Source organism: Cnuella takakiae (genome assembly GCF_001953305.1).
In the GTDB taxonomy this organism is placed as follows: Bacteria; Bacteroidota; Bacteroidia; order Chitinophagales; family Chitinophagaceae; genus Flavisolibacter; species Flavisolibacter takakiae.
The window spans coordinates 2104571-2162241 of the sequence record NZ_MTFE01000010.1; the positions used below are offsets into that span (position 1 = coordinate 2104571).

A 57671-nucleotide genomic window follows, 5' to 3' on the forward strand; every position below is an offset into this window, starting at 1 on the left:
GTTCCCCAACGGTAACTCTGATGCTGCAATCCAACCAGGTCAATCACCCGGTTTACTACCGTCATGGCCGCTTCTTCAATGGTTTTCGGCTTATTGTAAAACGAAGGCGTTGCGGGGCAAATGATGCCACCAGCCAGCGTCACCGTTTCCATATTGCGGATATGCACCAGGTTGTACGGCGTTTCGCGTACCACGAGGATCAGCTTCTTTCTTTCCTTCAGCATCACATCGGCGCTACGGGTTGTAAGATCATTGGAGATACCTCCAGCAATACGCCCCAGCGTACCCATTGAGCAGGGTACTACAATCAATGCATCGTACTGCGCTGAGCCCGAAGCAAAGGGCGCCAGGAAATCGTTGGTGTCGAAATAGCGGAAAGGAAAGTTTTGGTAAGATTCATCGCCCAACTCTGTTTGCCATACAAAACCTGCATTGCTGCTCATCACGATGCTCACCTCCTGTAGCTGTTCCTGCAACTGCACCAGTTTTTCCAACAACAGCTTCGCATAGATCGATCCACTGGCACCGGTGATGGCTACGGCGATTTTCTTTTTCATAGTAGTGGTTAAAAGTACAAACGGCGGGGGGAATGGTTGGCTTTGTTTCACGCACGACGCAGCGGAGCCACGGCGCAACGGGGTTTCACGCAAAGGCGCTAAGGAGCAAAGACGCAAAATGAGGTGGCTCGCAAAGGCGCGAAGACGCAAAGAAAAAATTCAAACCTTAATTGAGAAGAGTATTTCAATTCCTATCGTTGCGCCGTTGCTCCGCCGCGTCGTTGCGTGAAACACCCTTTGCGTCTTTGCTCCTTAGCGCCTTTGCGAGCAATTCCCTTTGCGTGACAATAAAAAAGCCTCCCGGAGGAGGCTCTTTATTTAGAAGCTTTTCTTTTCGCTTTGTACCGGCACCGATACCCCCACCGGGCTGGGGTTATCGCGCAGGTTCTCGTAGATCCAGTTGGTCATCTTGTTCCAAAGGTGGAAGGAGGTATTGTCCGCCATTCCGGAGATGCCGTGGTTCTTATTGGGATAGTATGCACTTTCAAAATCAATGTTCGACTTCACCAGCGAAGTAATCATCTGGGCGGCATTCTGGAAATGCACGTTGTCATCGGCTGTGCCGTGCACAATCAGGTATTTGCCTTTGATGAGGTGGGTAAAGTTGACAGGAGCTGTTTCGGCGTAGCCGGCAGCATTTTCCTGCGGTGTACGCATAAAGCGCTCGGTGTAGATATTGTCGTAAAATTTCCAGTTGGTAACAGGAGCAACGGCTACAGCTGCCTTGAACACATCGGCGCCCTTGGTGATGGCCATGGAGCTCATAAAACCACCGAAGCTCCAGCCCCAGTGACCGATGCGGTTGGCATCCACAAAAGGCTGTTTGGCCAGGTAGCGGGCGGCATCCATCTGGTCTTCAATTTCCATCTGGCCGAGGCGCAGGTAGGTCTTCTTCTTGAACTCCTCGCCCCGGAAGCCAGTACCGGTATTATCTACGCTCACCACAATCACGCCATTCTGTGCCAGCATCTGGTGCCACATGGAGGCGGCACCAAAGCGGTTGGCCACCTGCTGCGAGCCGGGGCCTCCGTAGTTGCAAAAGAGGATTGGGTATTTTTTATTGGGGTCAAAGTCGGCGGGTTTCAGCATCCAACCATTCAGCGTATCACCCTTGGTATTGGGTACGCGGATGAATTCCACCTTACCCATGGCGTATTCGGAAAGCAAGGACTTCAGCTTTTTGTTCTCACCTGCTACCTTATTCTGCACTGCCACAATGCTGTTACCACTTTTTTTCAGGTCGTAAAGGGTCGTCGTTTGCGGGGTGTTGATGTTGGAGTAGTAGTCGTAGAACTGGGTAAAATCATTGTTGAGCTCCACGCGGTGCCAGCCGGTGCCATTGGTCAGCTGGGTTGTTTTCTTACCATCAAAGTCCGTAACAAAGAGGTTGCGGTCCATGGGGGTAGGGTAGGCAACGGTATAATACACCAGGCGGGTCGCCTCATCTACGCCGTTTACCTCGGCAATATCGTATTTGCCCTTCGTGAGCTGAATTTTGGATTTGCCGTCGATGCTGTGGCGATACAACTGGTAATAGCCGTCCTTCTCCGAACCAAAGAGGATGTTTTTGCCATCTTTTAAAAACCACCAGTCATCGTTGATGTCCACATAATACTTGTTGGTTTCTTCATACAGGGGCTTGCTGGCGCCGGTAGCGGCTTCGGTGAGCAGGAGCTTCAGGTTGTTCTGGAGGCGGTTCATCCAGTACACCACCAGCTTGCTGTCGTCCTGTGTCCACTTGATGCGGGGGATGTAGATATCGCCCTGCTGGAACTGTGCAGGCACCTGCTTGCCGGAAGCCACATCGTAGATATGGATGCTTACGTTGCTGTTGGCTTCACCTGCCTTGGGGTATTTGTAGCGGTAATCCTTATTATTGATGCTGTCGTAAATGGTCATGTTGAACTCCTTTACGCCGCTCTCGTCAAACTTGTAATAGGCGATGTAGTTGCCTTTGGGGCTCCACTGGTAAGCCTGGCTGAAGGAGAATTCTTCTTCGTATACCCAGTCGGCATTGCCGTTGATGATGAAGTTCCACTTGCCATCGGTGGTGATGGGGGTGGTTTTGGCAGAGGCGATGTCGTACACGTACAGGTTGTTGTCGAGTACATAAGCCACCTTGGTGCCATCGGGTGAAAAGCTGGGATGGAGCACCTTGCCTTCGTTGAGGCGGATGGATTTTTTAGTTGCTACATCATAGAGGTAAGCCGTGCTTTTGGAAGAGCGGCGGTAAATGGGTTCGCGGCCCGTGAAAAATAAGATGCGCTTCTTATCGGCGCTGGCAGCATAATCCTGGGTATTGATGGCTTTGCCCCCTTCGTCTTTAACGTCTTTGGCATCAAAGAGGGTTTCGGCAGGAGGCTCAAAACCCTGAACAAACTCGGGGCGAAAGGTGCCTTTTTTGTAAATGTCTTCGAGGGTGATCTTCTTGTTTTGTGCCAGCGTAAACAGCGGCACGAAGAAAAGGAGCATCCAGATGCTTCTCATGTGCTGGGAAAAATTTTGTGAGGGCTAAATGTAGGAAAAAGAGGGGGGATTGGGGGATGGTGATTGGTTATTTGTGATTAGTGATTAGTGATTGGGTATTGGGTATTGGGTATTGGGTATTGGGTATTGGGTATTGGAATTTTACAAGGTACATAATCAATGCACATTGCAGGTGCAACACCAAACACCAATACTGCCGGAAGTCGTATAAAAGCTGGTTCGTGTTTATTGCTTGCACGTTCACTCGAAGCGGTTTAGACAAATGCTTTACCCTTCCGCCCATTTTACCATTCCTCGCACCTGGTTCCTGCCAATCATTTAAAATCATAAAAGTCTGGGGTCCAGTGTTCCTATCAATCCTTCTAAAATCCTGCAAATCACCGGTTCCTATTACTTGTTCTGGACTACCCTCCCCAACAATTTCTGGGCTCTTTCCGATAATGGCTGTACATAGCTGTCATCGTCGTGGGCGTAGGTGATATAGTTGCAATTGCCTTCCGATTTGCCGGGTGTAACAGCAAAAGGCGCCTCTAATAAAACAGTGCTGTCCTGGCGAAACCGGAGCAGTCCCAGAGCGGAACAGGTATCTTTTACATCATTCGTTTTACCATTTACCTGGCTACGCAGGATGTCAATACCTGTACTGTCCTGTGTGTCAAAGTACAGGGTATCTCCGCCATTATATACCAGGATGTCCACCCGGTTGGTTGTATTCAGAAACTTGTTGTAATTGTTGGGCTGCGTACAGGCAACAGCCAGCAGTAAAACGGCGGCGGCAAATGGTTTCATGTTGTGGTTGAAGGTTTGGCTGCTAAACTTACAAAAGCCGGGCCCGGCGTGCAAGTAGGGTTGCTTGCAACTATATTTCACGCAAAGGTGCCAAGGAGCAAAGAAGCAAAGTTTATTTGCTCGCAACGACGCAACGGAGCCACGGTGCAACGAATAAATAGAGAAAACTTATTGGCTTTTCGTTCCATGTTTTACTCAACATGTAATCCATCTCTGCGCCTTTGCTCCTTAGCGCCTTTGCGTGAAACATCCGTGGCTCCGTTGCTTCGTTGCGTAAACCCTGACGAGGGTCACGCCCCACTTTGACACACCTCAGCTTTCCCCAACCCACTCCCCCGGACTTTTGTAGCCATTGAAACGACCAATCCTCCCCAACATGGAAGTACTAACCCCCATACCGCCTAAAAAGGCAGCACCCGCCCAGCCCAGGCAGGCTACTACCTGCTACCACTGTGGTGAAGCCTGCGATCAGGCCATCCCCGAAGATGACCATTTCTTCTGCTGCAAAGGCTGCAAGTTCGTGTACAGCCTGCTCAAGGAAAACGGGATGTGCAACTACTATGAGCTGAGCAACACGCCGGGTATTAAGGTAAAAGGCAGGTTCTCTTCCGACCGCTTTGCTTACCTCGACAACGAAGAGGTGGTAAACAAACTCCTCAGCTTTACCGATGGAAAGGTGAGCCATGTAAACCTCTACCTGCCACAGATGCACTGTGCATCCTGCATCTGGCTGCTGGAAAACCTCCATGCCATTCAGCCTGGCATCCTGCAAAGCACCACCAACTTCGGACAGAAAGAAATCTTCATTGCCTACGACCCTGCCCAAACCTCCCTGCGCAAAGTGGTGGAGCTGCTGGCCTTCGTAGGTTATGAGCCTTATATCACGTTTAACGACGGTGAGCAAAAGCAACCCAAGAAGATCACCCGCAAGCAGTTTTACAAGATTGGTATTGCCGGTTTTGCCTTCAGCCAGATCATGATGATGTCCTTTCCCGAGTACTTTGCTTCGGGGCAGATTAGCGAGGCTTACCTACAGCGCATCTTTTCCTGGCTCAACCTGGTGCTGGCCCTGCCGGTTTTCTTTTATAGCGCTTCCGACTTCTTTGTATCCGCATATAAAGGCCTGCGGCAAAACTGGCTTAATATCGATGCACCCATTGCGCTTTCCATCGTAATGACCTTCAGCCGGAGCGTGTACGAGGTAGTGAGCGGTACCGGCCCGGGCTATTTCGATTCCATGTCGGGCATCGTGTTCTTTATGCTGGTGGGCCGGTGGTTCCAGAACAAAACCCACGATGCATTCTCCTTTGACCGCGACTATAAATCTTATTTCCCGCTGGGCGTAACCCGCATGGGTGAGGATGGGGGAGAGGAGGCAATCTCAATTTCCAATATCAAGGCCGGCGACCGCATCCTGGTACGCCACAACGAAATGGTTCCCGCCGACGGCATCATCCGCAATGGCGAGGGCAGCATCGACTACAGCTTTGTGTCGGGCGAGAACACGCCGGTGCATAAGCGGAAGGGCGAGCTGGTGTATGCCGGTGCCCGCCAATTGGGCGGCAGCCTGGAGCTGGAAGTGGTGAAAGCCGTTTCGCAGAGCTATATCACCCAACTGTGGAACAACAACGAAGGCATGGGAGCGGAGAAGAACAGGGACAAATCCTTTATCCATCCCTGGAGCCGCTATTTTACTGCAGCACTTTTTACCATCGCTGCAAGTGCCGGTATTTACTGGGCCATTGTAAACCCGGCCAATATCCTTCCTGCTGTCACTGCAGCACTGATCGTAGCCTGCCCTTGCTCGTTGCTCCTGTCAGCCACCTTTACGTTTGGCAACATGATGCGCATCTTTGGCAAACACAAGATGTACCTCAAAAATGCATCGGTAATAGAGGGCCTTTCAAGGGTAAACCATATTGTTTTTGATAAAACTGGTACCCTTACCCATACCACCAAGGCACAGGTAAAATTCATTGGGCTCGCCCTCGGCCAGTACGAAAACAGCCTGGTGTACAGCGTTGCCAAACAAAGTGCGCATCCCCTGAGCCGCCTGTTGGCTGCCTACCTGCTGGATGCGAACGCAAAGCCGTTGCCCGTTGCTGGTTTCCAGGAACTGGCAGGCAAGGGCGCTGAAGCCACCATCAATGGTGAACTCGTTCGCATCGGTTCTGCAGCCTTTGTTACCGGCACGGCCATGGAAAAGAAAGGTACCGGCCCTGAAGTGTATGTATCTATTGGTGGCAAACTGAAAGGACATTTTGCCATAGCCAACAGTTACCGCGAGGGCGTGAAAGCCATGGTTGCCGACCTGGAGAAAAAGGGCTATCAATTGCACCTGCTTTCCGGCGATAATGCATCTGAAAAAAGCAATCTCCAGCAAATCTTTGGCACCGATACACCCATGCACTTCGGGCAAAGCCCACAAAGCAAGCTGGAATACATTGCCCTTTTGCAACAGGAACCACAGGCTCGCGTACTGATGCTGGGTGATGGCCTCAACGATGCCGGTGCCCTCCGCCAGAGTGATGTGGGCGTGGCTGTGAGCGAGAACACCAGCCAGTTTACCCCGGCTTCCGATGCCATTTTGGATAGTGCCAATGTGGGCAAGCTCCACCAGTTGCTCTCCTTTGCCAAAGCAGGTAAAAAGATTGTAACTGGCTCATTTATCCTGTCGATTCTCTACAACTGTGTGGGTTTAAGTTTTGCCACCACAGCCAATCTCTCGCCCATGGTAGCGGCCATCCTGATGCCTGCAAGCTCTATATCGATCATCGTGTTCACGGCGCTGGCTGCGGCAGTAGCGGCCAGGCGGCGGGGGCTTTGAGTTTCACGCAAAGGCGCGGCGGAGCCACGGCGAAACGAGGATGTTTTCATTTAAGCGCCGTGCAAAGAAGGAATGTCATGCCGAACTTGTTTCGGCATCTCCTGCTTGATTCGTAAACTCCGAGATAAGAAGGGGATGCCGAAACAAGTTCGGCCTGACAAACCTCCGGCCTTTACCAAATCCTGCCATTTGAAATATTCTTTGCGTCTTTGCTCCTCCGCGCCTTTGCGTGAAAAACTCTGTGCGCCGTTGCTCCGTTGCGCCGTTGCGGGAAACAAACCGCGTGAAAAACAACCCCTCCCGTGACCAGCTTCACCCATTTGTCTGACAATCGTCAGGTGCTGCCCACCCCCTCCAAAATACTTTTGATCCATCAAATAAATCAGCCATGAGCGCACTGGTAGTTCTAATCGTAGTCAGCATGATCGTCGCAGGAGGCTTCCTGGGGCTGTTCATCTTCTCGGTGAAAAAAGGCCAGTACGACGACGATTACACCCCCTCCGTACGGATGCTGTTCGACGACGGCGTTACCAATACAGACAAGCAACCGTAATCCAATCTATACCAAGCAACAAGCACAAAGCACTTCAAAGCATGGAAACAATCAAACAAGGAAGTTTCGCCAAAGAGGTTCTGCAGCGGCCCCACACCGAAGGCAGGCGCGAGACATTTTATTACGACAACGCCATCGTGCGCAACTTCGCCGCGGCAACGGTCATCTGGGGCGTGGTGGGCATGCTGGCCGGTTTGTGGGCAGCCCTTCAACTGGTGCTCCCCGAAAGCCTGAACATCGGCCCCTGGTTCAACTTCGGCCGCCTGCGCCCGCTGCACACCAACGCCGTGATCTTCGCCTTCGTAGGCAATGGTATTTTCATGGGTTATTACTACTCTATCCAACGCCTGCTGAAAACCCGTATGTGGAGCGACCTGATGGGCAAGATCCACTTCTGGGGCTGGCAGGCCATCATCGTAGCCGCCGCCATCACCCTGCCGTTAGGTTTTACTACTTCTAAAGAGTACGCCGAGCTGGAATGGCCCATCGACATCGCCATTACCCTCATCTGGGTTGTATTTGGCTGGAACATGTTTGCCACCATCCTCAAGCGCCGCGAACGCCACCTCTATGTAGCCATCTGGTTTTACATTGCCACTTTTGTTACGGTTGCGGTACTGCACATCGTGAACTCGCTGGCGATCCCCGTAAGCTTCTTCAAAAGCTACTCCGCATTTGCCGGTGTGCAGGACGCGCTGGTGCAGTGGTGGTATGGTCACAACGCAGTAGCGTTTTTCCTCACCACACCTTACCTGGGCCTGATGTATTACTTCCTGCCCAAGGCTGCTAACCGCCCTGTATATTCTTACAAGCTTTCCATCATCCACTTCTGGTCCTTGATCTTTATCTATATCTGGGCCGGACCGCACCACCTGCTGTATACTGCACTGCCCAACTGGGCGCAGTCGCTGGGTATCGTGTTCTCCTTTACCCTCATCTTCCCTTCATGGGGTGGTATGATCAACGGCCTGCTTACGCTGCGTGGTGCCTGGGATAAAGTGCGTGAAGACGTGATCCTGAAGTTTATGGTGGTAGCGGTTACCTGCTACGGTATGGCCACCTTCGAAGGGCCCATGCTGTCGCTGAAAAACATCAACGCCATCTCGCACTTCACAGACTGGACCATTGCCCACGTACACGTAGGCGGCCTTGGCTGGAACGGCTTCCTCACCTTTGGTATCCTGTACTGGCTGGTACCCAAGATCTTCCGCACCGAGCTGTACTCGAAGAAGCTGGCCAACGTACATTTCTGGATCGGCACACTGGGTATCCTGTTCTATGCCATCCCCATGTATATCGCAGGCTTTATGCAGGCCTCCATGTGGAAGCAGTTTACCCCCAGCGGACAGCTGAAATACCAGTTCCTCGATACTGTAACCTTTATGAAGCCCTTCTACGCCACACGTGGCCTGGGTGGTGCGCTCTTCGTTGCCGGTGCCATCATCATGATGTACAACCTGTGGAAGACCGCCAAGCAAGGCAAACTGCTGGCCAACGAACAGGCTGAAGCGCCTGCCCTTGAAAAATATACTGCCCACAAAGGCGAGCATTGGCACCGTTGGGTAGAGCGCAAACCTACACCCATGCTGGTGGCTACCCTCATCGTGATCCTGATTGGTGGTGCTGTGGAAATGATCCCCACCTTCTTGGTGAAGTCAAACGTTCCCACCATCGCAAGCGTGAAGCCTTACACTCCGTTGGAACTGCAGGGTCGTGATATCTATGTACGCGAAGGTTGCTATACCTGTCATTCGCAGATGATCCGTCCGTTCCGTTCCGAAACCGAGCGGTACGGCGAATACTCCAAAGCCGGTGAGTTTGTGTACGACTTCCCGTTCCAGTGGGGCTCCAAGCGCACCGGTCCCGACCTGGCACGTGAAGGCGCCGGCAACAACCGCAAGAGCAATACCTGGCACTACAATCACCTCGATGATCCGCAGGCCATCTCAACCGGTTCCATTATGCCCGCTTACTCCTTCCTGATCGACGCCAGGCTGGATACCGCCAGCACACCAGGTAAGATTAAAGCGATGCAAACCCTGGGAGTGCCTTATGCCAAAGGCTTCGAACTGGAGGCCAATAAGGACCTGATGAAGCAGGCAAATGAAATCGCCAGCGATCTGAAGAAAAACAACATCAACGTTCCTGCCGACCGTGAAGTACTGGCCGTAATTGCCTACCTCCAGCGTCTGGGTACTGATATTGGCAATAATAAAACAGCGCAATTGAAATAGTGAAATGGATTGGGATTATTGATTATTGGATTATTAATTATTACTGCCTCAGTGTACACCCAATAATAAATAATGAATAATCAATAATCCTAATCACCAATACCCAATCACCAATCACCTCTCTCACCATGCTCAAATACATCAAAGGATACGCTGCTTCCATTGAAGGCATCGACGTTTACCCGATGATCTCGCTGATGATCTTCTTCCTCTTTTTCGTAGGCGTACTGTACTACGTGAAGAAGATGGACAAGGGTTTTGTATCGGATATGAACAGCTTGCCGCTTGAAGGTGGCGAAGTAGCCAACACAAACGCACATTCCTAAACCGCCTGAACAATCATGAGAACTGTAAATAAATCATTCATTGCCTTTGCCGCCGTGCTGATGAGTACACCCGCCTGGGCACAGGAGGCCGCTGGTGAAGCTGCCGATGCCGCAAAAAAGACCACCGAGTCCCTTGGCGCCGACCTCTTGTTTTGGAGCGTGGCATTTGCACTGCTCTTCCTGGTATTCTTTATGTTTACCGCTGTAATGCGTGCATCATCCATTGGTGCCGCAGAAGAAGCGGGTTTTGAAAACGAAGGCTGGTGGGCCCGGTTCGACCGGAAGTTTTTTACCAGGGCAATCCCGGTTGAAAAAGAAAAGGACCACCTGCTCGATCACAATTACGATGGCATACAGGAACTGGACAACTCGCTGCCACCCTGGTGGAAGGCCGGTTTTTACATCACTGTTGTATTTGCCGTAGTGTACCTGCTGCGTTTCCATGTATTGGGTATGGGCCCCGACCCCGAGCAGGAATACCAGACCGAAATGAAAATGGCCGCTGTTCAGATCGAAGAATACCTGGCCACATCAGGTGAGAAGATCGACGAGAAAAGCGTGACCATGGCCGATGCTGCCGGTATTGCCGAAGGCGCCAAGATCTTTGCCCAAAGCTGCCTGGCCTGTCATGGTGCCAAAGGCGAAGGTGGTGTAGGTCCCAACCTCACCGACAAGTTCTGGCTCCATGGAGGTGCAGTAAATGATGTATTCAAAACCATCAAATACGGTGTACCTGAAAAAGGCATGCAGGCATGGGAGAAAATGTTCTCACCCACACAACTGAAGAACCTGGCTTCTTATGTGAAGAGCCTGCAGGGTACCAACCCTCCGAATGGCAAGGCACCGCAGGGTGAGGAGTACAACGAAGCAGCTCCTGCTGCAAAAGCCGACAGTACTGCTGTGGCAATGAAATAGTAAAGGATCTTTAAACCAAGAAGCCACAAAGGCTTGGAGGTTCACAGAAAAAGTAAGGCCCGGATGTATGTGCGTCCGGGCTTTTTGTCGTATTAAATACATTTAAGGCAAAGCGTCATTGCGAGGCGCATCAGCTTCACTGTAATAACGAAGGCTTGCGCGCCGAAGCAATCTCCTGCCGCGGTAAAACACCGATAGGCCGGCACTTTCAGCAAGGTATGGGGCATGCTGCAACGTACATCTATTATTCATTATTGCCCCTTACATTGACAAACCATCACGTTTGCCATAGTATCAAAACAGCGGTATTGCAGGCATGGGATGTTTGTATTAATTTATTTCCAGCCAAACCCCTCAAGCCATGATCAAACAAGGCTGGGTATACATCCTTTCCTATACGCACCACACTGTATTGTACACTGGCGTTACCAGCAACCTACGGCAGCGCATGGAGCAGCATCGAAGCCATTTGTATCCGTATTCTTTTACTGCCCGGTACAACTGCACCAAGCTCGTTTATTACTGCAAGTATGCCGATATACTGGAAGCGATTTGTGAGGAGAAAAGAATAAAGGGAGGTAGCAGGAAAGCAAAAGAGCTGCTGATAAACATTAATAATCCAAAGTGGGTTGATTTATGGGAATTGCGTTTGAACAATCTTTAATACCAGAATAGTGAAGCAGAGTAATCGATGTCATAATTTTTCGATTGAACGATGTGTAAAAACGCATACTGTTGATTCCTGCTTCCTGGTTACTCCTTTTGCCTCCTCAATGCGAAGCGCCCGTAATGGCTGGTTTTACGCAACAGTTTGCGGCGCTGAAGCAAAATCCAATTACTGCGGGTTAACACTTGTGCAGGTTTAGGGTACTACAGCGGCTGGAGATTGCTTCGGCGCGCAAGATGGCTCCGTCTACAGTGAAACTGATGCGCCTCGCAATGACGGGACTTCCTCGGTTACTTCAGCCAGTGTGGGTAAAGGAAGTATACCCTTACCAAAATCATCTTTTCTCCTCCACCTAATTGACGCTTGTCACCTCCAGCCCTTTTACCCCTTCGTTCCTTTGTAGCCTGGTATTTAGCCAACGAAAACCCATGTACAACCACATTCCCGATAGCAAACAAAAGGCAGAAGAAAAGAAGGTCTATATCGACCAGGCCTTCCGTGATACCATTGCTACCGTTAACAAGGAAGGCAAACGCAACTTCCTCAACCCCAAGAAGCCCAAAGGAAAACTGTATAACCAGCGCACCATCGCTACCCTGGTATACCTCGTTGTGTTCTTTGGTTTGCCCTGGATAAAAGTGAATGGTTCGCCGCTTTTCCTTTTTAACGTTATGGAGCGTAAGTTCATTTTCTTTGGACAAATCTTCTGGCCACAGGACTTCTTCATCTTCGCCATTGGCTTCCTCACCTTCATGGTGTTCGTCATCGTGTTTACGGTGGTGTTTGGCCGGGTGTGGTGCGGGTGGGCCTGTCCGCAAACAGTGTTCATGGAGATGGTCTTCCGCAAGATCGAGTACTGGCTCGATGGCGACCAGGCAGCACAGCGACGACTGAAGGAAATGCCACTGAACGCCTACAAGTTCCGCAAGCGGGCTGTGAAGGTGGCGGTGTTCTTTGCCATCTCTTTCCTTATTGCGAATGTTGCTTTAGCCTATATCATCAGCATGGACCAGGTGCTGCTGATGATCCATGAAGGCATCGGTGCAAACAAAGGCACTTTTGCTGCCTTGCTGGGTTTTACTTCGGTATTCTTCTTTGTGTTCTACTGGTTTCGCGAGCAGGCCTGTATCGTGGTATGTCCCTATGGTCGCCTGCAGGGCGTGCTGCTTGATCGTAAGACCATGGTAGTAGCCTACGACTATGTACGTGGCGAACCCCGCGGCAAACTCAAGAAGGCGGCAGCTGTTGAAGACAAAGGCGACTGTATTGATTGTATGGCTTGTGTGCATGTTTGTCCTACCGGGATCGATATCCGCAACGGTACCCAATTGGAGTGCGTGAACTGCACGGCCTGTATTGATGCCTGCAATGCTATCATGGAGCGGATCAACAAGCCCCTGGGCCTGATCCGTTATGATTCGGAAGAAAACATAGCGGAAAAGAAACGTACCAAGTTCAACGGCCGCCTTGCAGCATACAGTGCAGTGTTGGTAGGTTTGATAGGTGTGCTGGCCTTCCTGCTCATCACCCGCGATGATGTAGATGCAACCGTGCTGCGTACACCGGGACAAATCTTCCAACAGCAACCCGATGGCCGCATCTCCAACCTTTATACCATCAAGCTGGCAAACAAGACCCGCAAAGACCTGCCTGTAACCCTAAAGATCGAGAACCTGCAGGGTGAAGTTCAGGTGATTGGCAAACCCATTCTCGTGCCCGGCGAAAGCTATTACCAAACACCCTTTTTTGTAAAGGTGAACAAGGAACAAATAGCCCGCCGCAAAACCGAAATGGTGATCGGTGTATACGAAGGCGGGGAAAAAATCAAAACAGCGAAGACGACGTTTATGGGGCCGGGGTTTTAATTCAGTTGCCACAAAGACGCAAAGGCACGAAGTAACACCAAGACTAAAAAGAGGGAGCAAGTTCTTCCTCTTTTTCTTTGTGCTCCTACCTGTCTTAGTGTCTTTGTGGCAAAAAAAGCAGCTGATAAAAATCACCTCTAGCCTTCACTCCGCTCACCCGTCCTGCTTCCGGCTTGCTTCACCTTTGTATGGAAACGTAAAACCACTCCATCATGAAGATAAGCTGGGGCTATAAGATCGCTGGCGTGTACCTGCTCTTTGTGGCGGGCATGCTTACCCTGGTGTACCGGGCTGTTAACGAGGACTACGACCTGGTAACCGAAGACTACTACGGTGCCGAAGTAAAATACCAAACCGTTATTGACCAGAAGAGCCGCGTGGCTGCATTATCAGCACCGCCCAGGGTAACTGTTGAAGGCCGCAAGCTGATTGTGCAACTCCCCGCCGAGTTCAACGGCAAGGCCACTACAGGCGAGCTCTATCTCTATTGTCCTGCCGACGATGGCAATGACCTGCGCCGCAACTTCACGGTTTCCAATGCCGCTTTTGCCTTGCCTTTACCTGAAACCATCAAGGGTTTATTTGAAGTAAAATTGAGCTGGCAACAGGGCGGACAAACCTATTTCCACGAACAAAAAGAATTCTTCAACTGATGAACGCACTATTGCTTCCCGCACGCCTCCGTTGGCTTTCGCTGGCGGCACTGGCTGTTGGTTTTGCCTTGTATTTTGCTACAGACTTTTCCCTTGGCGGCTCTTCGCCTCTTGCGCTGCTGCTAGCCATTGGAAGCGGCTGGCTGCTCCGTATCAAAGAACCCATCGGCGGCAACCTGCTGGTAGGCTTTGGCGGTGCCGCATTGCTGGTTTTTCCTTTCCTGTATGAAGCACCGTATTGGTACAGCCTGCTGGCTTTGCCAATGGCGGTAGATGGTGGCCAGGGGTTGTGGCACTGGTGGAATGAAGGTTGATTATTTATTACTGATTATTGATTATTGGTTTGCTTCATCAAGGGAAGTAATCAATAATGAATAGTCAATACTCAAAGCATAGAATGACGCTTTCAGAAACAATAACCACCGCTTTCCTCATGGGTGCCGTTGGCAGCCTCCACTGCGTGGGGATGTGCGGCCCGTTAGCGCTGGCATTACCGCTGGGCCACCGCAGTAACAGCGGCAGGGTAGTAGGTGGCGTGTTGTACAACCTGGGCCGCATCACTACTTATAGTCTTTTGGGATTGGTATTGGGATTAGCTGGGCAAACCTTTATGTCTGGTAAAGTCCAGCAAGTGTTTTCCATGGTACTTGGTGCAGGTATCTTGTTGTACCTGTTGTTGCCAGTGAAATTAAAAGCTACTTCGGCGGTTTCGTCTGCTGCCAACAAACCTTTTATACAATTGCGGCAAGCACTTGCTTCCCTGTTCCGTTCCAAAGCCTATACCTCGCATTACCTCGTTGGTGTGCTCAATGGCCTGCTGCCTTGCGGGCTTATTTATATGGCTGTGACTACGTCTTTTCTTACCGGCAGCGCTATCAAAGGCAGCCTGTTTATGGCCTCCTTTGGACTGGGTACCTTTCCTGCTATGCTGGCTGTAGTATTCTTTGGCAACCTGGCCAACCAACAGGTGCGGTTGCAACTGCGGAAAGCGGTTCCTGTATTCCTGGGTATGATGGGTGTGCTACTGATCCTGCGCGGGATGAACCTTGGGATTCCGTTTGTAAGCCCTGAGTTGCCGGACTTGGCTAAGGCAGATCCGGTGAGCTGCCACTAAGGGGATATGCGTTGGCCTTTTGTTGATTTGCTTAGTTTTTACATTTATTAAGCAAACAAGATTGAAGTTAAATCGGCATGCCTGCCTGTGCTTATCATAGCTGGTAAGTCAATGGATGGCAGTATTGAACACCTGCAATTGTTATGCAGCCTTTCCGGGAAGCTTTGCTGTTGCTGTCATGCTTTTTGAAACCATCTTGTTGATCCTGTTAGTACTGGAGTTTATTTCTCCTTTTACTTTATTGTAATTTCTGATACTTTTTACTCAGACATTTCACCTCATCGAATTCCTTTCATTGTTGCAGGTATTGATTTTTTACAAGGGTAGTAAAGTTTTTGGCTAACAAACGGAAGGAAAAAAAGTGTATTGCTTCCTCATTAGACTTTGGTCCTTTACACATTTCCATGTTCGCACCTGCCTGCAGCTGGCAAACATCAGTTAATACCTATCATAAGAATAAGGCAAGGGAAATGTTAAGCCAGTACCCTTTGGTTGTGGAAAGGAAATGAGGCTATAAGTAGACGATATAAATAAAATCTAAGATATTTTCTAAAACTGGAAACGAAATCACATCAGCGGAAGAGGAGCCACAGACGATAGACCACCTTTGAGCCCGTTGTCCATCGTCCCTTGTTTGTCCTCGTTTGTTCCACACCGTTCGCAATAATTTACACCGGTATTGGGTGTAAGCGCAGTTTTATAAACAAATGGAGCCGGTTCTCCATCTGGGTGCCTGGTTATTGGTTAACACCTGATTGCTGGAACGAAGCTGGTACAAATGAAACGGGTGCTAAAAGTCGCATATTTGTTATAGGATAATGTATCTAATATGTTGCAAATAGGTTTTGAGTAAAATATATATTCTGATTAGCTATAAATTATTAAAAATGCTATTGCATTTTTGGCAAAATACAAACATCTTTATGCTTCATAGTTTTTGAGGCTCTGAACCAGTGCGTTCTCTTGGCTTCGTATTACAAATTTTTTCTGCTCTCATTTTTTCAAAAGGGTTGTTGTTAATCTCAGGCTTTAGCATGGAAGCCTGCCAGGATGCTTTTGTGTATGCTTACCCTTAGCAATATTCTGTATCGGAAGCCCATGGCTTGTATTGGAATTGTGTTGATCAGCTGTAGGCTGTTATAAGCTTTTCTAATTACCAAAAGCTAATACAAAAATGAAACCTGCACCTACCTAAAAACAAACTTGCCTTTTACAATTCCAGCCAGGCGTTAGCCGAAAAGCCTTAACAGAGTAGGTATTTAACATTTAATGATTGTAACATGTCATCTGTAACAGAAACCAATAAGGTTGCGGGCACACAAAGTTTTGCCAACCTTGACCTCTCCGATGTGCAAGCCCCCAACACTTCTGCGATTTTGGAAACCCTTCGGGCTCAGGCCGCACAAACACTTGCTGCTGCCCTGGGTGCCCAGCCACTTGTGAGCTTTGCCATTGGCGCAGGAGGCAATTTTCCTTACTACTACAAAGATCCTGCAAACCTCAACTTCAACACGCTTACGTACAATTGGATCAATACCAACCTGCACGGCGGTACTGCTCCTGTACAACAGTCGACAGGATCCTTTTTTTCCAATCTTTTTATTTCCGTACTCTCAAAAGTTACCTATAAGCTCTCCACAGCCGATCAGGTGAAACTTAATGCAGCTACGAGTGCTGCACAGGATCAGCAGATGGCCCTGCTGACGCTTTGGAAAAGTACTTATGGCAGTTTTCCAAGCGGCAATGGTTCGCCCACAGATAATATATTGAATACCATTGTAACTACCTGGGCAACGAATCCGGGAATGACACTTTATAAATTGCGCAACTCCACCGACCTGAGCAACGACCTGCAAAATGCACCTGCTACTGGTTTGGCTATCATGCCTGTGGTTGCCAATTACCTGTATGCATTAGGCGATAGCGTGTCGTTGCAGGATCAGGTAACCATGAACAACGCTTACCTGAACAATGCCAAAAGAGCTGTTCAAACGCCAACCGCGGATAACGGTGGCCTTTTGGGAAATGATTCCAAGTACTATCCTGCCTATACAGTGACTACTCCGCTTAATGATATCATCAACGGGCTCAAGGCTAGCGGCAACGATGCTAAAATCAGTATGCAGGTGAGCAATAGCAGCGAAAATCAGTTTTCTGTTTCTGTTGGTGGCAGCACTTCCTTTAAAATTCCCATTTTGGATTTCCTGACCATTGGCATTAACGGCAATGCCAACTACTTCCACGAGGAAATTGCTAATAGCAGCAATTCAGTTTCTATTGATATGACCTTTTCGGGATTAACCCTGGTGAACTATGCACCGGCGGCTTACAATATGTCCACCGGGCAGAATTGGTTTTATATGCAGCCCATCATGGAGGCGATTGCCAACAAGGGACAAGATGTATCCGGCTTTCAGTTCAGCCCTGACCCCGGTGTGGACTTCGGACCCAACGGGCCCTTTGGAATTTTGCAAGGCGTGGCTATTTCAAATTATCCAAGCATGGTAATTACTGTAACAGGTTCCAATTACCAAAGCATTGCCAACACCTTCCAGCAAAGCAGTGATGTGATGATCTCTTTTCTTGGCATACCCCTGGGCCGAGTTTCGGAAAGCACCTACTCGCACAATGCGCAAACATCTGGATCCAATTCATCGGTAACTATCACCCTCAATCCGCCACCCGAATTGGTCGCAGGTACAAATACCACCTCCATGGGTTGGGTACTGGGGGTACAAACCAATTATCCTGCAGTTTCCTGAGTCCTTCTATTCCTCCATCTATATTCAACTGCCTGCAGCCATGCGGGCAGTTGGATTTTAAAACAGGCAAGTAGTGGTGAACCCTATCAGCCAACAGTTGGCAGCACTTTCCGCTTCTATCCTTGCCAATAGCAAGCCGGAACTTGCCAGCTTGCCCAAGAGCGCTGTTGTACAAATAAATGCGCCCGGATTAGGCGGCTCTTTTCTTCCTTTCAGCGCGGGCGGTTTGGGTCATTATCCATTTTATTACGAAAATCCAAACGACCTCAGTTTTGAAACCAATACTTATAACTGGATCAATTCCAACCTGAAGAACAACCTGCCGCCAATAAGGCAGGATGATGGGTATTTTACCAACTATTTTCTGCAAGTATTTAGTTGTTTGACTTATTACCTGAGCAGCGCCGACAGGCAAACCTTGCAAAATGCTAGCGCTGCAGCTTTTAATGAGCAGATGGAATTACTGCAGGAATGGGAAACTGTATTTGGCAGTATTCCTGCAGGTGGCGGACAACAGCCCATTGATACTGTGTTGGCAGTTATTTGCGGTACCTGGGCCAAGCCGGCTATACAACCTGCAGCCTTACACAAGGCTGCCAACCTGCAGGCACTGCTCAACCAAATGCCTGAAAAAGCCGCATCCATTTTGCAGCCGCTCCAAAACTTTCTTACCGCCATTGATCCTGTTATTCCTTTAATCAACACAACTACCCGAAATTCCGGGTTAATCAAAAAAGTATTGGCTGCATTAAAAAGACCTTCCTTAGAAAATGGCGCAGTGCTGGCATCTGATCAAAAGTTGTATCCTGCTTACCGGGTTATGCCTGCGCTGCCTGCCCAGGTAGCAGCATTAAATAGCGATGCCCAGTCAATTGAGCTTGATTTTTTGGTAAGCAGTATGGACAATGGTCAGGTACAGGTAAGTATGCAGGGCGCCAACCCTTTTCCAATGGAGCTGCAGGAGTTGTTTGTTATTTGGAAAGAAGGGGTTGGAAACCTCTTTACCCAAATACTTTCTTTAGCGGGGGGCAGCCTGAAGGTTGAAGCGTCGTTTTCCGGGTTGTCGCAGGTAAATATAGAACCGGTAGTTTTCGATCCCGTTACGGGTAGCAACTGGTATTGGATTGATCCGATAGTGGAAGCAATCAACAATACGGGAACCAATAAAACAGGCTTCCAGTTTGCTCCTGCTCCGGATGTGGATTTCACCGAAAAAGGCCCTTTTGGATATATATCGGCGCTGGCTATTTCCCGTGTTCCTACATTTCGGTTGTTTGCTCCGAATTCAGACTTGCAACCAGTTATATTAAACCCTTCGTTGAGCGGAGATGTATCGCTTTCTTTTTTGAATGCCATGGGTGGAGAAAGTGCAAACCCTTATTTGCTTAAAAGTTATACCTGTCCCGTGGCAAATAGTAGCAGTACAAGCCCCATGTACGGTGGTATTGAACTTGTTCCTTTGCAAAATGATACGCTGATGGGACCTGGGAGTGTAGCGTGGGTACATGGGGTGCAAACAAGTTTCCCAGCATCGGGTAACTGAAACCCAAGCAATCTAAACATTAAAGCCCCAGCAACTTGCAGGGGCTTTAATGTTATTCTTCAATCTCTACTAAAGTGAAATGATTTGTTACCATTTCAAATTAGGTCTTGGCCATGCTTGCCTTGCAGCTTTTTCTCTCTGGTACAAGTTTATCGTGCATCCGCCATATCCGGGATGGCTTCTACCTTGTAGGCACCGGCATCCAGCTTGGCTTTTGTTTCGCTGAAAGCATTGAGGGTAGCCTCAATGTCGGCATCCGTATGGGTAGCTGTAGGAATAAGGCGGTAAATGATGTGTCCTTTAGGAATTACGGGGTACACAACAATGGAGGCAAAGATGCCATAGTTCTCGCGGAGGTCCATGGCCATGGCCGTGGCTTCTTCCACGCCACCCTTCATGTATACGGGGGTAACCATGGTGTCGGTCTTACCAATGTCGAAACCACGCGCTTTCAAACCGGCCTGCAGCTTGAGTGCATTATCCCACAGCTTTTGACGCAGTTCGGGCATGGAGCGCAGCATTTCCAGACGCTTGAGGTTGCCGATAACGATGGGCATGGGCAGGCTCTTTGCAAAAATCTGGCTGCGGATATTATAACGCACATAATCGATGATGGCACGGTCGCCGGCAACAAAAGCGCCGATGGAGGCCATCGATTTGGCGAACGTAGAGAAGTAAAGATCGATCTGGTCCTGTACCCCCTGGGCTTCACCTGCACCGGCGCCGGTAGCACCGAGGGTTCCAAAACCATGGGCATCGTCCACCAACAGGCGGAACTGGTATTTTTCTTTTAAGGCGCAAATTTCTTTCAGCTTGCCCTGGTCGCCGGCCATGCCAAACACGCCTTCGGTGATCACCAGGATACCGCCGGTTTTTTGTTTTTCAACCAGTGCGGTGGCGCGCTGCATTTGCTTTTCGAAATCTTCGAGGTCGTTGTGCTTGAATACAAAACGGTGGCCGGCATGCATGCGCAGACCGTCGATGATGCAGGCGTGGCTTTCGCTGTCGTAAACGGCCACATCGTGGCGGCTGAGGAGTACGTCAACAATGGACACCATACCCTGGTAGCCGAAGTTGAGCAGGGCGGCGTCTTCCTTTTGTACAAAGGCTGCCAGTTCGCGTTCCAGCTGTTCGTGGTTGTTGGAGTTGCCACTCATCATGCGGGCACCCATGGGGTAAGCAAGGCCAAAGTTCTGCGCTCCCTCGGTATCTGCCTTACGTACTTCGGGGTGGTTGGCGAGGCCCAGGTAGTTGTTCAGGCTCCATACCACTACATCCTTTCCCCGGAACTTCATCCGGCTGCTGATTTCGCCTTCCAGTTTGGGGAATGCAAAATAACCATGGGCACGCTCACGGTGCTGACCGAGCGGTCCGTAATTCTTCACCAGTCTTTCGAAGATATCTGCCATAAAGGGTTATGTTTTGTTTTATCCGGATCAGAAACCGACGACAGACCATTGAAGAGGGACGGCCGAATGCAGTTCCGGAAAATTGGCGCAAAAATAGGCTTTTCAGGGCAAAGGGTAGCGGGGCAGTATGTTTTAACAAGCAGGTTTCCTTACCGGAAAAAAAGCAAAGCAAGAAAAGTTAGAAAGGATTTGTGTGAATATTGTCATCATGATGATCGTTCCTGGATCATAATCGCTTTTTACTATGCTGCACGCAGTCAACCTGGCGATTTTGGCCTTTCCGCAAGACTTCCAGGTTAATAATTCATAAAGTTTCCTTCCTCCGAATAACTATTCTCCATCCCATCGGGGCCTCCCCTTAATTTCGCGGCCTAAACTTTTGTAGATGAAACGTTTTTGCCGGCTGGTGGCTGCTTTGTTACTCGGTGCACCAGCTTTTGCCCAAACCGTACCTGCCAAACCCAAACTTGTTGTGGGCGTAGTGGTAGACCAGATGCGCTGGGATTATCTCTATCGCTACCAGGATCGCTACACTGCCAATGGCTTTAAGCGGATGCTGCGGGAGGGTACTACCTGCGAGAACACTTTTATTCCCTATACTCCTACTTATACCGCACCGGGGCACGCCAGCGTTTATACAGGCTCGGTGCCTGCCCTGCACGGCATTGTAGGCAACAACTGGTACAATCGCGAACTGGGTCGTGGTGTGTATTGCACCGAGGATACCGTGGCGCAAACCGTTGGCAGTACCGGCCTTGCCGGAAAAATGTCGCCACGCAACATGTGGGCTTCCACCATTACCGATGAAGTAAGGCTGGCTAATAATTTCAGGGGGAAAACCGTTGGTATTGCCTTAAAAGACCGGGGCGCCATCCTGCCAGCGGGGCATACGGCCAATGCGGCCTACTGGTACGAGAACGGCAATTTTATTTCCAGCAACTATTATATGCAGGAGCTGCCCGGATGGGTACAGCGTTTCAACGATCGCAAACTGGTGGACCAGTACATGTCGCAGCCCTGGAAAACTTTGTATCCCATCGAAACCTATGTGCAAAGCACGGCCGACGACAAACCTTACGAAGGCAGGGTAGCGGGCAGTACCACCTTCCTGCACCGGGTGGATACGCTTAAGGGAGGCCGTTATGAAGCATTTCGCACCACGCCTTATGGCAATACCTACACGGTAGAAATGGCCAAGGCCGCTATTGAAGGCGAAGCACTGGGTGCAGATGCAATTACTGATTTTCTGACGGTGAGTTTTTCTTCTCCCGATTACATTGGCCATGCATTTGGCCCCAACAGCATTGAAGCAGAAGATGGTTTCCTGCGCCTCGACCAGGACCTTGCAGGCTTTCTCCAGTACCTCGATACCAAGGTAGGTAAAGGGCAGTACCTGCTCTTTCTAACCGCCGATCATGGTGCTGCCCATGTGCCCGGCTTTGCCGAAGAACACCACCTGCCTGCGGGTGTACGCAGCGCCGCTGGGCAGCGTGCCGTGTGGGACAAAACCCTTGAGCAGGCTTTTGGCGTGAAAGGCCTGGTGCTCACCCTTGCCAACGACCAGGTGTTTTTGAATAATACCTTGCTGCAACAAAACAAACTGGATCGGCAGCAGGTAAAACAGGTGCTGATGCAGGCCATCCTGCAGGACCCCGCAATAGCCCGCGTTATTGACCTGGGAAATATTACCGGCAGTGCCCTGCCCAGCAAAGTGGAAATGATGGTAACCAACGGCTATAACCAGCGCCTGAGCGGCGATGTGCAGTACCTCTTCAAACCCCAATGGTTTGATGGTGGCAAAACCGGTACTACCCACGGCCTGTGGAATCCCTACGATAGCCATATTCCGTTGTTGTTTTTCGGCTGGCATATCAAGCCCGGTAAAGTAAACCGCGAAACCTATATGACCGATATCGCACCCACGGTAGCTGCACTGTTGCAGGTGCAAATGCCCAATGCAGCAGTGGGACAGGTGATTGAGGAGGTGATACCCCCTGTCCCCCCGAAGGGGGAACTTAGGCCTAACAGGCCTTAGCATAACAAAGCCACTCTATTGCAGGGTGGCTTTGTTGTTTGTTAAACATATTTCTTGCGTAGGTAGTCGCTGTTTACAATTGCAAGTTTTGATAGGAACACGGATTTGACGGATGAAAAGGATATCCGTTTTGATCCGTTCCATCTGTCAAATCCGTGTTCCTAATATTGAATTTTTGCTTTAAAAACATGAAGTGATCAAAGCAGCCACACCAACCTAAGTTCCCCCTTCAGGGGGACAGGGGGTGTGAATTTTCTCCGTCAAATTCTTCCAATACCTTTTGGGCATATGCTGCACATGCAGTTTGGTATTTTTCCGGGCACCAATGTTTACGCTTTTAAAATACTGTTGCCAAAGTGCCTGGTACATGGGCTCGGTAGGTTCGTAGGCTTGCGTAATGTCGCGGCCCTGACCGGTTGTTTCGTCAAACTGGATGGCTACCTGGCGCACCTCCTGCAAGTCGTAATAGATGCCGTATTTGCGGCGGGCATCATAAATCATCCAGCGCTGGTCGGCATATCGGGTGCGGAAATGATCGGAGATCAGCGGCAGTACATTGTAGTCGGGTTCAATCAGAGCATAAAACAAATCGTCGGCGGTTTTTTGAAACCGCACAAAAGCTTCCATCCGGTGCTTTTCCCGGTACACTTTCCTGGCGGTTTGGCCCAGGTAAATAACAGCCGGGTGGCTAAAGTCGTCTTCCATGGCGCCACCTGATGCAAAAGCATAGCGGATATAAGCCAGCAGGTGGCCTTCCATATCTTCCAGCCCGGAAAGAAAGGTGCGGTAAATGGCATCGCAGGCTGCCTTTGGAAGCACCCGTTCCAGTCCTTTCCAAACCCTGTCGCTGTGGGCACTTTCCATACGGGCATGGTGCACCGCACCAAAGAGGTGACCGGTGAAGCGGCTTTCGGGGCATATGCTGGCATCGTTGTACTTGTATTCGTACACATCAAACACAGCGCAGAGAAAGCCTTCCCAGGAACCGTCGTAGAGTACTGCTTGCATGAGGGGAGTTCAGGAGTTTCAGGGGTTTCAGAAGTTCAATGGGTTTAATGGGTTCAATAAGTTGGAAGGCTGTTGTAACCTATCAAACCCATTGAACCTATTGAACCATCCTCAGAACAACGCCAACTGTGGCGTATAGTTCGGTGTGTATTTGCTGTGGCCGTGTTGCAGGATGGCGTTCTTGATCTGCTGCGGGCTATAGTCCTTACGCTGGAAATCGTCCACCTTAAGGTTGATGAACCACTTGGCGCGGTTGGTTGCAATGTTGAACTTCTTGAGGTGGTCCCAGGTGATCTTGCCATAGCGGCGCGCCTGCCAGATCTTCTGGGCTGATTGTACGCCTACACCCGGTATGCGTTTGAGCAATTCCAGGTCGGCGGTGTTTACATCCACAGGAAACTTATCGAGGTTGCGCAATGCCCAGCCCAGTTTAGGATCTACCTGCATATCCAGAAAAGGGTCTTCAGGAGTAATGATCTCGTCCACATGAAAACCATAGCTCCGCATCAGCCAGTCGGCCTGGTACAATCGGTTTTCGCGGATCATGGGCACGGGTGTGCCAATGGCCGGCAGGCGGTTGTCGTTTGAAATGGGCACATATCCCGAGTAGTACACCCTTTTCAGGTTCATGTTTTTGTAAAACGCATCCGATAATTTCAGGATTTGAAAATCACTTTCCGGCGTGGCGCCAATAACCAACTGGGTGCTTTGTCCGGCCGGGGCAAACAGGGGCGCTTTCTTTAGTACCTGCCGTTCTTCCTTGTTGGCAACGATCTCGTTTTTCAGGTAGACCATGGGCTTGATCATGTCTTCCTGCTTTTTGTCGGGGGCCAGCAGTTTAAGACCTTCCACGCTGGGCATTTCCAGATTTACACTCAGGCGGTCGGCGTACAGGCCGGCTTCGTGTATCAGCTCGTCGGAGGCGCCGGGAATGGCTTTAAGGTGGATATACCCGTTGAAGCGTTCTTCGGTACGCAGCTTTTTGGCAATACGCACCAGCCGCTCCATGGTGGTGTCGGGATCGGAGAAAATACCCGAAGAAAGAAACAGGCCTTCGATATAGTTGCGGCGGTAAAAGTTGATGGTAAGGTCCACTACTTCCTGCACCGTGAACGCGGCCCGTTTTACATCGTTGCTTTTGCGGCTTACGCAATAGGCGCAATCAAAAATGCAATGGTTGGTGAGTAAAATTTTAAGCAGCGATACGCAACGGCCGTCTTCGGTGTAGGCATGGCAAATACCCATGCCTTCGGCATTGCCTAAACCGCCATTGTCATTCTTCCGTTTGCTGCCGCTCGAGGAACAGGAAACATCATATTTGGCCGCATCGGCCAAGATGGAAAGCTTTTCCAGAATACGTTGATTCATGCGTTTTGTTGAGGCACAAATTTACTAATAAATGTAGCAAGGAGGTGTTAAGGGAAAAAGATAAGTACGCTGAATTTCAATAAATTGTGTTGAAGATAATTGGCAAATAATCCCTTTTATTTGAACAGGTTTACCCTCGTTTTTATGGAGGGCTGGATTGCCTTTAGGCCGTGTGCTTTTTTTATTCAGTTGGTTTTAAACCCAACCAGTTCCTGCAGGTACTGCGCATTTTGTATGGCAGCACCCGAGGCGGTATTGTCAAAAAACACAAAGGCTTTCTGTGCACCCGAAACCCTGCCGGCCACTTTGCGGATATAGGGCTCAGTATAAGGTGAGTGGTACAGGTGCGGCACGCCATGCAGGCGGTAGTAGGCAGTGGTTTGTTGTTCGGGCAGGGTGTCGGGAAGGCCGGGGTAGGAGGTGCCCGATACTACGATGTTGTTCGCCTGCAGTTGTTCCCACACTTCGGGCTGCCACCAGCTTTCGTGGCGGAACTCCACCACATTGGTTACTTCCGGATTTAGGTGGCTGATGATATTAGCGAGGTTTTCTTCACTGAAAGCAAAGGAGGGCGGTGTTTGAAACAATACGGCACCCAGTTTTTCTGCCAAACCATACTGCAGCACTTTGTAAAAATCGGCTACCTCCGTATGTGCTTCCTTAAACTTTTTGTAGTGGGTAATGGTGCGTGGTGCTTTGGCTGCAAACCTAAATCCTTCCGGTGAGCGGCGGTGCCATCCCTGAAGGGTGGTCACCTGCGGAAAGCGATAAAAAGTAACATTCAGCTCCACGCAGTTGAAGTGCTGGCAATAATACTCAAACCATTTGCCTGTTGCCAATCCCTTCGGGTAGAACTTGTCTTTCCATTCTTTGTACGAAAACCCCGAACACCCGATATGCCACTCTGTTTGCTGCATGTGGGCAGTTATGCAAAGCCTGTTCCGTTTGTGGTAAGAAGAGGGCCTGGACAGAATGCTGCGGTTGCATTACAGGTCTTCGGGCAGCCACAGATGCCTGATACATTTTGCCAACTCCACCAGCTTGTTGAAAGTATCGGGTTTGGTGATAAAGCAGTTGGCGCCCATATGGTAAGTGGCCTGGCGGTCGCGGTCCGAAGAAGAAGTGGTAAAGACAATGGTGGGTATGGACAGCAATTGTTCGCTGCTTTTTATTTCGCGCAATGCCTCGCGGCCATCTTTGCCGGGCATATTCAGGTCGATGAGAATCAGGGAAGGCAGGTTGCCCTCCATTGCGGTGGCTGCCAGGTATTGCATCAGGCGGTCGCCGTTTTCCATAAACACATGGTTAAGTCCATCACCACTGGCCTCAAAAGCATCCCTGATAATTTCCCGGTCATCGGCATCATCGTCAACAATAACTATGGTTTTATTTAATTTCATGAAGCTGCGTTTCGTTAACTCCTGTCTTTGTTCCAGGGCTTAGTTTTCTTCAGGGTCGGGAAGCAGGATGGTAAAACGGGCGCCTTCGCCGGGGCTGCCCGTAGCGAAGATGACACCGCCATGGTGCTCTACGATCTTTTTACAAATAGCCAGGCCAATACCCGAACCCTCGTATTCGGAACGGCCATGAAGGCGTTGAAAAATCAGAAAGATTTTCCCGGCAAATTCATTTTCAAAACCTATACCATTATCCTGCAATACGATCTCGAGGTACCGGTCGGCCTTTTGCAACACGTACTCTTTTATTTCCGCCGGCAACAGGTAGCGGTGCGTGATCGTGATATGAGGGCGAACGCCATCGGTAACAAATTTCAGGGAGTTGGCAATCAGGTTTTGAAATAGTTGCCGGAACTGTGAAGGTACAATGCGGGCGACAGGCAAGCCATCGGATTCGATCACTGCGTTTTTCTGTTCAATTTTAAACTCCAGGGTTTGCAGGGTTTCTTCCAGCACCTGTTGGAGGCTACAGGATTCATAACTTTTATTGCCGGTAATCAGGGAAATTGACAAAAGATCGGAGATCATGGTTTGCATGCGCTGTGATGCATCAATGATCTTGGATAGATAGATCTTTCCGTCGTCACCCAGCTTGTCGCCCTGGGTAGCTGCCAGCCGGTCGCCAAAGGTAGATATCTTGCGCAACGGTTCTTTCAGGTCATGCGAAGCCACATAGGCAAACTCCTCCAGGCTGGCATTGGATTGCTTCAGCAGGAAAGAGTTTTGCAGCAGGGTGCGCTCCATGTCCTTGCGCTTTGAAATATCCAGGGCGGCACCAACAATCTGCTTGGGCCGGTCGGCATCGTCGGTAAGAAAAACCACTTCGCGAACCAGGAACCACTGCCAGTTGCCGTTGCTGTGTTTGAGGCGGCATTCGTACTGGATCATCAGGTCTTTTTCCTGGATCTTTCGATTGCTGCCTTTTCTTTCGGGCACCAGGTCGAGGTCCTCGGGGTGATACAGCAGCTCGGTAACCTTATCGCCCATTGCCAGCACCTCTTCGGGGTTGTACCCCAGCATGAAATAAATTTCCCGGTTTACATACGCAAAGCTTGCGCTGGTAACATCATACACATAAAGGATGGTGGGCGATGCATCGGCAATGTTTTGAATGAATTGCTCCTGCTCCATGATCTTCCGCGTGGCTTCCTTCTGGTCCGTTATGTCGAGCGAGATATTGAGCATGTGTTCCAGCCTGCCTTCCTCGTTGCGGTCGAAAGGCGTGGCATAGGTGTGAAACCAGCGGTAATTGCCCTGCGCATCTTTCATGCGGTAGGAAAACTCTGTGATGGCTTCCCTGCCTTCGCCATCAGGGCGGCTTTGCTCGTAGATGTATTGCTTTTGCCTGATCACCGCTTCCAGGTCATCGGGATGCATGATGTTGCGGAAAAAATCGTTGCCCTCGGCCTGCGCCTGTTCGGGGGTAAAGCCCAGCAGGTTTTGTATGCCTTTGCTCACATAGGGATACTTGCCCGTCTGCACCTGGTAGGTAGCAATAATGGCCGGAGTGGCATCGGTAACTTTGCGCAGGAACATCTGGTTTTCGCGCAGCTCCTGTTGTACCCGCAGCTGTTCGGTTACATCCTGTGTGGTGCCCAACACTTTTACAGGGTCGCCATTTTCGTTGTACAGTATTTCTGCCTTGCGGTGCAGGATTTTCACCTTGCCCGAGTTCAGCACAACGCGGTGCACCTTATCATAGGGCACCCGGTTTTGTTTGCAGTATTCAAAATAGGCCATCACCCCATCAAAGTCATCGGGGTGAATAAATTGTTGCCAATCCTGGTAAGAAATGGGTGTTGGAGTAACCGGCAGTTCGTAGATGTGAAACATCTCATCGCTCCAGTTGGCCATATCGGTACGCAGGTCAAGGGTCCAGTTGCCCAGTTTGGCCATGGTTTGAGCCTGCTGGTATAGCTTCTGGCTTTCCTGCAATTGTTCGATCAGCACCTGCCTTTCGGTGATATCCTGTGCCGAACCTATCATGCAAAGCGGTTTGCCCTTGTCATCCAGCTTTACCTGCCCTACGGAGTACACATATCTCACCGTGCCGTCCGTACGAATGATGCGGTGGATGTTCTCGCGGGTTTCTTTTTGATCCAGCACCTCCTGCATCAGTTGGAGGGCCTTTTCCCGGTCTTCGGGATGGATCAAGGAAAGGTAGCGCTCAAATGTGAATTCGTCCTTTTTGGGGTCGAGGCCATAAATACGGTAAATTTCTTCCGAAACAGATAACTGGTTGGTCTGCATGTTCCAGTTAAAGTTGCCCAGGTGTGCCAGTTGCTCCGCCTGCTTATACATTTCTTCGCTGTACCGCAACTGCTCTATCAGGTTTTGCTTTTCTGTTATATCCTGCAGGGTGCCTACCACAAAGGTCGGCTTGCCATCGGTGTTGGAGATGATTTCGCCCTGCGACTGTACAATTTTGATCCTGCCATCAGGCATGATCATGCGGTAATAAAAAGAATAAGGCGTGAGGTTTTCCAAAGCCACCTGCATCAGTTGCTGCACTTTGGGCAGGTCATCCGGATGCGTGAGGCCAAATATCTCAGTAGCCGTGAGCGGCGGAAGTGCCAGGTCAAGTTCGTAAATGCGGTACAACTCCTCCGACCACAGCACCAGGTCGGTTGCCAGGTCCCACTCGTAGTGGCCTATATGGGTAAGGGCCTCGGCCTGGCGGTAGCGTTTTTCGCTTTCGCGTAACCTTTCGGTAGCTTCCTTTTCCGCCTGTATGTTCAGGATATTACCAATGATTTCGGTGGGCATACCATCTGCATCGCGGCGAAACACGCTAAAGTAATTGCGCATCCAGGTATAGCTGCCGTTGTGGGGTTTCATCCTGAACTCGAGGGTGCGCACTTCCGCATCGCGGGTCTGGCTGATATCGCGCAGAAACTGGAAGGTTGCCGGCAGGTCGTCGGGGTGAATGATGTGCTCAAAAACACCGGTGCCCATTTTTTTAAAATCCTGGTTTGCAATACCAAAGAATTCCTCGGCCGTTTGGTTGGCAAAAAGAATGGAATAGGGGCGCAGGCTAAACAGGTAGATAATGCCCGGCGAAGTATTGGTGATTTTGCTGGTAAGGTAAGATTGCTCTTCTATCTTGTTGCGGAGCAGACCGGTATAGGTTTCAAAGGCAGCACCCTCATTTTGCATGGTAAAGAAATCGATCTCCTCTGCCAGCTGTAGTGCCTCGGACATGGAGTTGCAATACTGCGGTGCAAAATGGAGCATGGCCTGTTTGCGGATATAACCTACCTGGGTGATGTCCTGGCTGTCAATATTGCCCTGGTCGATATTGGGCAGTTGGTTGTTGCGCCAGCGTTCGCTGCTTATTCGTATAAAATCTGCTGCATCATCCTGCGCCAGCATGTCCAGCAGTTCCTCGGCCCCTTCCTGCACAATGGCTTTAAACTGCTCTACGGGCAGTCGCTCCAGAAACTTGAGCAGCGGCGTTTGCAGCTTGCGCGAGTATTCCAGTTGTACTTCGATAAAAGAATTTAGGTGGTGCTGCCGCAACCATGCGGCAAAACCGGGTAAGGATTGCAGATGCTCCAGGCTAGTGATCGGCTTCAGGTTTAATTCCACGTTAAGGGGCATTTTTCCCTGCTATGGATGGCAAGGATCAGTCAGGGTTTCTGCGGCTAAAATACTAGAAATTCAGCAGGGCGGTGTATGAGGTTATCCCCCATGGTATAATGGCCACAAAACAAAAAGGGACGGATTGCTGCCGTCCCTTTTTGCTGCCTGTGAAAACAGTTATGCGTCATTATCCCGCACCGGGCCCGAGTAGGGGTCTTCCTCGTTCTGGTCCTGGCGGTCGCTGCCCAGGCTATAGTATTTATTTTCTTCATCGCCCTGTCCCATGCTTTCGGTATTTGTTTCATCTACCTCACCGGGTATATCGAGGCCGGCACCGCTGCGGGTACCGCCAAAACTTTCCTCGTTGAGCGGCTCGCCGTCCAGGTCGGTGTTATCGAGGCTGGCCTGGCGCAGGTTGTTCTCATCGTCGGTGGGGCGGTAATAGCTGGCGTCTTCCAAAGCTGCCCGTTCATCGTCGCTTACATCAGCCTCGGTGCCTTCGCGCAGGCCCAGGTCATCGTCAGAGGTAGTTTGCGGTGCACCTTCATGTTCCGGCCTGCCGGCAAATTCGCCACCCATATCCTGGGGCTGACCTTCGGCGGCATTGGCGCCCTTGTTGCGGCTGTTGTCGTTGGTAAAACGCTGGCTCACGCCGGTAAGGTTACGCGAGTTGGGCAGATTTTCCACATCAATGTCTTCCCTGGTAAAATCGTTTCGCTGGTCCATGATGTCTTCACGGGCAGGGTAGTGGGGGTAGCCCGGGAAATCCTGGTCGGTTTTTGCATCGGGCGATTGCTCCACCTCTTTACGGCTGTCCATAGCTTTCGATGGATCATTGTCGGGAATGCCGGAAGCATCCTTTTTATTGTTGTTGTCTGTTGCCATAACAAAGGGTTTTACTGAAGTATAAAAAAGCCGTACCAAACCCCCACAAGGGGGAACTTAAGCCGGAGCGTCCGCTTTTGCAGCCAAATACATTGAACGCAAAATTGTTATAAACAACAACGCCCCTCTACTTAGGAGGGGCGTTGTTGTGGTTGGTATATCTGACCTATGTACCCCCTGCAGGGGGATAGGGGGTATGGGCAAGTGGTATTACTTCAGATACGACCCATACATCCAGATCATCTTTTCCTGCTGGCGTATATAATCGCTCATCAGTGCCGATGTGCCTTCATCATTGGCCTCGCCTGCCAGGTGCAGGATATCACGTTCGGTGAGCAGCAAGGACTGGAAGCCTTCCACAATCAGCTGTACCGCCTGCTTGCCTTCCGAAACATTGATGGCTTCCTGAATGCTGGAGCGTTGAACGTACTCGGTAAAAGAGTGCGTAGGCGTATAACCCAGGGTAAGGATGCGCTCGGCCACTTCGTCCACTTTAATCAGCAGGTCGTTGTATAACTCTTCGAACTTGGCGTGGAGTTCGAAAAACTTTTCGCCGGTAATGTTCCAGTGAAAGCCGCGGGCATTGATATAAAATACCTGCAGATTGGCGAGCAGGATGTTCAGCCTGTCCGAAAGTTGTTGCGCCTGTTCGGTTACAATCCCTATTTGGTTCGTTTGTGCCATGGTGTAATGATTTGCAATGATGCCATCAATTTCCGCACCATCAGCATCAAGAACCCTTGCCGTTTATACAACAGGAGCAGGGTAGATGCAACGTACTGCCTAACTTCCGGGTCAGAACGGAAAAACCAATGCGTATTGTTTCCTGCTTATTGCTGCTGATCATGGTTTCGGCATTTACCTGTAACAAAGATTCCCGGATTGTGGCGGCCAAATCATTACCTACTTATACCTATGCGCAAACCCAGTGCGCCGATCCCTGGCCTACATCACCCAACGATTCGGTAACTGCCGGCAATGTGCGCCAGTACCTGAAAGAACGGGGCGTGGAAGTAAGTTTTGTATCAGTAAAGAAAACTTCAGAAGCCGCTACCTGCTTGGCCTGTACCTGTCCATCAGGTAAAACCATTTTTGTAGGTGCCTCTGATGAAGCTACGACGGTAAAACTGCTCAACCAGGTTGGGTTTAAATAGCTTTACGGTGCTCACAGATGCCACAGATGACACGGATGGTTGGGGAAGACCTCGAACTACGGACGACAGACAACGGGTAATGCATTCCGAAGCCATTAGAATGTGAGTGACTACGGACGACAGACTACGGACAACTGACTACGGTCCGTCCACCGTTGTCTCTTGTCCGTAGTCTGTCGTCCATTCTCCATAGTCCAACGTCCCACATTAAATTATCCGTGTTATCTGTGTCATCTGTGAGAACCAATTCCCACAAAAGAAAAACCCCGCAATGCGGGGCTTTTCTTTTATCCAAATATTCCGAACCATCGGCAACTGCCGAATTCCGAAATTGCAAATGTGAAATCCACTAGGGGAAGATACCCAGTTCAACATAGGCATTGGCAACCTTGTTGATGGCTACAACGAAGGCGGCAGTGCGCATATCGGGCAGCTGGGGATTGGCCTTCCAGGTATCCATGATCTCGCGGGTTGCGGCAATCATGGTTTCTTCCAGTCCGCTGTATACCAGATCCACTTCATCGGGGCCGTGCATAATGAACTGGCGTTCTTTCTGGCTAACCTGCTTGCCACTCAGTTCCTCGATCTGTGCGAGGATATGGGTGTTCATATTTTCAGTAAAACGCTTTTCCATCCGGCCATAACGCACGTGGCTCAGGTTTTTCAACCACTCAAAGTAGGAAACAGTTACACCACCTGCGTTGAGGTACATATCGGGTACCACCAGGGTGCCTTTTTGTGCAAAGATTTCATCTGCCTCGGGGGTCAGGGGACCGTTTGCAGCTTCACCAATGATGCGGGCTTTAACACGGGGAGCGTTCTCGCCATTGATCACGTTTTCCAGTGCTGCGGGCACCAGGATATCGCAATCATATTCCAATGCGTCGGTGTTCTTGGCAAAGTTTTGTGCACCGGGGAAGTTCAGGATCGAACCGGTGGTTTTGCGGTGCTGGAATACGGCTTCAAAGTCGAGGCCTTCATCGTTCCAGATGGCGCCTTCGTACTCGGCGAGGGCGATGATTTTGGCACCTGCTTCCTGGAAGTACTTGGCCGTGTGGTAACCCACATTACCCAAGCCCTGAATGATCACCCGCTTGCCTTCAACACCGGGTGTAAGGCCAAGCTTCTGCATTACATCGGGCATATTACATACTTCGCGCAGGCCGTAAAACACACCCAGGCCGGTAGCTTCGCGGCGGCCGCGTACGCCACCCTGGGTTACAGGTTTGCCGGTAACGCAACCAGCAGCGTCAATTTCGCCGGGGCGCAGGCTCTGGTAGGTGTCTACAATCCAGGCCATTTCGCGTTCGCCGGTACCGTAGTCAGGCGCCGGAACATCGGTGCCGGGACCGATGAAGTTTTTCTTCACCAGCTCGGCGGTATAACGGCGGGTAACTTTTTCCAGTTCGTACACCGAGTACTTGCGGGGGTTGATTTTGATACCACCCTTACCACCGCCAAAAGGTACGTTCACAATGGCGCACTTGTAGGTCATCAGTGCGGCCAGTGCCATAACTTCATCCTGGTTTACCTCGGCGGCAAAGCGGATACCCCCTTTACAGGGCGTTTTGTGTTGGGAGTGCTGAACCCGGTATGCTTCAATTACTTCGATGTGGCCATCGTCCATTTTCACGGGAAACTTCATGCGGTAAACCGCGTTGCAGGCTTTGATCTGCTCCAGGATACCCGGGTCCCACTTGGTGAATTTGGCGGCTTTGTCGAAGCTCTGGTTCACGCTTTCGTAAAAGCTGTAGTCTGTGCTGTGTGCCATTTACAATCGTTTTCGTATGTTCCTCAAAATAATTAACGGGTTTCTTGCTCGAGCCTGCTCACCTTGCGGTCGAGGCGTACGAGGTAGAGCACAATGCCAATGAAGATGGTGAGTATCACGGCCACTACTACATAAATCTTACCATTGCTGCGGAAGGTGTCGGCCATCTCCACGGTAGCGGAGGGTTGTTGGGCAAAAGACGCCAGTGTGGCAAGCATCAGTACTAGGAGCGAAAGGCATTTATGCTTCATGCAGCAGGTTTTTTTCTTTGATCAATGTCATGCGCACCTTCAGGGTAGTGATCCACACACCCAGCAGGCTCCAGCCGATGATGGCCGGGTAAAATACCAGGCGCATGGTGGGCGCAAGGTCGCGGTAGTTAAGGCCCGGATTGCCGCCTTCGCCGCCTTCGCCACCGGGGTGCAGGCTGGGCAGCAGCCTCGGAATGATCCAGATGGAAGGGAACAGGAAGGCAAAGGCAAATACATTATATACCGCGCTGATGCGGGCTTTTTTGTCGAGGTCCTGGATAGAGTCGCGCAGTACCAGGTAAGCGCCATAGATGAGCAGGGCAATTGCAGCCCCAATCAGTTTTGGCTCCCGGGCAATGGCGGAAAAAGATTCAGAAGTGTCGAGGTTGGGGTCGGCCCAGGTATAAGCCGCCCAGATGGCGCCGGTGGCATAGCCCAGCACGCCAAACACGATGCCTGTTACCGCGTACTGTCGGGATAGGATGTCGGAGCGCAGGTTATTGTTGCGCAGGTATTTAATGGCGTGTACTACCGAGCAGGTAAACAGCACCATCATGGCAAACCACATGCAAACATGGAAGTAGAGGTTGCGGATGGTTTCCTGCAGCTGCGGCAGCCGCGGTACATTGTTCCACAACAGGCCGGCAACGATGGTATATACCAGCAAGGCTACCGCCAAAATTTTCCACCAGCTTTTTTTCATAATCCCGAATTTGCCTGCCCCCGTTTTGAGGGTGGCGCAAAAATACGGGAAGATGTTTACCAATAATTGTTAAGACAAATGGGCTAAAACACCCATTTAAAGCGAAAAAACCTAACGGTGAAGGTAAAACGATGGGTTTGTTGCAGGGTTGTTTAACAGGGCTGTGGGGCGGTTGAATGGACTGCAAGAAAGGTGGGGATAATTTAGATGATATTGGGTATTAGGAATTGGGTATTAGGTAGTTGCTCCATATCCTAATGTCGCAATATTTCAATACCTATTACCCAATTCCCAATACCACTTAATCCTTCCACAAAAAAGGGAACAGGATGGTTGCCAGCACAATCACAAACAAGTCGATCACGCCCAGCAGGATCACTGTGGTGCCGATGGGCACGGGCTGGGAAGTAAAGAATGCATTGGATACCTGCATCAGCATGAGCAACTGTGGAATAATGAGCGGAAAGCCCAGGATGGCCATGATGGCCGCATTTTGCTGAGCCTTGGCGGCAATGGCCGCCAAAAAGGAAAATACCAGGCTCAGGCTCCAGCCACCCAGCAGGGCTACCCCTACAAAAGGCATGGTGCGCAGCAATGGGTTGCCAAAAAACAACATAAACAGAAACAGGCTTACGCCCGTCATCAGCAGCATCAGCAGGGAGTTGAACAGGAGTTTAGCCAGTACAAAACTCTGTGCATTTACCAGCGACTGGTAATACAGCATACGGCCCCTGCTTTCCTGCAAAAAACTTTTGGCCACTGCGTTGATACAAACAAAAAGCTGGATCACCCAAAACAGGCCGTTCCACACTGATTGTGATGGATTGGCAATGGCCATGTACAACACGAAAATGGTGGCACCTACATATAGCAGTACACCGTAAAATGTATAAGACTGCCGCATTTCCAGCAGCAGGTCTTTACGAAACAGGGACCATATGGTTCTTAGGGAAGACAGAAGGTTTTAAGTTTTTAGTTTTTAGTTTTTCGTGGTTGCAATTTTCAAGCGACATGGTTGTGCCATAACAAGAAACTAAAAACCAGAAACCAAAAACAGTTACTGAACAGCGCCATCCATTTTATAACAATGCCGGCATCGCGGCTCGTACACGTCTTTCTCGCCCAGCATCACCTGGTCTTCATTCGGTATTTTGCGGTACGAGTAGTTGGCAATATTACCGCACTGCACACAGATGGCATGGAGCTTGGTTATATAATCAGCCTTAGCCAGCAGGAAAGGCATCTGTCCGAAGGGGTTGCCCTGGAAATCCATATCCAGGCCGGCAACAATTACCCGTACACCCCGGAAAGCCAGTTCGTCGCACACGTTGGCAATCTCACTATCGAAAAATTGTGCTTCGTCAATGCCTACCACGTCTACGTTCTGGGCCAGCAACAAAAGTTTCTGCGAATTGTCGATGGGCGTTGAGTGAACAGAGTTGGTGTTATGGGAAACAATCTTTACATCATCATAGCGGGTATCGGCCGTGGGTTTGAAGATTTCCACTTTGAGGTTGGCGATACGGGCTCTTTTGAGGCGGCGGATCAATTCTTCGGTTTTTCCGGAAAACATCGAGCCACAAATAACTTCTATCCAGCCCCTTCGTTCTCCCGTGATATTGGGTTCGATAAACATTCGGAAAAATGTGCAACAGTTTGATAAAGCAAAACAGCGGGTATATGTAATTTTATTCCACTTTTGCAGGAATAATTATTACCCAACGACAGCCGCCAAAAGTACTGGAAACAAATGGAACGTGTACAGGAATTAATTGACAAATTGTGGAAACAAAACCAGCGGCAGGAAGGCCCCGAAAGCTTATTGGCAACCGTGCAACAACTGCAGGATGCACTGGCGGCAATGGTACGTACCGAGGCCCCAAAGGGTGCCGGCAAAGTGGCTGTTGTGCTGCCCCCCAAGCGTAGGATTGCCATGGTAGAAGTGTCTGCGCCCCAGCGCCCTGCCGAAAGGCCGGCACCTGCCATTGCGGAAGCACAACCTGCGCCACCGGTGCAACCTGTGGCCCCTGTGCCGGAGCCGGAGCCTGTGGCCAGCCAGCCGGAAATTCCTGCACAGCACCTGCCTTTTGCCGGGGTGGAAACCAAGGCTGCACCGGAGATAAATACAATCCAACCTGCACCTGCCGAGCCCGCCTTCCAGGCCGGGGCATTGCCCGAGCCGACCCTTAGCCGGCAGCCGTATGCCCTGCATAAACCGCCGGTTCACGAGTTAGCGCATTCGCCTGCACCGGTGGCTTCACCCGTGCCGGTGGAACCTAAAATGCCAGAAATACCTCTGGTTTCGGAGCCAGTTCCTGTTCAGGAGCCGCCGGCAGTTGAGGAACCCAAGCCTGTACTGCCACCCGTAAGCGAGCCCCGCGAAGAGCGGGAAGTTTACCACCTCCATTTTGATATGCCCGAAGAGGCGCCAACCCTTACCCAGCAGTTTTCGCAGCAGCCTAAAGAACTGCACGAACTAATCGGGCAAAAGGGCGAAAGCCTCAACGACCGCCTGAAGCAAGATCGGCCTGAACTTGGTAATAAATTAAAGGAAACACCCATTCGCGACCTGCGCAAAGCCATTGGCCTCAACGATAAGTTTCTATTTATCAAGGAATTGTTCCGTGGCGATGAAGCGATGTACGAGCGGAGTATCAAAACCATCAACAACTTCCATATCCTGCCCGAAGCCGAGTATTGGATCAGCAGGGAACTGAAAGTGAAACTGGGATGGGACGATAGCAGCGATGCCGCACAATCGTTTTACCAGTTGGTGAAGCGGAGATTTGCCTAAAATGATTTTGGATTTTGATTTCGGATTTCGGTGGTTTAGTAAATAGTTCTCTATTAACTATTAAACTGCCTAAAGCTGGAATTCTGTTGCTTTTCCAGCTGCCTGATAAAATCCATGATTTTGCCCGTGGCGCCAGCGTTTTGGACCACGTAATTTTTTGCACCAGCCGAAGCCGCCTCCAGGGCGGCTTTGTTGTTGTTGAAATGCTGTACGAGCTGCTGCAGTTGATCGGACTGGGATACGCTGAATGCGCCACCGGCTTCGATCAATCCTTTGGCTTCGCGAAATTTCTGGTAGTTGGGCCCGATGATCACCGGCTTGCCCCAAACAGCCGCTTCCAGGGTGTTGTGAATGCCGCTTTTGCTGAACCCGCCGCCTACATAAGTAACCGTTGCAAGCGAGTAGAGTGCCGCCAGCATACCCATGGTGTTCACGATCATTACATTGCCGGGAGGGATCGTTCCCGTTGTGTCTGCCCTATTTACCCAATCGGAATAAAAAACGGCGCCTTCAAAGCGGGTACTCAGATTTTGCAGGTGTGCGGCATCCAGCTCGTGTGGGACAATCAAAAAGCAATGATCTGGAAATCTGATAGCGGCTTCCTGCAGTAATGCCTCGTCGGCAGGCCAGGTGCTGCCCGCAACCAAACAAAACCGGTCATTGATAAACCGGCTAAAGACAGCTGCTTTTTGCAACAACTGGTCCCTTTCTGTTACAACCGCCATCACCCTGTCAAACCGGGTGTCGCTGCCAACGCTGCACTGGTTGATCCCGATGTTTCGGAGCAGTTGCACCGAGTTTTCGTCCTGCACAAATATGTGGGTAAAGCGCCTGAGGATGTTGCGGTAAAACCCGCCATAACCCCGGAAAAACAGTTGTCCCCTGCGGAAAATGGCGGAAATGAGCAGGAGCGGAATGCCTTTGTCGGCAACCGCTTTAATATGATGGTGCCAAAAATCATACTTGGAAAAGATAACCAGCCTGGGATTTACCAGTTTTATAAACCTTTCCGCGTTGAGCGCCGTGTCGAGTGGCAGGTAATAGCGGTAATGAACATGCGCATATTTGGCTGTGGCTTCATAACCACTGGGAGAGAAGAAGGTAACCAAAACCTTGTAGTGCGGATATGCCTTGCGCAAAGCTTCAATCACCGGTTTAGCCTGTTCAAATTCGCCCGTAGAAGCGCTGTGTACCCACACCACCGGACTTTGGTTGGCGGCAAGCTCCCGCTCTATTTGTGCAAACTGGTCCTGCCTTCCCTTTACCCATGCAGCTGCCTTGGTGTTGCGGCCAGCAGCCAGTTGCAGTGCAGCATTGTACAAGTTGATAAAGGTATTGTAGAAAAAAAGCAAGGGTAAGCGTTTTTGGCAGTGGGCAAAAGTAGCGTTGCCACAGAAGCAAACCTATTTCTTTATTTTTGCGCCTTCATTTTTACCTACCAATAATTTTTCGCATGCGTGCAATACAGATGGTTGACTTAAAAGCACAGTACCACAAGATCAAAGCAGAAGTGGATGCAGCCGTGCTGGGTGTTCTGGAAAGTTGTGCTTTTATCAATGGGCCCCATGTCGGGCGTTTTGCACAGGCACTGGCCCAATACCAGGATGCCAAACATGTGATTCCCTGTGCCAACGGTACCGATGCACTGCAAATAGCCATGATGGCGCTGGGCCTGGAGCCCGGCGATGAAGTGATCACACCTTCCTTTACCTATATCGCTACTACCGAGGTGATTGCCCTTTTGCGCCTCACCCCCGTGTTTGTGGATGTGGACCCTAAAACATTCTGTATCGACCCTGCAGCTATTGAAAAGGCTATTACGCCCAAAACAAAAGCCATTGTGCCAGTGCACTTGTACGGCCAGGCCGCCGATATGGAGGCCATTATGGACATTGCCCGGCGCCACAACCTTTTTGTGATTGAGGACAATGCCCAGGCCATTGGCTGTGATATCTATTATGCTGATGGCTCGGTACGTAAGACCGGCTCTATAGGCACGGTGGGCACCACTTCCTTTTTCCCTTCCAAAAACCTGGGCGGTTACGGCGATGGCGGTGCCATGGTTACCAACGACGATGCCGTTGCCGATACCCTGCGAATGGTGGCCAACCACGGCCAGAAGGTGCGTTATTACCACGATATCGTAGGCTGCAACAGCCGCCTCGACACCATTCAGGCTGCCATTTTAGAAATAAAACTGGCCCATTTAAACGATTATATTGATGCCCGTCGCCGGGTTGCCGATTACTACGACCAGGCCTTTGCTGGACTTCCTGGAGTGACCACGCCATTCCGCAGCGAAAAAAGCCGGCACGTGTTCCATCAATACACCTTAATTTTAGAAGGTGTTGACAGGAATGGCTTACATGATTATCTTGCAACCCTCAATATCCCTTCCATGATCTATTATCCGGTACCCGCGCACCGGCAACAAATGTTCGCCGCTTTCGGATCTTCCGAACAGCACCTGCCGGTTACCGATTGGTTGACAGAGCGAGTAATATCTCTGCCAATTCATACCGAGATGGATGATGAACAACTACAGCATATTACGTCAAGCGTAAGGAATTACTTAACCAAATAGAAACCAAATGAAAATCGCTGTTGTTGGCACGGGATACGTGGGCCTGGTAACAGGTACCTGCCTTGCTGAAACCGGAAACACCGTTACCTGCGTGGATATTGATCAACGCAAAGTGCAAAAACTCCAGTCTGGACAAATCACCATTTACGAGCCAGGACTGGAAAAACTTTTCGATCGTAACCTGAAAGAAGAGCGCCTGCTCTTCACGACCTCCCTTGCTGATGGTATCAAAGACGCGGAAATCATCTTCCTTGCCCTGCCCACCCCTCCGGGTGCGGACGGATCTGCCGACCTGCGTTATGTGCTGGGTGTGGCAGACGATATTGGTAAACTGCTCCAGGACTATAAAGTTATCATCGATAAGAGCACCGTACCCGTTGGTACGGCCGAAAAGGTACATGCTGCCATTGCCGCCAACTACAAAGGCGAGTTCGATGTAGTGTCCAACCCCGAGTTCCTGCGCGAAGGCGTGGCCGTGGACGACTTCATGAAGCCCGACCGGGTGGTGATTGGTACTACATCGGAACGTGCACAAAAGCTGCTCACCGAGCTTTATGCTCCCTATGTGCGCCAGGGTAACCCCTTGATTTTCATGGATGAGCGCTCGGCTGAACTGACCAAGTATGCCGCCAACTCCTTCCTGGCTACCAAAATTTCGTTCATGAACGAGATTGCGCAGCTTTGCGAAAGGCTGGGTGCTGATGTGGATATGGTACGCCGCGGTATCGGCTCCGATGATCGTATTGGCAAGCGTTTTCTCTTCCCCGGTATTGGCTACGGCGGCTCCTGCTTTCCCAAGGATGTGCAGGCCCTGGTACATTCTTCGGGCGAGGCGGATTACGACTTTAAGATCCTCAATGCAGTGATGGAAGTGAATGAAACCCAAAAGCGCCACCTGGTAAGCAAAATTAAAGCTTACTACGAAGGTGGGCTTACCGGTAAGCACTTTGCACTGTGGGGTTTGGCTTTCAAACCCAATACCGATGACATCCGTGAGGCACCAGCCCTGGAAATCATTGATGCGCTGGTGGAAGCAGGTGCTACCGTAACTGCTTTCGACCCTGAGGCAATGAACAATGTGCGCGGTGTAATTGGCGATAAGATCCAGTACGCCGAGACTACTTACGATGCACTGGAAGGCGCTGATGCGCTGATCATTGCAACGGAGTGGAACGAGTTCCGCACCCCTGATTTTGACAAAATACTGGCAACGCTGAAGGAGCCTGTGGTGTTTGACGGCCGTAACCTCTTTGAGGTGCAGCACATGTACGAAAAAGGCTTCCATTATGAAAGCATTGGCCGTCCGCTGATCCAACTCCCTAAAATAGTATAATGGCTAAACGTATCCTTATAACCGGTGGCGCAGGCTTCCTGGGTTCCCACCTGTGCGACCGGTTTATAGGAGAAGGGTATCATGTTATTGCTATGGACAACCTGATAACAGGTGACATGCGCAACATTGAGCACCTTTTATCCTTACCCAATTTCGAGTTCTACCACCACGATGTCACCAAGTTCATTCACCTGCCTGGTGAACTGGACTACATCCTGCACTTTGCCTCGCCGGCATCGCCCATCGACTACCTGAAGATTCCCATTCAGACCTTGAAGGTTGGTGCCATGGGCACACACAACTGTCTGGGTTTGGCAAAAGCCAAGCGGGCCCGCATCCTGGTGGCATCTACATCTGAAGTGTATGGCGATCCGCTGGTGCACCCGCAAACCGAAGAGTACTGGGGTAATGTAAACCCGGTAGGTCCGCGCGGTGTGTACGATGAAGCCAAACGCTATCTGGAAAGCATCACCATGGCTTACCACAACTTCCATGGAGTGGAAACCCGCATCATCCGCATCTTTAACACCTATGGTCCGCGTATGCGGCTCAACGACGGCCGTGCACTACCCGCCTTTATCGGCCAGGCACTCCGTGGCGAAGACCTGACCGTGTTTGGCGATGGTTCGCAAACCCGCTCTTTCTGTTATGTGGACGACCTGGTAGATGGCATCTACCGCCTGCTGCTGAGCGATTACCACCTGCCGGTAAACATCGGTAACCCCAGCGAAATTTCGCTGCTGGACTTTGCCGAAGAGGTGCTGGCACTTACCGGTGGCGAGGTAGGTATCACCTTCAAACCCCTGCCGGCCGATGATCCCAAACAGCGCAAGCCCGATATCACCAAGGCTCGCGAGATCCTCGGTTGGGAACCCAAGGTGGGCCGCAAGGAAGGACTCCGGAGGACTTTTGAGTACTTCAAAACCCTGCCTTCCGAAGAGTGGAGCCGCCAGCCCAAAGAATTCGTTAGTATGAAATAATCTAAACCCTGTATGCGGGCACGAGCCTGTGTACAGGGTTTTTAATTACTCCTTAACCCTACACCCCTTGAAAACGCAATTGTTCGCCCCCTATGTACCAAGCATTGTTGAATGGCAGGCAAAAGCTTGCTGTTATTGGCCTCGGCTATGTGGGGTTACCCATAGCCCTTGAATTTGCACGCAGGCTACCCGTCATCGGGTTTGATATCGATCCCCAACGCATCCACCTCATGCAGCAGGGCATTGACCCCAGTAAGGAAATTGACCCCGAGGCTTTGCTGGAGTGCAATATCCAGTTTACCTGCAGCCAGGCCGACCTGAAAGCGGCCAGTTTCTACATCGTTGCCGTTCCCACCCCTGTAGATGAATGCAATCTCCCCGACCTAAGGCTGCTGAAAAAAGCTGCCGCCACCATTGGCCATTGTATTAAGAAGGGAGATTACGTAGTATTTGAATCCACCGTTTATCCCGGTTGTACAGAAGAAGTTTGCCTGCCTATTATTGAACAGATTTCAGGACTGCGTTGCGGTACCGATTTTAGTTTGGGCTATTCACCTGAACGGATCAACCCGGGCGATAAACGCCATACCCTTGCTAACATTACCAAAGTCGTATCGGCAAATAATGCTGAAGCAATGGAAGTTATTGCGCAGGTCTATGCACTGGTTGTAAAAGCGGGAGTACACAAAGTCAGCAGCATTAAAGTGGCAGAAGCGGCCAAGATCATTGAGAACACCCAGCGCGACCTCAACATCGCATTGATGAACGAACTGTCGATGATTTTTGACCGCATGGGTATTGATACCTACGAGGTGCTTGAAGCTGCCGGCACCAAGTGGAACTTTGTAAAGTTCAGTCCCGGCCTCGTAGGCGGTCACTGCATTGGCGTTGATCCCTATTATCTTACTTACAAGGCCAGCAAGTTAGGTTATAATTCAAAAGTGATCCTGGCAGGCCGTGATACCAATGATAATATGGCTGCCTACCTGGTGCGCAAACTGATACAACACATTATACGCAATGTAAAAGAGGTGAAAAGCGCAAGGGTATTGGTGATGGGCGCCACTTTCAAGGAAAACATTGCCGACATCCGGAATTCAAAAGTGGCTGATGTGGTAAAAGAACTGAAAGACTTTTCCCTGCAGGTAGATGTACTTGACCCCTATGCAAGTACCGATGCAGTACAGCAGGAGTATGGCTTTGGCCTGGCTTCCGCTGCTGAAGGCTTGTATGATGCAGTAGTTATTTCTGTTGCGCATGAGCAGTATAATGTGCTTGACGATGCTTATTTTGCAGCCATCACCAACACCAACGCCCTGGTTGCTGATGTAAAAGGAATGTACCGGGGTAAAATAAAAAGCAGATCCTACTGGAGTTTTTAGTTATGCAATTTGAAACATGTCATATCCCCGGCCTGGTCATTGTAACGCCCAAAGTTTTCAGTGACAGCAGGGGCTTCTTTTTTGAAGCTTACAACCGCAAACCATTCGAAGAAGCCGGCATCACTGCCAACTTTGTACAAGACAACCAATCGCAATCAAGCTATGGCGTGATCCGTGGTTTGCATTTTCAACGCAACCCTTTTGCACAGTCCAAACTGGTGCGGGTATTACAGGGAACCATCCTGGATGTAGGAGTTGATATCCGCGAAGGCTCGCCAACTTTCGGCCAGCATTTTTCCATTGAGCTGTCTGCCGAAAACAAAAAGCAACTATTCCTCCCCGCAGGTTTTGCCCATGGCTTTTCGGTACTTAGCGAAACTGCCATTGTTGCCTACAAATGCGATAATTATTACAGTAAAGAAAGCGAAGGCGGCATCCGTTATGATGATCCTGAGCTGGCTATAGACTGGAAAATCGATCCGGCAAAAGCCATTGTTTCCGGTAAGGATCTTGAACTGCCGCTGCTTTCCGAATCCTTTGCAAATTTCACCTACTAACCATGAAGATTTTGATCACCGGCGGTGCCGGCCAACTGGGCCAGGCTTTCCAGCAACTGGCTGCCGCACACCCTCACCATCAATTTATTTTTACCGACCGCACAGAACTCGACATCACCGATGAAGGCGCTGTAGATAAAATGCTGCGCGAAACAGGTGTTGAAGCCCTGGTAAACTGCGCTGCTTATACCGCTGTTGACAAAGCCGAGACCGATGTGGAGTTGGCTTATGCCATCAATGCTACAGCTGCCGGTGTGCTGGCCCGTGCCTGTGCCGCTACAGGTGTGCAACTGGTGCACGTTTCAACCGACTATGTTTTTAATGGTGCAGGCAAAGAACCCTACCGCGAAAACGATCCGGTAAGCCCGGTGAGCGTGTATGGTGCCTCCAAGCAAATGGGCGAAGCCGAAGTGCTGGAGGCGAACAAAGATGCGGTGATCATCCGTACCTCCTGGGTGTATGCACCTTTTGCCAACAACTTTGTAAAAACCATGCTGCGCCTGATGCAGAGCCGCCCCGAGATCGGCGTAGTGGCCGACCAGTTTGGCTCGCCCACCAATGCCCTTGACCTTGCAGCAGCCATTTTACAGGTGCTGGATAGCGGCACCAGGCAAGGTGGCATTTTCCACTTCAGCAACGAAGGCGTTATCAGCTGGTATGATTTCGCGCTGGCCATCAGGGACCTGAGCGGATTGGACTGCCAGGTAAAACCCCTCACCACTGCCGAATACCCTACTCCTGCAAAAAGGCCTGCCTACTCAGTGATGGACAAAACCAAGATCCAGGAAGTTTACGGCATAAGGCTAAAACCCTGGAAGGAGAGCCTGGCAGCATGCCTCGAACAACTGGCTACTGTCAAAGCCTGATATTTTGTGAGAAAGGGAGCAGGGAAATTCAGGAAACCTGCTCCCTTTTTTCTTTGTTGCTCTGTGGATCTTGGTCATGAACTGAGTTGGGTTGTCAGGGAAACTAAATGAAGGTACAAGCCTCAAATGTTCTATCTTGACCCTTCCTTACCACCCTTATGAATCAAGCCTTTGATTTTTTCAGAAAACTGCTGGATACTTCTGACTGGCCACCCCGTTGGCATTGCGGTAAGTGGACGGAATTTCATGGCTGGTTATACATCATCAGCGACCTGCTGATATGGTCGGCATATTTTGCCATTCCGCTGATCATCCTGAAGTTTGTTTCGCGCCGTTCCAAGGCGCGTTTTGTAAGGGCTTATTTTTTATTTGCTGCGTTTATACTTGCCTGTGGTTCCACCCACCTGTTGGATGCCATTACTTTTTGGTACCCTGCCTATCGCCTCAATGCACTGGTGCGCCTTATCACTGGTGTCGTTAGCTGGGCTACCGTTTTTTACATGATCCGCATCATGCCTGAGGCCATGACCCTCAAATCAAACGAGGAACTGGAAAAGGAGGTGCAGGAGCGGCGGAAAGTAGAATCCGAGTTGCGTTTTGCAAACCAGCAATTGGAAACCGCGCAAGCCATTGCCAACATGGGCAACTGGCAATGGGACATTGCAAGCGACAAGGTTACCTGGTCGGTAAAGTTGTACGAGATATTTGGCCAGGAAAAAGGTACGGAAATCAACTTCGAGTCTTACCTCCAGTACATTCACCCGGACGACCGCGACCGCGTGAGCAACCTGGTAAAGGAAGCCTTGCGCACCACGCATTTTCCCAGTTTTTACCACCGCATTCAACAAGACACAGGTCCGGAGAAAATCATCCTGGCCAAAGGAGAGGTGCTGGTGAATGAAGCCGGTCGGGTTATCGGAATGGTAGGTACCGCACAGGACGTAACCGACCAGCAAAAGGCGCAACAAGACCTCATAGAAAAGACCCAAGCACTGGAAGTCACCAACACCGAGTTGCAACGATTTGCATATGTGGCCTCCCACGACCTGCAGGAGCCGCTGCGCAAGATTCTCACTTTTGCTTCACTGCTGCAAAAAGAATCATTTGGTACTTTTGATGAACGCAGCGCCCTCTATATTCAGAAGATTGTACAGTCAACCGGAAGGATGCAGCACCTGATTGAAGACATCCTCCAGTTTTCGAGCATTAAGGATAAAAAGCAAGGATTTATTCCCCTCGACCTGAATGCTGTTTTGCAGCAGGTTTTGTCCGATATGGAAGTGATGATTGAACAATCGGGCGCCGAGATTACCTGGAAAGACCTGCCCAAGGTGGAAGGCAATCCTTCGCAACTGGGCCAGCTGCTGCAAAACCTGCTGACCAATGCCATTAAGTTTGTAAAACCCGGTGAAGCACCACGCATCGAAATTTTTTGCGAACAGTTGAACGCAGCAGCATTGGAACAAGATCCTTCTTTCCGGGCTTATTTGTCGGTATTGCAGGTAAGTGAGCCTTTGTGGCAACAAATAGACTTTGTGCTGGTGCATGTTCGCGATCATGGCATTGGCTTCGATATGGCCTACTACGATAAGGTTTTTGAAATCTTCCAGCGCCTGCATCCTGGCCATGAGTACGGCGGCACAGGCATTGGACTGGCTATCTGCAAACGCATCATAGAAAACCACCACGGTTTTATTTCGGCTCAAAGCAAGGAAGGCCAAGGTGCCACCTTCTCTTTCCTTTTGCCCGTTTCGCAACGCCATTTCTCTTTAGCTGGTTTATGAAAAAGCGGGTCTTTATAAAAAAGCCATTTGTTCACTTCCGTTATATACACCCGAATTTTGAACAGTTAGTGGGGAAATCATTCAACAGTTGTTTGACTGCGGGCTGAATTAACCTGCGTTTTTTTTCAACATAATCTGTGCTTGTTCTTCTTTTACACACAGTTTTCCCACACCTTTCTGAATTTTCCTACACTGTATCGTATGCAGGCTGTGCAAGCCTTAAAGGCAGGCAGCATCATCAAAGTAGAAGCTACAAAGCTATTTTGATGATTCTAATGTTTGCGCTTCAGGTTGTTTGCCGTCCCCTGCAGACCTGAAGCAATGGATTTTATCAACCCCGCAGTTCTTTTCAAAGGCTCATCATTAAACCGATACAGCCGGGCAGTGGAACAATTTTTTATGTACCCATCAACACATCAACATAGCGGTACATGAACAAAAAAATTCTGATCACCGGTGGTGCAGGCTTTATAGGCTCGCACCTTACCGATGAGTTGCTCGACAAAGGTTACCAAGTCCGGATCCTCGATAATCTTAGCGAACAGGTACATGGCCCCAATGCAGGCAGGCCCGAGTACCTGAACCCGGAGGCGGAGTTGATGGTAGGTGATGTACGCGACCCCGAGGCGGTGGCCAAAGCACTGAAAGGCGTAGATGCCGTGTACCACTATGCTGCCATGGTTGGCGTTGGGCAAAGCATGTACGAGATCAGGGAGTACACCGATGTAAACAATATGGGTACAGCCGTGCTGCTGGAAGCCCTGATCAAAAACCCCGTTGAAAAACTGGTGGTGGCCTCCAGCATGAGCATTTATGGGGAAGGTTTGTACAAGGACTATGAAGGCAATATCCAGGCAGGCATGGAGCGCAAGCTCGACCAGCTGAAGCAGGGCCGCTGGGAAGTGTACGACAGCGAAGGCCGCGAGCTGAAGCCTTACCCTACACCCGAATCAAAAACACCCACCCTGTCATCGGTATATGCCCTCAGCAAGTACGACCAGGAGCGCCTCTGCCTGATGGTGGGCAAGGCCTACAATATTCCTACTGTTGCCCTGCGCTTTTTCAACGTGTACGGCACCCGCCAGTCGCTGAACAATCCCTACACCGGGGTGCTGGCCATCTTTGCCTCGCGTTTCCTCAACAATAATGCACCGATGATCTTCGAGGACGGCATGCAGCAGCGCGACTTTGTGAGCGTGCTGGACATTGCCCTTGCTTCAAGGCTGGCCATGGAAGTACCAGCAGCTGCCGGTGAAGTATTCAATATTGGCAGCGGCAATGCATATACGGTGCGCGAAATTTCCGCCAAGCTGGCCAAGGTGCTGCGCAAAGACGATATCCAGGCTGATATCAACGGCAAGTACCGCGTAGGCGATATACGCCACTGCTTTTCCGATATTTCCAAAGCCCGGAAAATACTGGGTTACGAGCCGCAGGTTGCACTTGAAGACGGGCTGATGGAACTGGCCCTCTGGCTGGAAACCCAAACCGCCGAAGACCGTGTGAACGAAGCCAGCCGTGAACTGGCTGCACGCGGACTGACTGTTTAACCCTTTAACCCCGAAGCAAGATGAAAGATAATAGTAACAACAACAGGGCGGCAGGAGCTACTACTGGCAAGGAACCTTATGTACTGATTACAGGTGGTGCCGGCTTTGTGGGCGTGAACCTGGCGCACCGCCTGCTGCAACAGGGTAAAAGGGTGATGGTGTTTGATAACCTGAGCCGCAAAGGCGTAGAGCAAAACCTGGAATGGCTGCAACAGCAACACGGCGATGCGCTGCAGGTAATGATTGCGGATATCCGTAACCGGGAGGCCGTGCAACAGGCAGTTGCCGGTGCGGAACAGGTATATCATTTTGCCGCACAGGTAGCGGTAACCACCAGCCTGGAAGATCCTTTTCACGATTTTGAAGTAAACGCATTGGGTACCCTCAACCTGCTGGAAGCCATCCGGCATTCGGAGTCCAAACCCACCTTGTTGTTTACTTCTACCAATAAAGTTTACGGCGACCTAGAAGACATCGGCATGGCTGCCCGTGCTACCCGCTACGAACCCAAGGATGCTTACTACCGCGCCAATGGCATCAACGAGCTGCGCAACCTCGATTTCCACAGCCCCTATGGTTGTACCAAGGGTGTTGCCGATCAGTACATCCTCGATTATGCCCGCACTTTTGGTTTGAAGACCGTAGTGTTTCGCATGAGCTGTATATACGGTCCGCACCAGTTTGGCACCGAAGACCAGGGCTGGGTTGCCCACTTCCTGATCCAGGCGCTAAAAGAAAAACCCATCACCCTGTATGGTGATGGCAAACAGGTTAGGGATATCTTGTTTGTGGAGGACCTTGTGGATGCCTTCCTGCTGGCGCAGGAAAATATCGATACCATTTCAGGGCATGCCTTCAACATGGGCGGTGGCGTAAACAATACCGTGAGCCTGCTGGAACTTATTGATATGATCGGAACAGTGTCGGGTAAAAAGCCGCAGGTTTTCTTTGAAACATGGCGTCCCAGCGACCAGAAATACTATGTTTCCGACTTCAGCCGCTTTAGTGCTGCCACCGGCTGGGCGCCCCGTTATGGAACCCGCGAAGGCGTGCAGCTGCTGAGCGAATGGCTGCAGCAAAATGCCGTTGCACCTACTGTAAAGAAAAATGCCAAAACCATTGTGAACACCACCAACCTGGAGACCATCGATAAATGAGAGCCGCCGTTTTATCGCAACCCCGAACCATCAACTTACAGGAAGTAGACTTACCCCAAATCAAACCCGGCGAAGTACTGATCCGAGTAGAAGGATGTGGTGTGTGCTCCTCCAGCCTGCCCCTTTGGGAAGGCCGCGAGTGGTTTCAGTACCCCTCCGAACCCGGCTCGCCCGGCCATGAAGGCTGGGGCATTGTTGAAGCCGTAGGCTCCGATGTGCAAAAGGCCCGGGCCGGCGATCGGGTGGCTTTCCTTTCCTACCATGCCTACGCCGATTACGATGTGGCTGGTGAGGCTTCTTTTATCACCCTGCCCAAAGAGCTGGAAGGCCAGCCTTTCCCCGGCGAGCCGCTGGGGTGCGCCCTCAATATCTTTGAGCGCAGCGATGTAAAGGCGGGCGACACGGTTGCCATCATCGGTACGGGTTTTTTGGGAGCGCTGCTGTGCCAGCTGGCCAAGGAGCGCGGAGCCAAAGTGATCGCCGTTTCGCGCAGGGCCTTTTCGCTTGATTATGCCCGCCGCTTTGGTGCCGATGAAGTAGTGCCCTTAACCAGCACCTGGGAAACCGCCAACAAGATCGGTGAGATCACCCGCGGTGCCGGCTGCAGCCGGGTAATAGAAGCTACCGGCAAGCAGGAAGCCATCGACCTGGCAACAGAAATCGTTGCCGAGTACGGCCGCATCATCATTGCCGGCTACCACCAGGACGGGCTCCGCCAGGTGAACCTCCAGAAATGGAACTGGAAGGCCATCGACGTCATCAATGCCCATGAACGCGACCCACGCAAATACCTCGATGGCATGGAGGCCGCAGTAGCTGCCGTGGTAAGTGGCCGCATCAACCCCGCTACGCTGTATACCGACAGCCTCTCGCTGGAGCAGCTGAATAAAGGCTTTGAACTGACCGCCAACCGCCCGGAAGGCTTTATGAAGGCATTGATCAGGATGTAATTATTTGAACCACGGAGACAGTTGCGGCACAGAGAAACACAGGAAAACTGTGAAACGCTGTGTACTCCCTGTCTCCGTGGTTCCCCAACCACCATACAACTAAGATGGAAACCCTTTTACTGACAAAACCCAAGCTGGCCTTTGCCGGTGTTGGCTGGATCGGGAGGCACCGCATGCAGGCCGCCCTGGAAAGCGGTCTGGCTGATATAGCCCTGGTATCTGATCCTTCGGAAGCCTGTATCTTGGAAGCTTCCAAACTGGTACCGGATGCCGCTGCTGCGCACAGCTTTGATGCGGCCATCACCGAAGGCATTGATGGGGTAGTGATTGCCACGCCCAGTGCCCTTCACCGCGACCAGTCGGTAGCTGCATTTGCAGCAGGTAAAGCTGTTTTTTGCCAAAAACCCTTGGGCCGCAACGCTGCTGAAGTGTGCGAGGTGGTGGAGGCCGCCGCCAAAGCCAACCGCCTCCTTGGTGCTGATTTCTCCTACCGGTACACCGCAGCTTTCCAGGCCATCCTGCCCATCCTACAATCAGGTGAGCTGGGTGATATCTTTCACGTGGACCTGAAGTTTCACAATGCCTATGGCCCCGACAAGCCCTGGTTTTTTGACAAACAACAATCGGGCGGCGGCTGTGTGCTTGACCTTGGTATCCATCTTGTGGACCTATTGCTGTATGCGCTCAATTTTCCTGAGGTGTCCAGCGTCCACAGTCAACTGTATGCAAAAGGTAAAAAGCTGTCGGGAGCCAATGAAGTGGAAGACTTTGCCAACGTGAGCATGCAACTGGCAACAGGCGCATCCGCGCAACTGGCATGCTCCTGGAACCTGCAGGCAGGATGTGAAGCTGTGATTGAGGCATCCTTTTATGGTACCAATGGTGGCGTAGCGCTGAAAAATATCGGCGGTTCGTTTTATGATTTCGATGCCTACCGGTTTTGGGGTACCAAATGCGAAACCCTGGTATTGCCCCCCGACGAGTGGGGAGGCCGGGCCCTGGTGCGCTGGATCGAACAATTGGCCGGCAACCCCGCATTTGACCAACAGGCATACCAATTCATCCAATCGGCCGCTGTGCTGGATCGTATTTATGAACAATGAGCAAGCGATACCATTTTCTGTGCTGATGACGGCCGACACCGTTGGCGGCGTGTGGACCTATTGCATGGAGTTGTGCGCAAGCCTGTCACAGGTGACATTTCACCTGGTTACGGCCGGGGCACCTTTACAACCCGACCAGGTGAAAACGGCGGCTTCGCTTTCCAACGTGGTGTTGTATGATACCTCCTACAAACTTGAGTGGATGGACGACCCCTGGCAGGACATCGATGCCTCCGGTGAATGGTTGTTGCAACTGGAACAGGAACTGCAACCCAACCTCGTGCACCTGAACAGCTTTGCCTATGCCGGTCTGCCTTTCAATGCACCCAAGCTGGTGGTAGCTCATTCTGATGTTTTTTCCTGGTGGCAATCGGTGAAAGGAACCTTGCCGGGCCATGAATGGTCGGAGTATTTCAGCAGGGTAAAGCTGGGGTTGGAAAGTGCCGACCTGGTGGTAAGTCCAACAAGGGCTTCCCTGGCGTTGATGCAGCAACTTTTTGGGTTTGAAAATGAAACCCGGGTAGTGCACAATGGCCGTCATACGGTGATGTTTCATAACGGCATCAAACAGCCACAAGTAATGGCCATGGGCCGTATGTGGGACGAAGCCAAGAACCTGCACCTGGTGCTGGAGGCAGCCCCGCATATGCAGTGCGGGGTAAAAATTGCCGGTGATCTGCATTTTGAAAATAATACCACCGACCTGGGTGGGCAGACTGTTCAATACCTGGGAAGGCTGTCGCCGGCTGCAGTAGCGGCTGAGTTGGCAACTACCTCGGTGTATGTATTGCCGGCACGCTACGAACCCTTTGGCTTATCGGCCCTGGAAGCAGCACTGAGCGGGTGCGCGCTGGTGTTGTCCAGCCTGCCTACCCTCCACGAACTGTGGGGTGATGCTGCCTTGTATGTAGACCCTGACGATGCCATCAGCCTGGCATGTGCCGTCAACGAGTTGGTATCGCATCCTGTTTTGTTGGACGCCATGGCAGCCAAGGCAAGGGAACGCGCCCTGCAGTTTTCGGCATACCAGATGGGTCAGGAATATTTGTCCCTCTATCGAACCTTAACCAAGCAAGTAATACCGAACTGAAACCATGAAGATTATACTGTTTTACCATTCCCTGCTTTCCGACTGGAACCATGGCAACGCTCATTTTTTGCGGGGCGTGGTTACCGAATTGCTGGAAAGAGGAAATGAAGTGGTGGTGTACGAACCACAAAACAACTGGAGTCTTTCCAACCTGCTCAAAGATCATGGCGAGCAGGGCCTGGCCGATTTTAGCGCGTATTATCCTTTGCTGAAAACCAGTTTTTACGACCCTGCCACCATCAACCTGGAAGCAGTGTTGGCGGGCGCCGACTTGGTTATTGTACACGAATGGAATGAGCATGCCCTGGTTAAAGCCATTGGCGAACTCCGGACGAAAAAAGATTTTCGCTTACTCTTTCACGATACCCACCACCGTGCGGTTACGGAGCGCAGCAGCATGGCGCAGTACGACCTGTCGCACTACGATGGCGTGCTGGCATTCGGCAACGTGATCCGCGATATTTACCTGCAGGAAGGCTGGGCACAAAAAGCCTGGACCTGGCACGAAGCGGCTGATACCCGCATCTTTCATCCCCTCGTGGAAAAGGCCTACGAAGGCGACCTGGTATGGGTAGGCAACTGGGGCGATGACGAGCGAACCAAGGAACTGTTCGAATTCTTGATCAACCCTGTGAAAGAACTGGGCCTGAAGGCTACCATCTATGGTGTGCGCTATCCCGATCATGCCCTTAAAGCCCTTGCTGATGCGGGCATCACCTATGGCGGCTGGCTGCCCAATTACAAGGCGCCTGAGGTTTTTGCCAAATACCGTTTTACCGTGCATGTGCCCCGCAGGCCCTACGTGGAAGCGCTGCCCGGTATTCCCACTATCCGGCCTTTTGAAGCCCTTGCCTGCGGCATCCCGCTCATTTCCGCGCCCTGGGAAGATGCCGAGGGTTTGTTTACACCCGGTGAAGACTTCCTGGTGGCCAACAACGGTGAGGAAATGAAAACCCAGATGCAGCAGCTGCTCACCGATCACGACCTGGTGCGCCGGCAAACCGTCCATGGCTTACAAACCATTCAAGACCGGCACACCTGTGCACACCGCGTAGACCAGCTTTATGCTATTTGCCAGGAACTGCAGGTGGGCAATCTTGCAGCAGAACAAACAACTATTTTGACGATGGACGAGAGACCATAGACCATGGTTGTCCGTCGTCTGTCGTCCGTTGTCTTTTCACTATGGTCCATCGTCTATCGTCCATAAACTATTAACCCTCAACCCCCGCTCCATGAAATTTGCATTCTTCGGCTCCAGCCTTGTATCGGCCTACTGGAATGGCGCCGCTACCTATTACCGCGGCATCATCAAGGCCATGCACCGACGCGGCCACCAGGTAATATTTTACGAACCCGATGCGTATGACCGCCAAAAGAACCGCGATATCCCCGATCCGGAATATGCTACCGTAAAAGTGTATGCGCCAACGGAAGCTGCCGTATCCGAAGCTTTGGAAGACGCCCTCCACGCAGATGTGATTGTAAAAACCAGCGGGGTAGGGGTGTTTGACGAACTGCTGGAAAAAGAAGTACTCCAACTAAAGCTGAAAGGCAAATTCGTGATCTTCTGGGATGTGGATGCGCCTGCAACCCTCGACCGGGTGCAGTACGGCGATGAGGATTATTTCAAAGCACTGATCCCGCAGTACGACCTGATCCTCACCTACGGAGGCGGCGACCCGGTGGTGAATGCCTATAAAAGCTTTGGTGCCCGCAAATGCGTACCCATTTACAATGCCCTCGACCCCGATACCCATCACCCGGTGGAAAAGGAAGAACGCTTTGGTGCCGACCTGGCCTTCCTGGGCAACCGCCTGCCCGACCGCGAAAAGAGGGTAGAAGACTTTTTCCTGGCCGTGGCGGCTGCCATGCACGATCAACAGTTTATCCTGGGTGGAAATGGCTGGCAGGACAAACCCATGCCTGCCAACGTGCACTACTTGGGTCATGTATTCACCCGCGATCACAATGCCCTGAACTGTTCGCCCAAGGCAGTACTCAATATCAGCCGCGACAGCATGGCCAAGTACGGTTTTTCGCCCGCCACCCGTGTGTTTGAAGCCGCCGGTGCCGGTGCCTGTATCATCACCGATTACTGGGAAGGCATTGACTTTTTCTTCGAGCCCGGTAAAGAAATACTGGTTGCCAAAAGCGGGGACGAGGTAAAAGAAATCCTCTCCGGTCTCAGCGATGAAAAAGCAAAAGCCATTGGCGATTCGGCCTTGCAAAAAGTACTGGCCAAACACACTTACGACCAGCGGGCAGTGGAACTGGATGCATTGTTGCAAAAGGAACTGGCGCTGCCAGAAAATTATTGATTATTGGATTATTGATTATTGGTCTTGCTATCAGCAGCTGTCTTTCCAATAATAAATAATTAATAATCAATAATCTTTCACCCTCGTTCTCAACCTAACCCTCACCCTAAACCTAACAAACTTGCAACCCCTCAACATAGTCATCCTCGGCCTATCCATCACCTCCGCATGGGGTAATGGCCATGCCACTACCTTCCGCGGGCTGGTACGCGAGCTGCACCGCAATGGGCACCGCGTGAGTTTCCTCGAAAGGGACGTGCCCTGGTATGCTTCCAACCGCGACCTGCCCCAGCCGCCTTACTGTACCACTATTTTATACCAGGACCTCGAAGAACTGAAATCCCGGTACGCATCGCTTGTGGGCTCGGCCGACCTGGTGATCGTTGGCTCCTACGTTCCCGAAGGTGTGGCCGTAGGACAGTGGGTGGTGGATACAGCAGAAGGCGTCACGGCATTTTACGACATCGACACCCCAGTTACTTTGGCCAAACTGGAGCGGGAAGACTACGAGTACCTCCACCCGCACCTGATTGCGCAATACGACTTGTACCTGTCCTTTACCGGCGGGCCAACCCTGCAAAGGTTGGAGGATGTATTTGGCTCACCCATGGCGCGGGCATTTTACTGTTCCTTTGATCCGGAACTGTATTTCCCCGAAGCACAGCGCAACCAGTGGGACCTGGGTTACCTGGGTACCTATAGCGACGACCGCCAGCCGCCGCTGCAAAAGCTGATGCTGGATGCAGCAGCGCAGTGGGAAACCGGCCGCTTTGTAGTGGCAGGCCCGCAATACCCGGCGAGCATCACATGGCCGCAAAATGTGCAGCGCATTGAGCACCTGCCGCCGGCACAACACCGCGCATTTTACAACAGCCAGCGTTTTACCCTCAATATCACCCGGGCCGATATGATCCGGGCGGGCTATTCGCCCAGCGTGCGCCTCTTTGAAGCGGCTGCCTGCGGCACACCCATCATCAGCGATTACTGGGAAGGCATCGACAGCATCTTCCAAATAGGTACGGAAATTTTAATCAGTCACTCGGCGCAGGACACCCTGCGCTACCTGAATGAAATTTCGGAGGAAGAACGCATCGCCATCGGTGAAAGCGGCCGCAAGAAAGTGCTGGCAGCCCATACCGCCGCACACCGCGCAACAGAATTGGTAACTTATTACAACGAAGCATTATGCAGGAAGCAACAAGCCGTACCGGCGAAGGAGGTATAGAAGAGCAGGTAAAAACATTAGGTCCCTGGTTTCACAACCTGCACCTGCCGGCTGGCGTGCAAACGGCACCGCACCATCCTTTTGGCGACTTCCCTTCCTTCAAGTGGAAGGACTTACAGGGAAGCATACCCGAAAACCTGGAAGGCTGGTCGGCACTGGATATTGGCTGCAATGCTGGCTTCTATACGTTCGAGCTGGCCAAGCGGGGCGCCCATGTGCTGGGTATCGACCTCGACCCGCACTACCTCAAACAGGCACAGTGGGCCGCACAGCAATTGGGCTTGGAACATAAAACAGAGTTCCGGCAAATGCAGGTATACGACCTGGCCCACCTCGACCAGCGTTTTGACCTGATCATCTTCATGGGCGTATTTTACCACTTGCGATACCCGGTGCTGGCACTGGATATTGTTACCCAAAAGCTGAACAAGTTGCTGGTCTTTCAAACCCTTACCATGCCCGGCGAGGAAGTGTACCCCGCACCACCTGATATGAGCATGGACGACCGGCAGGCTATGCTAGAGGAAGGTTGGCCCAAGATGGCCTTTATTGAACACAAGTTGGCAGGCGATGTTACCAACTGGTGGGCGCCCAACCATGCGGGTATCGAAGCCATGCTCCGTACCTGCGGTTTGAATATCATCAGCCATCCCGGTCACGAGATGTACCTGGCCGAGCCGGCATCGGACCGCAAAAGTGTGGTGAATGGTTGGAACGGGTCGGAGTACCTATCTGCAATTGGTAAAAACTGGAGCGAGGCCGCCAAAGCAAAAGTTGAGCATAAGCCGTTGGAAAGGTGAGGGCGGGAGGAAAGTTACAGGATGCAGGATGCAAGTTGCAGGTTCCCGTTTGCCGGTAGCCGTTTGTTTATTTCCGGTTGCGGTTGGTTGTAGGCGGTTGGTTGCACCTAGGGAGCAATCATTTAAGTTAGCATAACAACCTGCATAGATTAGCGGCCCCTAATTAAAAAGCCCGTAGGACTTCAATGTAAATAGCCGCCGGTGCAACCGGCGGATGTAATTATCGATATCATTATATCAAACAACCCCGTAGGGGTTGAATCTCTCAGCATGGAAGGTT

Annotated in this window: 48 protein-coding genes; 31 read left to right on the top strand and 17 right to left on the bottom strand. The window is 51.0% G+C overall.

The window, feature by feature from the left end:
* From BUE76_RS09270 to BUE76_RS09285, 3 genes are all read right to left on the bottom strand, one after another.
* A partial coding sequence (locus BUE76_RS09270) for a UbiX family flavin prenyltransferase (protein ID WP_143313436.1) occupies nucleotides 1–557 on the bottom strand: 557 nt, incomplete at its 3' end.
* 318 nt (nucleotides 558–875) lie between these two features.
* Nucleotides 876–3044, bottom strand: coding sequence for a S9 family peptidase (locus BUE76_RS09280; protein ID WP_073042370.1), 2169 nt, complete (start codon nucleotides 3042–3044; stop codon nucleotides 876–878).
* Between the two features lie 390 nt (nucleotides 3045–3434).
* On the bottom strand, nucleotides 3435–3833 hold the full coding sequence (locus BUE76_RS09285; protein ID WP_143157280.1) for a hypothetical protein: 399 nt from the start codon (nucleotides 3831–3833) through the stop codon (nucleotides 3435–3437).
* A gap of 376 nt (nucleotides 3834–4209) precedes the next feature.
* Between BUE76_RS09285 and BUE76_RS09290 the strand changes: the two genes are divergently transcribed.
* From BUE76_RS09290 to BUE76_RS09350, 12 genes are all read left to right on the top strand, one after another.
* Entirely contained in the window at nucleotides 4210–6660 is a 2451-nt protein-coding gene (locus BUE76_RS09290; RefSeq protein WP_083596468.1) for a heavy metal translocating P-type ATPase, read from the top strand.
* A gap of 388 nt (nucleotides 6661–7048) precedes the next feature.
* Nucleotides 7049–7213, top strand: coding sequence for a cbb3-type cytochrome oxidase assembly protein CcoS (gene ccoS / locus BUE76_RS09300; RefSeq protein WP_073042365.1), 165 nt, complete (start codon nucleotides 7049–7051; stop codon nucleotides 7211–7213).
* 41 nt (nucleotides 7214–7254) lie between these two features.
* On the top strand, nucleotides 7255–9447 hold the full coding sequence (ccoN, locus tag BUE76_RS09305; RefSeq protein ID WP_083596467.1) for a cytochrome-c oxidase, cbb3-type subunit I: 2193 nt from the start codon (nucleotides 7255–7257) through the stop codon (nucleotides 9445–9447).
* Between the two features lie 128 nt (nucleotides 9448–9575).
* Entirely contained in the window at nucleotides 9576–9773 is a 198-nt protein-coding gene (locus BUE76_RS09310) for a hypothetical protein (protein WP_073042363.1), read from the top strand.
* 15 nt (nucleotides 9774–9788) lie between these two features.
* Entirely contained in the window at nucleotides 9789–10688 is a 900-nt protein-coding gene (locus tag BUE76_RS09315) for a cbb3-type cytochrome c oxidase N-terminal domain-containing protein (RefSeq protein WP_083596466.1), read from the top strand.
* Nucleotides 10689–11049: 361 nt separating this feature from the next.
* Nucleotides 11050–11352 carry a GIY-YIG nuclease family protein gene (locus BUE76_RS09320; protein WP_073042361.1) on the top strand — a complete coding sequence of 101 codons (303 nt, stop codon included), beginning with the start codon at nucleotides 11050–11052 and terminating at the stop codon, nucleotides 11350–11352.
* 431 nt (nucleotides 11353–11783) lie between these two features.
* The gene (gene ccoG, locus BUE76_RS09325) at nucleotides 11784–13220 is read left to right on the top strand and encodes a cytochrome c oxidase accessory protein CcoG (protein ID WP_073042359.1); all 1437 of its coding nucleotides are present in this window, start codon (nucleotides 11784–11786) and stop codon (nucleotides 13218–13220) included.
* Nucleotides 13221–13432: 212 nt separating this feature from the next.
* A complete protein-coding gene (locus BUE76_RS09330) occupies nucleotides 13433–13873 on the top strand; it encodes a FixH family protein (RefSeq protein ID WP_073042357.1) in 441 nt (146 codons plus the stop codon).
* A complete protein-coding gene (locus BUE76_RS09335; RefSeq protein WP_073042355.1) occupies nucleotides 13873–14187 on the top strand; it encodes a hypothetical protein in 315 nt (104 codons plus the stop codon). Before BUE76_RS09330 ends, BUE76_RS09335 begins: the two co-directional genes overlap by 1 nt.
* 83 nt (nucleotides 14188–14270) lie before the next feature.
* A complete protein-coding gene (locus tag BUE76_RS09340) occupies nucleotides 14271–14987 on the top strand; it encodes a sulfite exporter TauE/SafE family protein (RefSeq protein WP_073042354.1) in 717 nt (238 codons plus the stop codon).
* A 1280-nt stretch (nucleotides 14988–16267) separates the two neighbouring features.
* Nucleotides 16268–17749 (top strand): hypothetical protein, encoded by a 1482-nt coding sequence (locus BUE76_RS09345; protein ID WP_073042352.1) that lies wholly within the window; start codon nucleotides 16268–16270, stop codon nucleotides 17747–17749.
* Between the two features lie 76 nt (nucleotides 17750–17825).
* Nucleotides 17826–19292, top strand: a complete 1467-nt coding sequence (locus tag BUE76_RS09350; protein ID WP_143157279.1) for a hypothetical protein — start codon at nucleotides 17826–17828, stop codon at nucleotides 19290–19292.
* A 149-nt stretch (nucleotides 19293–19441) separates the two neighbouring features.
* Here the strand turns inward: BUE76_RS09350 and BUE76_RS09355 are convergent, their stop codons facing one another.
* Nucleotides 19442–20701: an aminotransferase class I/II-fold pyridoxal phosphate-dependent enzyme gene (locus BUE76_RS09355; protein ID WP_073042349.1), complete on the bottom strand. Its 1260-nt coding sequence runs from the start codon at nucleotides 20699–20701 to the stop codon at nucleotides 19442–19444.
* Between the two features lie 385 nt (nucleotides 20702–21086).
* Between BUE76_RS09355 and pafA the strand changes: the two genes are divergently transcribed.
* Nucleotides 21087–22736, top strand: a complete 1650-nt coding sequence (gene pafA, locus BUE76_RS09360; RefSeq protein ID WP_073042347.1) for an alkaline phosphatase PafA — start codon at nucleotides 21087–21089, stop codon at nucleotides 22734–22736.
* Between the two features lie 216 nt (nucleotides 22737–22952).
* Here pafA and BUE76_RS09365 read toward each other — a convergent pair whose 3' ends face one another.
* The 7 genes from BUE76_RS09365 to BUE76_RS09395 all read right to left on the bottom strand — a co-directional run bounded on the left by BUE76_RS09365 (nucleotide 22953) and on the right by BUE76_RS09395 (nucleotide 31720).
* On the bottom strand, nucleotides 22953–23744 hold the full coding sequence (locus tag BUE76_RS09365; RefSeq protein WP_073042346.1) for a TIGR03915 family putative DNA repair protein: 792 nt from the start codon (nucleotides 23742–23744) through the stop codon (nucleotides 22953–22955).
* Between the two features lie 111 nt (nucleotides 23745–23855).
* On the bottom strand, nucleotides 23856–25112 hold the full coding sequence (locus BUE76_RS09370) for a putative DNA modification/repair radical SAM protein (RefSeq protein WP_073042344.1): 1257 nt from the start codon (nucleotides 25110–25112) through the stop codon (nucleotides 23856–23858).
* 185 nt (nucleotides 25113–25297) lie between these two features.
* Nucleotides 25298–26029 (bottom strand): DUF72 domain-containing protein, encoded by a 732-nt coding sequence (locus BUE76_RS09375; RefSeq protein ID WP_073042342.1) that lies wholly within the window; start codon nucleotides 26027–26029, stop codon nucleotides 25298–25300.
* A 69-nt stretch (nucleotides 26030–26098) separates the two neighbouring features.
* A complete protein-coding gene (locus tag BUE76_RS09380; RefSeq protein ID WP_073042341.1) occupies nucleotides 26099–26512 on the bottom strand; it encodes a response regulator in 414 nt (137 codons plus the stop codon).
* 39 nt (nucleotides 26513–26551) lie between these two features.
* On the bottom strand, nucleotides 26552–30157 hold the full coding sequence (locus BUE76_RS09385; protein ID WP_158069946.1) for a PAS domain-containing protein: 3606 nt from the start codon (nucleotides 30155–30157) through the stop codon (nucleotides 26552–26554).
* A gap of 171 nt (nucleotides 30158–30328) precedes the next feature.
* Nucleotides 30329–31036: a hypothetical protein gene (locus tag BUE76_RS09390; RefSeq protein ID WP_073042337.1), complete on the bottom strand. Its 708-nt coding sequence runs from the start codon at nucleotides 31034–31036 to the stop codon at nucleotides 30329–30331.
* 210 nt (nucleotides 31037–31246) lie between these two features.
* Nucleotides 31247–31720, bottom strand: a complete 474-nt coding sequence (locus BUE76_RS09395) for a Dps family protein (protein WP_073042335.1) — start codon at nucleotides 31718–31720, stop codon at nucleotides 31247–31249.
* Between the two features lie 128 nt (nucleotides 31721–31848).
* Here BUE76_RS09395 and BUE76_RS09400 point away from each other — a divergent pair, with 128 nt between their 5' ends.
* Entirely contained in the window at nucleotides 31849–32190 is a 342-nt protein-coding gene (locus tag BUE76_RS09400) for a hypothetical protein (protein ID WP_073042333.1), read from the top strand.
* 349 nt (nucleotides 32191–32539) lie between these two features.
* Here the strand turns inward: BUE76_RS09400 and BUE76_RS09405 are convergent, their stop codons facing one another.
* The 5 genes from BUE76_RS09405 to BUE76_RS09425 all read right to left on the bottom strand — a co-directional run bounded on the left by BUE76_RS09405 (nucleotide 32540) and on the right by BUE76_RS09425 (nucleotide 36551).
* The gene (locus BUE76_RS09405; protein ID WP_073042332.1) at nucleotides 32540–33961 is read right to left on the bottom strand and encodes a Glu/Leu/Phe/Val family dehydrogenase; all 1422 of its coding nucleotides are present in this window, start codon (nucleotides 33959–33961) and stop codon (nucleotides 32540–32542) included.
* A 32-nt stretch (nucleotides 33962–33993) separates the two neighbouring features.
* Nucleotides 33994–34212 (bottom strand): CcmD family protein, encoded by a 219-nt coding sequence (locus BUE76_RS09410; RefSeq protein ID WP_073042331.1) that lies wholly within the window; start codon nucleotides 34210–34212, stop codon nucleotides 33994–33996.
* Complete coding sequence (gene ccsA / locus BUE76_RS09415) at nucleotides 34202–34915, bottom strand: cytochrome c biogenesis protein CcsA (protein ID WP_073042330.1); 714 nt, start codon at nucleotides 34913–34915, stop codon at nucleotides 34202–34204. Before ccsA ends, BUE76_RS09410 begins: the two co-directional genes overlap by 11 nt.
* Nucleotides 34916–35216: 301 nt before the next feature.
* A complete protein-coding gene (locus BUE76_RS09420; RefSeq protein WP_245798336.1) occupies nucleotides 35217–35819 on the bottom strand; it encodes a heme exporter protein CcmB in 603 nt (200 codons plus the stop codon).
* Between the two features lie 153 nt (nucleotides 35820–35972).
* The gene (locus BUE76_RS09425; protein WP_073042328.1) at nucleotides 35973–36551 is read right to left on the bottom strand and encodes a thymidine kinase; all 579 of its coding nucleotides are present in this window, start codon (nucleotides 36549–36551) and stop codon (nucleotides 35973–35975) included.
* Nucleotides 36552–36665: 114 nt separating this feature from the next.
* On the opposite strand from BUE76_RS09425, the gene BUE76_RS09430 reads away from it, so the two are divergent.
* Complete coding sequence (locus BUE76_RS09430; RefSeq protein ID WP_073042327.1) at nucleotides 36666–37709, top strand: hypothetical protein; 1044 nt, start codon at nucleotides 36666–36668, stop codon at nucleotides 37707–37709.
* A gap of 53 nt (nucleotides 37710–37762) precedes the next feature.
* On the opposite strand, the gene BUE76_RS09435 is transcribed toward BUE76_RS09430, so the two are convergent.
* Nucleotides 37763–39061, bottom strand: coding sequence for a 3-deoxy-D-manno-octulosonic acid transferase (locus BUE76_RS09435; RefSeq protein ID WP_073042326.1), 1299 nt, complete (start codon nucleotides 39059–39061; stop codon nucleotides 37763–37765).
* A gap of 101 nt (nucleotides 39062–39162) precedes the next feature.
* Between BUE76_RS09435 and BUE76_RS09440 the strand changes: the two genes are divergently transcribed.
* The 16 genes from BUE76_RS09440 to BUE76_RS09515 all read left to right on the top strand — a co-directional run bounded on the left by BUE76_RS09440 (nucleotide 39163) and on the right by BUE76_RS09515 (nucleotide 57391).
* Complete coding sequence (locus tag BUE76_RS09440) at nucleotides 39163–40293, top strand: DegT/DnrJ/EryC1/StrS family aminotransferase (protein WP_073042325.1); 1131 nt, start codon at nucleotides 39163–39165, stop codon at nucleotides 40291–40293.
* A gap of 7 nt (nucleotides 40294–40300) precedes the next feature.
* Nucleotides 40301–41626 carry a UDP-glucose dehydrogenase family protein gene (locus BUE76_RS09445; protein WP_073042324.1) on the top strand — a complete coding sequence of 442 codons (1326 nt, stop codon included), beginning with the start codon at nucleotides 40301–40303 and terminating at the stop codon, nucleotides 41624–41626.
* A complete protein-coding gene (locus BUE76_RS09450) occupies nucleotides 41626–42606 on the top strand; it encodes a UDP-glucuronic acid decarboxylase family protein (protein WP_073042323.1) in 981 nt (326 codons plus the stop codon). The genes BUE76_RS09445 and BUE76_RS09450 overlap by 1 nt, the downstream gene beginning before the upstream one ends.
* A 92-nt stretch (nucleotides 42607–42698) precedes the next feature.
* Nucleotides 42699–43988 (top strand): nucleotide sugar dehydrogenase, encoded by a 1290-nt coding sequence (locus BUE76_RS09455; protein ID WP_073042322.1) that lies wholly within the window; start codon nucleotides 42699–42701, stop codon nucleotides 43986–43988.
* Between the two features lie 2 nt (nucleotides 43989–43990).
* The gene (gene rfbC, locus BUE76_RS09460) at nucleotides 43991–44545 is read left to right on the top strand and encodes a dTDP-4-dehydrorhamnose 3,5-epimerase (protein ID WP_073042321.1); all 555 of its coding nucleotides are present in this window, start codon (nucleotides 43991–43993) and stop codon (nucleotides 44543–44545) included.
* A 2-nt stretch (nucleotides 44546–44547) separates the two neighbouring features.
* The gene (gene rfbD, locus BUE76_RS09465) at nucleotides 44548–45411 is read left to right on the top strand and encodes a dTDP-4-dehydrorhamnose reductase (protein ID WP_073042320.1); all 864 of its coding nucleotides are present in this window, start codon (nucleotides 44548–44550) and stop codon (nucleotides 45409–45411) included.
* Nucleotides 45412–45569: 158 nt separating this feature from the next.
* On the top strand, nucleotides 45570–47195 hold the full coding sequence (locus BUE76_RS09470) for a sensor histidine kinase (protein WP_073042319.1): 1626 nt from the start codon (nucleotides 45570–45572) through the stop codon (nucleotides 47193–47195).
* Nucleotides 47196–47626: 431 nt separating this feature from the next.
* Nucleotides 47627–48745, top strand: coding sequence for an NAD-dependent epimerase/dehydratase family protein (locus BUE76_RS09475; RefSeq protein ID WP_073042318.1), 1119 nt, complete (start codon nucleotides 47627–47629; stop codon nucleotides 48743–48745).
* Between the two features lie 20 nt (nucleotides 48746–48765).
* Nucleotides 48766–49902 carry an SDR family NAD(P)-dependent oxidoreductase gene (locus tag BUE76_RS09480; protein ID WP_073042317.1) on the top strand — a complete coding sequence of 379 codons (1137 nt, stop codon included), beginning with the start codon at nucleotides 48766–48768 and terminating at the stop codon, nucleotides 49900–49902.
* Complete coding sequence (locus BUE76_RS09485) at nucleotides 49899–50852, top strand: MDR/zinc-dependent alcohol dehydrogenase-like family protein (protein ID WP_073042316.1); 954 nt, start codon at nucleotides 49899–49901, stop codon at nucleotides 50850–50852. The genes BUE76_RS09480 and BUE76_RS09485 overlap by 4 nt, the downstream gene beginning before the upstream one ends.
* Before the next feature lie 104 nt (nucleotides 50853–50956).
* Nucleotides 50957–51955, top strand: coding sequence for a Gfo/Idh/MocA family protein (locus BUE76_RS09490; RefSeq protein WP_073042315.1), 999 nt, complete (start codon nucleotides 50957–50959; stop codon nucleotides 51953–51955).
* Nucleotides 51945–53045 carry a glycosyltransferase family 4 protein gene (locus BUE76_RS09495; RefSeq protein ID WP_083596464.1) on the top strand — a complete coding sequence of 367 codons (1101 nt, stop codon included), beginning with the start codon at nucleotides 51945–51947 and terminating at the stop codon, nucleotides 53043–53045. Before BUE76_RS09490 ends, BUE76_RS09495 begins: the two co-directional genes overlap by 11 nt.
* A 4-nt stretch (nucleotides 53046–53049) precedes the next feature.
* On the top strand, nucleotides 53050–54189 hold the full coding sequence (locus tag BUE76_RS09500) for a CgeB family protein (RefSeq protein WP_073042314.1): 1140 nt from the start codon (nucleotides 53050–53052) through the stop codon (nucleotides 54187–54189).
* A gap of 91 nt (nucleotides 54190–54280) precedes the next feature.
* Nucleotides 54281–55366, top strand: coding sequence for a CgeB family protein (locus BUE76_RS09505; protein ID WP_073042313.1), 1086 nt, complete (start codon nucleotides 54281–54283; stop codon nucleotides 55364–55366).
* 121 nt (nucleotides 55367–55487) lie between these two features.
* Entirely contained in the window at nucleotides 55488–56591 is a 1104-nt protein-coding gene (locus tag BUE76_RS09510) for a CgeB family protein (RefSeq protein ID WP_073042311.1), read from the top strand.
* Nucleotides 56552–57391 carry a TIGR04290 family methyltransferase gene (locus BUE76_RS09515; protein WP_073042309.1) on the top strand — a complete coding sequence of 280 codons (840 nt, stop codon included), beginning with the start codon at nucleotides 56552–56554 and terminating at the stop codon, nucleotides 57389–57391. The genes BUE76_RS09510 and BUE76_RS09515 overlap by 40 nt, the downstream gene beginning before the upstream one ends.
* The last annotated feature ends 280 nt before the right edge of the window (nucleotides 57392–57671 follow it).

Coding starts and splice junctions, on each gene's coding strand:
- BUE76_RS09440 (WP_073042325.1), top strand. CDS start 39,163: ATGCGTGCAATACAGATGGTTGACTTAAAAGCACAGTACCACAAGATC.
- BUE76_RS09445 (WP_073042324.1), top strand. CDS start 40,301: ATGAAAATCGCTGTTGTTGGCACGGGATACGTGGGCCTGGTAACAGGT.
- BUE76_RS09320 (WP_073042361.1), top strand. CDS start 11,050: ATGATCAAACAAGGCTGGGTATACATCCTTTCCTATACGCACCACACT.
- BUE76_RS09380 (WP_073042341.1), bottom strand. CDS start 26,512: ATGAAATTAAATAAAACCATAGTTATTGTTGACGATGATGCCGATGAC.
- BUE76_RS09370 (WP_073042344.1), bottom strand. CDS start 25,112: ATGAATCAACGTATTCTGGAAAAGCTTTCCATCTTGGCCGATGCGGCC.
- BUE76_RS09375 (WP_073042342.1), bottom strand. CDS start 26,029: ATGCAGCAAACAGAGTGGCATATCGGGTGTTCGGGGTTTTCGTACAAA.
- BUE76_RS09315 (WP_083596466.1), top strand. CDS start 9,789: ATGAGAACTGTAAATAAATCATTCATTGCCTTTGCCGCCGTGCTGATG.
- BUE76_RS09505 (WP_073042313.1), top strand. CDS start 54,281: ATGAAATTTGCATTCTTCGGCTCCAGCCTTGTATCGGCCTACTGGAAT.
- BUE76_RS09455 (WP_073042322.1), top strand. CDS start 42,699: ATGTACCAAGCATTGTTGAATGGCAGGCAAAAGCTTGCTGTTATTGGC.
- rfbC (WP_073042321.1), top strand. CDS start 43,991: ATGCAATTTGAAACATGTCATATCCCCGGCCTGGTCATTGTAACGCCC.
- ccoS (WP_073042365.1), top strand. CDS start 7,049: ATGAGCGCACTGGTAGTTCTAATCGTAGTCAGCATGATCGTCGCAGGA.
- BUE76_RS09490 (WP_073042315.1), top strand. CDS start 50,957: ATGGAAACCCTTTTACTGACAAAACCCAAGCTGGCCTTTGCCGGTGTT.
- ccoN (WP_083596467.1), top strand. CDS start 7,255: ATGGAAACAATCAAACAAGGAAGTTTCGCCAAAGAGGTTCTGCAGCGG.
- BUE76_RS09450 (WP_073042323.1), top strand. CDS start 41,626: ATGGCTAAACGTATCCTTATAACCGGTGGCGCAGGCTTCCTGGGTTCC.
- BUE76_RS09310 (WP_073042363.1), top strand. CDS start 9,576: ATGCTCAAATACATCAAAGGATACGCTGCTTCCATTGAAGGCATCGAC.
- BUE76_RS09335 (WP_073042355.1), top strand. CDS start 13,873: ATGAACGCACTATTGCTTCCCGCACGCCTCCGTTGGCTTTCGCTGGCG.
- rfbD (WP_073042320.1), top strand. CDS start 44,548: ATGAAGATTTTGATCACCGGCGGTGCCGGCCAACTGGGCCAGGCTTTC.
- BUE76_RS09410 (WP_073042331.1), bottom strand. CDS start 34,212: ATGAAGCATAAATGCCTTTCGCTCCTAGTACTGATGCTTGCCACACTG.
- BUE76_RS09400 (WP_073042333.1), top strand. CDS start 31,849: ATGCGTATTGTTTCCTGCTTATTGCTGCTGATCATGGTTTCGGCATTT.
- BUE76_RS09420 (WP_245798336.1), bottom strand. CDS start 35,819: ATGCGGCAGTCTTATACATTTTACGGTGTACTGCTATATGTAGGTGCC.
- BUE76_RS09330 (WP_073042357.1), top strand. CDS start 13,433: ATGAAGATAAGCTGGGGCTATAAGATCGCTGGCGTGTACCTGCTCTTT.
- BUE76_RS09470 (WP_073042319.1), top strand. CDS start 45,570: ATGAATCAAGCCTTTGATTTTTTCAGAAAACTGCTGGATACTTCTGAC.
- BUE76_RS09290 (WP_083596468.1), top strand. CDS start 4,210: ATGGAAGTACTAACCCCCATACCGCCTAAAAAGGCAGCACCCGCCCAG.
- BUE76_RS09480 (WP_073042317.1), top strand. CDS start 48,766: ATGAAAGATAATAGTAACAACAACAGGGCGGCAGGAGCTACTACTGGC.
- BUE76_RS09390 (WP_073042337.1), bottom strand. CDS start 31,036: ATGGCAACAGACAACAACAATAAAAAGGATGCTTCCGGCATTCCCGAC.
- pafA (WP_073042347.1), top strand. CDS start 21,087: ATGAAACGTTTTTGCCGGCTGGTGGCTGCTTTGTTACTCGGTGCACCA.
- ccoG (WP_073042359.1), top strand. CDS start 11,784: ATGTACAACCACATTCCCGATAGCAAACAAAAGGCAGAAGAAAAGAAG.
- BUE76_RS09495 (WP_083596464.1), top strand. CDS start 51,945: ATGAACAATGAGCAAGCGATACCATTTTCTGTGCTGATGACGGCCGAC.
- ccsA (WP_073042330.1), bottom strand. CDS start 34,915: ATGAAAAAAAGCTGGTGGAAAATTTTGGCGGTAGCCTTGCTGGTATAT.
- BUE76_RS09475 (WP_073042318.1), top strand. CDS start 47,627: ATGAACAAAAAAATTCTGATCACCGGTGGTGCAGGCTTTATAGGCTCG.
- BUE76_RS09515 (WP_073042309.1), top strand. CDS start 56,552: ATGCAGGAAGCAACAAGCCGTACCGGCGAAGGAGGTATAGAAGAGCAG.
- BUE76_RS09365 (WP_073042346.1), bottom strand. CDS start 23,744: ATGCAAGCAGTACTCTACGACGGTTCCTGGGAAGGCTTTCTCTGCGCT.
- BUE76_RS09425 (WP_073042328.1), bottom strand. CDS start 36,551: ATGTTTATCGAACCCAATATCACGGGAGAACGAAGGGGCTGGATAGAA.
- BUE76_RS09485 (WP_073042316.1), top strand. CDS start 49,899: ATGAGAGCCGCCGTTTTATCGCAACCCCGAACCATCAACTTACAGGAA.
- BUE76_RS09500 (WP_073042314.1), top strand. CDS start 53,050: ATGAAGATTATACTGTTTTACCATTCCCTGCTTTCCGACTGGAACCAT.
- BUE76_RS09285 (WP_143157280.1), bottom strand. CDS start 3,833: ATGAAACCATTTGCCGCCGCCGTTTTACTGCTGGCTGTTGCCTGTACG.
- BUE76_RS09345 (WP_073042352.1), top strand. CDS start 16,268: ATGTCATCTGTAACAGAAACCAATAAGGTTGCGGGCACACAAAGTTTT.
- BUE76_RS09340 (WP_073042354.1), top strand. CDS start 14,271: ATGACGCTTTCAGAAACAATAACCACCGCTTTCCTCATGGGTGCCGTT.
- BUE76_RS09395 (WP_073042335.1), bottom strand. CDS start 31,720: ATGGCACAAACGAACCAAATAGGGATTGTAACCGAACAGGCGCAACAA.
- BUE76_RS09355 (WP_073042349.1), bottom strand. CDS start 20,701: ATGGCAGATATCTTCGAAAGACTGGTGAAGAATTACGGACCGCTCGGT.
- BUE76_RS09405 (WP_073042332.1), bottom strand. CDS start 33,961: ATGGCACACAGCACAGACTACAGCTTTTACGAAAGCGTGAACCAGAGC.
- BUE76_RS09430 (WP_073042327.1), top strand. CDS start 36,666: ATGGAACGTGTACAGGAATTAATTGACAAATTGTGGAAACAAAACCAG.
- BUE76_RS09280 (WP_073042370.1), bottom strand. CDS start 3,044: ATGAGAAGCATCTGGATGCTCCTTTTCTTCGTGCCGCTGTTTACGCTG.